The organism is Pseudoalteromonas sp. OANN1, from assembly GCF_024124685.1.
Lineage (GTDB): Bacteria > Pseudomonadota > Gammaproteobacteria > Enterobacterales > Alteromonadaceae > Pseudoalteromonas > Pseudoalteromonas piscicida.
This window is the reverse complement of the sequence record NZ_JAMXSE010000017.1, coordinates 1-57671: the sequence shown is the minus strand read 5'-3', so window position 1 is coordinate 57671 and position 57671 is coordinate 1. Positions and strand designations below refer to the sequence as shown.

The 57671-nt window shown below is 43.4% G+C and carries 51 protein-coding genes (1 of these 51 running past the window's edge); 30 read left to right on the top strand and 21 right to left on the bottom strand.

Annotation, left to right across the window (positions count from 1 at the left end; genetic code table 11):
• Positions 1–3313: the 3' portion of a hypothetical protein gene (locus NH462_RS14640; RefSeq protein ID WP_253106326.1), read on the top strand. The gene continues 275 nt to the left of window position 1, outside the view; 3313 of the gene's 3588 nt are visible here — the last part of the coding sequence; the start codon falls outside the window, past its left edge; it ends in the stop codon at positions 3311–3313.
• A 50-nt stretch (positions 3314–3363) separates the two neighbouring features.
• Here NH462_RS14640 and mnmE read toward each other — a convergent pair whose 3' ends face one another.
• Positions 3364–4728 (bottom strand): tRNA uridine-5-carboxymethylaminomethyl(34) synthesis GTPase MnmE, encoded by a 1365-nt coding sequence (gene mnmE / locus NH462_RS14635; protein WP_253106322.1) that lies wholly within the window; start codon positions 4726–4728, stop codon positions 3364–3366.
• Between the two features lie 211 nt (positions 4729–4939).
• Between mnmE and NH462_RS14630 the strand changes: the two genes are divergently transcribed.
• Complete coding sequence (locus NH462_RS14630; protein ID WP_253106319.1) at positions 4940–7120, top strand: winged helix-turn-helix domain-containing protein; 2181 nt, start codon at positions 4940–4942, stop codon at positions 7118–7120.
• Positions 7121–7123: 3 nt separating this feature from the next.
• Here the strand turns inward: NH462_RS14630 and NH462_RS14625 are convergent, their stop codons facing one another.
• From NH462_RS14625 to NH462_RS14615, 3 genes are read right to left on the bottom strand one after another with little or no spacing between them, the layout of a single operon-like run.
• Positions 7124–7861 (bottom strand): hypothetical protein, encoded by a 738-nt coding sequence (locus NH462_RS14625; protein ID WP_253106317.1) that lies wholly within the window; start codon positions 7859–7861, stop codon positions 7124–7126.
• Entirely contained in the window at positions 7861–8319 is a 459-nt protein-coding gene (locus NH462_RS14620; protein WP_010376857.1) for a TlpA disulfide reductase family protein, read from the bottom strand. Before NH462_RS14620 ends, NH462_RS14625 begins: the two co-directional genes overlap by 1 nt.
• A 17-nt stretch (positions 8320–8336) precedes the next feature.
• The gene (locus NH462_RS14615; RefSeq protein WP_253106314.1) at positions 8337–9008 is read right to left on the bottom strand and encodes a cytochrome c biogenesis protein CcdA; all 672 of its coding nucleotides are present in this window, start codon (positions 9006–9008) and stop codon (positions 8337–8339) included.
• Positions 9009–9226: 218 nt separating this feature from the next.
• Between NH462_RS14615 and NH462_RS14610 the strand changes: the two genes are divergently transcribed.
• Complete coding sequence (locus NH462_RS14610; RefSeq protein ID WP_010376854.1) at positions 9227–9442, top strand: DUF1496 domain-containing protein; 216 nt, start codon at positions 9227–9229, stop codon at positions 9440–9442.
• 75 nt (positions 9443–9517) lie between these two features.
• Here the strand turns inward: NH462_RS14610 and yidC are convergent, their stop codons facing one another.
• The 4 genes from yidC to rpmH all read right to left on the bottom strand — a co-directional run bounded on the left by yidC (position 9518) and on the right by rpmH (position 12212).
• On the bottom strand, positions 9518–11152 hold the full coding sequence (yidC, locus tag NH462_RS14605; protein ID WP_010376852.1) for a membrane protein insertase YidC: 1635 nt from the start codon (positions 11150–11152) through the stop codon (positions 9518–9520).
• Between the two features lie 8 nt (positions 11153–11160).
• Positions 11161–11463 carry a membrane protein insertion efficiency factor YidD gene (yidD, locus tag NH462_RS14600; RefSeq protein WP_253106311.1) on the bottom strand — a complete coding sequence of 101 codons (303 nt, stop codon included), beginning with the start codon at positions 11461–11463 and terminating at the stop codon, positions 11161–11163.
• Positions 11464–11636: 173 nt separating this feature from the next.
• The gene (gene rnpA, locus NH462_RS14595; protein WP_010376847.1) at positions 11637–12071 is read right to left on the bottom strand and encodes a ribonuclease P protein component; all 435 of its coding nucleotides are present in this window, start codon (positions 12069–12071) and stop codon (positions 11637–11639) included.
• A 6-nt stretch (positions 12072–12077) separates the two neighbouring features.
• A complete protein-coding gene (gene rpmH, locus NH462_RS14590) occupies positions 12078–12212 on the bottom strand; it encodes a 50S ribosomal protein L34 (protein ID WP_010376846.1) in 135 nt (44 codons plus the stop codon).
• Between the two features lie 607 nt (positions 12213–12819).
• Between rpmH and dnaA the strand changes: the two genes are divergently transcribed.
• The 10 genes from dnaA (at position 12820) to NH462_RS14540 (ending at position 25781) form a co-directional block, all read left to right on the top strand.
• Positions 12820–14220 (top strand): chromosomal replication initiator protein DnaA, encoded by a 1401-nt coding sequence (gene dnaA, locus NH462_RS14585; RefSeq protein ID WP_019647537.1) that lies wholly within the window; start codon positions 12820–12822, stop codon positions 14218–14220.
• Positions 14221–14230: 10 nt separating this feature from the next.
• Entirely contained in the window at positions 14231–15334 is a 1104-nt protein-coding gene (gene dnaN, locus NH462_RS14580; protein ID WP_253106372.1) for a DNA polymerase III subunit beta, read from the top strand.
• 4 nt (positions 15335–15338) lie between these two features.
• On the top strand, positions 15339–16427 hold the full coding sequence (gene recF, locus NH462_RS14575; RefSeq protein WP_253106307.1) for a DNA replication/repair protein RecF: 1089 nt from the start codon (positions 15339–15341) through the stop codon (positions 16425–16427).
• A gap of 12 nt (positions 16428–16439) precedes the next feature.
• On the top strand, positions 16440–18857 hold the full coding sequence (gyrB, locus tag NH462_RS14570) for a DNA topoisomerase (ATP-hydrolyzing) subunit B (RefSeq protein WP_253106305.1): 2418 nt from the start codon (positions 16440–16442) through the stop codon (positions 18855–18857).
• 463 nt (positions 18858–19320) lie between these two features.
• Positions 19321–20064 carry a hypothetical protein gene (locus NH462_RS14565; RefSeq protein WP_253106303.1) on the top strand — a complete coding sequence of 248 codons (744 nt, stop codon included), beginning with the start codon at positions 19321–19323 and terminating at the stop codon, positions 20062–20064.
• On the top strand, positions 20018–21940 hold the full coding sequence (locus tag NH462_RS14560) for a Mu transposase C-terminal domain-containing protein (protein WP_253106301.1): 1923 nt from the start codon (positions 20018–20020) through the stop codon (positions 21938–21940). The genes NH462_RS14565 and NH462_RS14560 overlap by 47 nt, the downstream gene beginning before the upstream one ends.
• Entirely contained in the window at positions 21933–22856 is a 924-nt protein-coding gene (locus NH462_RS14555) for a TniB family NTP-binding protein (protein WP_253106299.1), read from the top strand. The genes NH462_RS14560 and NH462_RS14555 overlap by 8 nt, the downstream gene beginning before the upstream one ends.
• 10 nt (positions 22857–22866) lie before the next feature.
• Positions 22867–24678: a TniQ family protein gene (locus tag NH462_RS14550; RefSeq protein ID WP_253106297.1), complete on the top strand. Its 1812-nt coding sequence runs from the start codon at positions 22867–22869 to the stop codon at positions 24676–24678.
• Between the two features lie 77 nt (positions 24679–24755).
• Complete coding sequence (locus NH462_RS14545) at positions 24756–25313, top strand: hypothetical protein (RefSeq protein ID WP_253106295.1); 558 nt, start codon at positions 24756–24758, stop codon at positions 25311–25313.
• Between the two features lie 63 nt (positions 25314–25376).
• The gene (locus NH462_RS14540) at positions 25377–25781 is read left to right on the top strand and encodes a hypothetical protein (protein WP_253106293.1); all 405 of its coding nucleotides are present in this window, start codon (positions 25377–25379) and stop codon (positions 25779–25781) included.
• Between the two features lie 66 nt (positions 25782–25847).
• Here the strand turns inward: NH462_RS14540 and NH462_RS14535 are convergent, their stop codons facing one another.
• From NH462_RS14535 to NH462_RS14525, 3 genes are all read right to left on the bottom strand, one after another.
• Entirely contained in the window at positions 25848–26786 is a 939-nt protein-coding gene (locus NH462_RS14535; protein WP_253106290.1) for a retron St85 family RNA-directed DNA polymerase, read from the bottom strand.
• The gene (locus NH462_RS14530) at positions 26786–27802 is read right to left on the bottom strand and encodes a retron St85 family effector protein (protein ID WP_253106287.1); all 1017 of its coding nucleotides are present in this window, start codon (positions 27800–27802) and stop codon (positions 26786–26788) included. The genes NH462_RS14535 and NH462_RS14530 overlap by 1 nt, the downstream gene beginning before the upstream one ends.
• A 578-nt stretch (positions 27803–28380) precedes the next feature.
• The gene (locus tag NH462_RS14525) at positions 28381–28947 is read right to left on the bottom strand and encodes a hypothetical protein (protein ID WP_253106285.1); all 567 of its coding nucleotides are present in this window, start codon (positions 28945–28947) and stop codon (positions 28381–28383) included.
• Between the two features lie 461 nt (positions 28948–29408).
• Here NH462_RS14525 and glyQ point away from each other — a divergent pair, with 461 nt between their 5' ends.
• From glyQ to NH462_RS14510, 3 genes are all read left to right on the top strand, one after another.
• On the top strand, positions 29409–30311 hold the full coding sequence (gene glyQ, locus NH462_RS14520) for a glycine--tRNA ligase subunit alpha (RefSeq protein ID WP_010376835.1): 903 nt from the start codon (positions 29409–29411) through the stop codon (positions 30309–30311).
• The gene (glyS, locus tag NH462_RS14515) at positions 30311–32380 is read left to right on the top strand and encodes a glycine--tRNA ligase subunit beta (RefSeq protein ID WP_253106283.1); all 2070 of its coding nucleotides are present in this window, start codon (positions 30311–30313) and stop codon (positions 32378–32380) included. Before glyQ ends, glyS begins: the two co-directional genes overlap by 1 nt.
• Before the next feature lie 71 nt (positions 32381–32451).
• Positions 32452–32898 (top strand): hypothetical protein, encoded by a 447-nt coding sequence (locus NH462_RS14510; protein ID WP_010376831.1) that lies wholly within the window; start codon positions 32452–32454, stop codon positions 32896–32898.
• Between the two features lie 68 nt (positions 32899–32966).
• Here NH462_RS14510 and tusA read toward each other — a convergent pair whose 3' ends face one another.
• The 3 genes from tusA to fadB all read right to left on the bottom strand — a co-directional run bounded on the left by tusA (position 32967) and on the right by fadB (position 36771).
• On the bottom strand, positions 32967–33206 hold the full coding sequence (gene tusA / locus NH462_RS14505; RefSeq protein WP_010376829.1) for a sulfurtransferase TusA: 240 nt from the start codon (positions 33204–33206) through the stop codon (positions 32967–32969).
• Between the two features lie 231 nt (positions 33207–33437).
• Complete coding sequence (fadA, locus tag NH462_RS14500; protein WP_010604167.1) at positions 33438–34607, bottom strand: acetyl-CoA C-acyltransferase FadA; 1170 nt, start codon at positions 34605–34607, stop codon at positions 33438–33440.
• Position 34608: 1 nt separating this feature from the next.
• Positions 34609–36771, bottom strand: coding sequence for a fatty acid oxidation complex subunit alpha FadB (gene fadB, locus NH462_RS14495; protein WP_253106279.1), 2163 nt, complete (start codon positions 36769–36771; stop codon positions 34609–34611).
• 281 nt (positions 36772–37052) lie between these two features.
• On the opposite strand from fadB, the gene NH462_RS14490 reads away from it, so the two are divergent.
• The 6 genes from NH462_RS14490 to NH462_RS14465 all read left to right on the top strand — a co-directional run bounded on the left by NH462_RS14490 (position 37053) and on the right by NH462_RS14465 (position 44063).
• Positions 37053–38942: a transglycosylase SLT domain-containing protein gene (locus NH462_RS14490; protein ID WP_253106276.1), complete on the top strand. Its 1890-nt coding sequence runs from the start codon at positions 37053–37055 to the stop codon at positions 38940–38942.
• Positions 38943–39036: 94 nt separating this feature from the next.
• Complete coding sequence (gene pepQ, locus NH462_RS14485) at positions 39037–40359, top strand: Xaa-Pro dipeptidase (protein WP_010376819.1); 1323 nt, start codon at positions 39037–39039, stop codon at positions 40357–40359.
• A gap of 67 nt (positions 40360–40426) precedes the next feature.
• Entirely contained in the window at positions 40427–41044 is a 618-nt protein-coding gene (locus NH462_RS14480; RefSeq protein ID WP_017218522.1) for a YigZ family protein, read from the top strand.
• A 63-nt stretch (positions 41045–41107) separates the two neighbouring features.
• Positions 41108–42559, top strand: a complete 1452-nt coding sequence (locus tag NH462_RS14475; protein ID WP_010376815.1) for a TrkH family potassium uptake protein — start codon at positions 41108–41110, stop codon at positions 42557–42559.
• Between the two features lie 158 nt (positions 42560–42717).
• Entirely contained in the window at positions 42718–43251 is a 534-nt protein-coding gene (locus NH462_RS14470; protein WP_238322942.1) for a hypothetical protein, read from the top strand.
• A gap of 128 nt (positions 43252–43379) precedes the next feature.
• A complete protein-coding gene (locus NH462_RS14465) occupies positions 43380–44063 on the top strand; it encodes a flagellar brake protein (RefSeq protein WP_253106273.1) in 684 nt (227 codons plus the stop codon).
• A 6-nt stretch (positions 44064–44069) separates the two neighbouring features.
• Here NH462_RS14465 and trkA read toward each other — a convergent pair whose 3' ends face one another.
• Genes trkA through def form a run of 4 tightly spaced genes read right to left on the bottom strand, consistent with a single transcriptional unit; the run spans position 44070 to position 48241 of the window.
• Positions 44070–45461 carry a Trk system potassium transporter TrkA gene (trkA, locus tag NH462_RS14460; protein ID WP_366033893.1) on the bottom strand — a complete coding sequence of 464 codons (1392 nt, stop codon included), beginning with the start codon at positions 45459–45461 and terminating at the stop codon, positions 44070–44072.
• A 6-nt stretch (positions 45462–45467) separates the two neighbouring features.
• Positions 45468–46751, bottom strand: coding sequence for a 16S rRNA (cytosine(967)-C(5))-methyltransferase RsmB (gene rsmB / locus NH462_RS14455; protein WP_253106271.1), 1284 nt, complete (start codon positions 46749–46751; stop codon positions 45468–45470).
• Positions 46748–47695: a methionyl-tRNA formyltransferase gene (gene fmt / locus NH462_RS14450; protein WP_253106268.1), complete on the bottom strand. Its 948-nt coding sequence runs from the start codon at positions 47693–47695 to the stop codon at positions 46748–46750. Before fmt ends, rsmB begins: the two co-directional genes overlap by 4 nt.
• A 33-nt stretch (positions 47696–47728) precedes the next feature.
• Positions 47729–48241, bottom strand: a complete 513-nt coding sequence (def, locus tag NH462_RS14445) for a peptide deformylase (protein WP_253106264.1) — start codon at positions 48239–48241, stop codon at positions 47729–47731.
• 127 nt (positions 48242–48368) lie between these two features.
• Here def and NH462_RS14440 point away from each other — a divergent pair, with 127 nt between their 5' ends.
• From NH462_RS14440 to hemF, 6 genes are all read left to right on the top strand, one after another.
• A complete protein-coding gene (locus NH462_RS14440) occupies positions 48369–49508 on the top strand; it encodes a LysM domain-containing protein (protein ID WP_253106261.1) in 1140 nt (379 codons plus the stop codon).
• A gap of 48 nt (positions 49509–49556) precedes the next feature.
• On the top strand, positions 49557–50639 hold the full coding sequence (gene dprA, locus NH462_RS14435; protein WP_010376799.1) for a DNA-processing protein DprA: 1083 nt from the start codon (positions 49557–49559) through the stop codon (positions 50637–50639).
• A 4-nt stretch (positions 50640–50643) separates the two neighbouring features.
• Positions 50644–51117 (top strand): DUF494 family protein, encoded by a 474-nt coding sequence (locus NH462_RS14430; protein ID WP_010376797.1) that lies wholly within the window; start codon positions 50644–50646, stop codon positions 51115–51117.
• 197 nt (positions 51118–51314) lie between these two features.
• On the top strand, positions 51315–51881 hold the full coding sequence (locus tag NH462_RS14425) for a type I DNA topoisomerase (RefSeq protein ID WP_010376795.1): 567 nt from the start codon (positions 51315–51317) through the stop codon (positions 51879–51881).
• Positions 51878–52456, top strand: a complete 579-nt coding sequence (locus NH462_RS14420) for an L-threonylcarbamoyladenylate synthase (protein WP_253106370.1) — start codon at positions 51878–51880, stop codon at positions 52454–52456. Before NH462_RS14425 ends, NH462_RS14420 begins: the two co-directional genes overlap by 4 nt.
• Positions 52457–52464: 8 nt before the next feature.
• A complete protein-coding gene (hemF, locus tag NH462_RS14415; RefSeq protein ID WP_045965323.1) occupies positions 52465–53376 on the top strand; it encodes an oxygen-dependent coproporphyrinogen oxidase in 912 nt (303 codons plus the stop codon).
• Between the two features lie 46 nt (positions 53377–53422).
• On the opposite strand, the gene NH462_RS14410 is transcribed toward hemF, so the two are convergent.
• Both NH462_RS14410 and NH462_RS14405 read right to left on the bottom strand, forming a co-directional pair.
• Positions 53423–55030 (bottom strand): methyl-accepting chemotaxis protein, encoded by a 1608-nt coding sequence (locus NH462_RS14410; protein WP_045965325.1) that lies wholly within the window; start codon positions 55028–55030, stop codon positions 53423–53425.
• A gap of 105 nt (positions 55031–55135) precedes the next feature.
• Positions 55136–55585, bottom strand: coding sequence for a group II truncated hemoglobin (locus tag NH462_RS14405; RefSeq protein ID WP_253106258.1), 450 nt, complete (start codon positions 55583–55585; stop codon positions 55136–55138).
• Positions 55586–55614: 29 nt separating this feature from the next.
• Between NH462_RS14405 and aroE the strand changes: the two genes are divergently transcribed.
• Together aroE and NH462_RS14395 are read left to right on the top strand one after the other, a co-directional pair.
• A complete protein-coding gene (gene aroE / locus NH462_RS14400) occupies positions 55615–56427 on the top strand; it encodes a shikimate dehydrogenase (protein ID WP_253106256.1) in 813 nt (270 codons plus the stop codon).
• Positions 56428–56429: 2 nt separating this feature from the next.
• The gene (locus NH462_RS14395) at positions 56430–56663 is read left to right on the top strand and encodes a DUF1488 family protein (protein ID WP_253106254.1); all 234 of its coding nucleotides are present in this window, start codon (positions 56430–56432) and stop codon (positions 56661–56663) included.
• Here the strand turns inward: NH462_RS14395 and NH462_RS14390 are convergent.
• A complete protein-coding gene (locus NH462_RS14390; RefSeq protein ID WP_253106252.1) occupies positions 56649–57194 on the bottom strand; it encodes a gamma carbonic anhydrase family protein in 546 nt (181 codons plus the stop codon). The two genes, NH462_RS14395 and NH462_RS14390, sit on opposite strands and share 15 nt — an antisense overlap.
• Between the last annotated feature and the right edge of the window lie 477 nt (positions 57195–57671).

The following is a 57671-nucleotide window of genomic DNA, read 5'->3' as shown; positions in this document are numbered from 1 at the left end:
CGAAAGCTATATTTCTGAGGTCATTTTATTTGCAGCAGCGCTGCAATACCCTGAGATCAAACAAGCCGTTGTAGAAACAGCCAAGGCAATAGTGGCCTATAGTCGACGCCAAAATGACACCGATGAAATGTGGCTTGATGATATACGGGTATTTGGCGTTGAAGCTTTGTATATGCTTGCAAAGACGGATATACAGTGCGCCTATTTGCTAGCACAATACTTTGTGCCTTATTGGGATGATGAACATGCCTGCGGCTATGAAAGCTATTTAAGTTCGTTGCTACACGAGCATGGTTGGCATCGTGAAATGATCAAAGCGTTTATCTGGTGTGACAACGATAACTTTAGATCTGGCATGTTCAAAAATGATCAATACAGTGAAGAATGTGACTACCAGCCGCTTGGGGAATATTTACGCGAAAATCCTGAGAGTTATGAGCAGTTTAAAGCATTAGTCATTGCACGTTTTCAAGCTGAACCGGTATTACTTGCCCATGTCGATACCATGTGTGATGAGGATGAAGAAGAAGACCTTAGTGGTCATCAGCCTGTGATCTCTTTGTATCAATCGCTATTCCCCCATAGCTGTTTTTATGACGATGAAGAGGCCAAAGACAGCTTTATGGCAATGTCATTTTTTGGCAGTACTCTCGAAAATGAAGCATATGATTTACAGCAAAAAGTCCAATCAGAGGTTGCAGGCCCATTAGTTAAAATTGCACAGAGTGCCATTGCTGCTCGTGCAAGCTATCGCGCTTATCTTGCTAGAGATGAGCGTAAATATGAGCTTAACTATGGTACTAATTTGTTGAAACCTTTAGTGCTGGCTATGCCCCAGGGCCAATTATTATGGCGCTATATTGAAACTGGGGAACCACAAACCGTATTAGAAACAGTCTGTGAAGTAGATGTGCTTGAATTAGCGAAACTGCATGCCAGTGACATGGCTGAGCACCTTATTGATCAATTGAATAGTTTTGAGCGTAATAATCAAGGCATATCTGGGGAGCTGGAGTCGGTGCTCAGCCTTGTGCGAGGCGACCTACTTACTGATCATTTCAGTGAAGAAGCTGAATATACACAACCCAATGGCATGATGTTGACGCTTGCGGTACGCAAAGATGCAGAAAACAACTTACTACAAGCTCGTGCTGAGCAGTACCTTCGCGTGATTGATGTATTTTACCATGCCCTAGGCAAGCGTGAGTTTAGCAAATATATGATGGCATCACTTACCGAAGGGGATGAAGCACTACTCTCCAGAGAAGCCTACTATCAGCGCTACACTCAACTCTCCGTGTCTGATATCAAGAGCGCGGCTGAAAGTGCCAACGCCAAAAATATCCAGTCGATATTTCGTCACTTTACTAACCCAGATGAATTACTTTGTCGCAAGCATCTTAAGTTGGTAGATGAGCACTTTCGCTCATCGCGTGCGCTATGCCACCCAGAGCAATGGCCGCAATTGGATATGGGATTAATTACACTGGCCAGCTATCACCTGCACAGTGATTATAATCAGCATATTGGCGACGATATTACTGAGGCACTAGCAAATTATCTTAACGACAATCATATTTGGCAACTCGCTGCCCAACACATAATTCAGAAATGTCATAAAAAGTCCGACCATTATAACCCTGATAATTTAGGATTGTCCGAGGCACAAATAACTCGGATCTGTGATTACTTTACTGCAGACACGCCGCAAGAAGATTTAAGCAGTTTATTGGCATTAGTGCAGCCGCAGTTATATCGAGATGAATGTTGTCGCGGCGATCTTTACCTAAACAAGTTTAGTGAAAAGCAACCGAGCTATCAGCTTTTTAAAGATCATGATGATGATTTCCAACGCTTTACCCTAACGGCATTTTGGTTGCGACAGCTACCTTTCCCCCAGCAAAATAAAGCAGATCGTTTGTGGCAATTTATTATTGCACTTGCGCCAGTTAGGGCTGCACGCAACGTGCTTCGTGCTCATTCGGATGATCATTGGAGCATAGAATTTGACACTATACTCGATGAAATTGAGGTCTACGAACAGTTAAGTAAAGCTGGAATAGATGGCGGTGTACTAAATGCCTATGAAATGAGCAACCAACGTTATAACTCCGAACGCTACTTGAATTGGATAGAGATTTACAGCGAAATAGCTAGTGATGATAACAGCATGTTTGGCAGCATGGGACGTAACAAAGCCAAAGCTATGGAGCAGGGACTCGCGTATATCAATGAGCGCACGAAAGTTGAGTTTTTACATCATGTATCGCTTAAACACCCGGAAGTTGAGCTTGATTTCAGCCATGATTTGCAGCGCGCGATTGATATTTTTGTGCAATTAAACCTGCACTCTTGGGAGCATGCGTTAGCACAGGAATTAGGTAGGGATTGTCTATATTTCGGTGAAGGTGAAAAGTTACCAAAGAAGCTGCATAAAGCCATTGTAGCGGATAGCCTCTCAATACACGATAAGCCTTGCCATGTTGATGGTCGAAGTTGGGAAGCGTGCACTGTATTACAACAGCAAGGAGACAATTACGTTATTGTGATGGCCGATCATGAGGTGTCGTTTGCTTGGTATGAAGAAAGGCTGCCATCGGGGCCATTACTGATATTTTCAGAACAGCTTGAGCGTGCGGCTATTATAAAACGCGTGGCTGAACTGCAAGTGCAATCCAATCGCATTAAAGCGATTGTTGAGCAAACGATGGCTTATCTACATAACGAAGTCGAGTTTGATGTCATGGCTGCGCTGTTTAAAGGGCAAATCTCCACCGAGTTTATGCGTATCGATACCGATGAATATCAAATGTATAGTCTCCGTCAGTTTGTGTGGATGTTAGATGCTAAGCGTCGCAACAAATTGGTACGTCTGCTTCTTAATCATGACTATCGGGGCTTTAAATTAATTGAAGCGCAAATGGAACAACCTTGGCTGTTACATCAACTGGCACACAATGAGATAGATTTTGAAACTTACCTATCAAAAAGTGGGGAATATGAAGGCGAAGCGTCCGAAACCGGGATGGCATTTTTGCTCACCTGGTTATTTGATATCGGCGTTAAACCCGAACATTTGGTGCTGTTTTGTATTAAGCGCAGTCACTTTGACGTATGTCGTGAATTTATCGTGGCACATGCCCGTGGCCAATATGGCTGTTTTAAACAGAGTTTGAGCTATTTATATGCTGATCGCCGCGCTGAACTTCCCGAAATATTCAGCCAAGCAGCAGACGCTGAAGCATTGCTAGCCCCATTAAGAAAAGACAAATCTCGCAAGGTAAAAGAAGCGGTAAACCAATACGCTGGTTAGTGTGTAGTCATACGCCCAAAAAAGGGCGTATGACTACTCAGATATTTGGGTTATTTACCGATACAAAATGAGCTAAAGATTTTGCCAAGCAAGTCGTCGGAGGTGAATTCACCGGTGATCTCATTGAGGTATTGCTGGGTAAGGCGTAGCTCTTCTGCCAAAATTTCACCGGCAATATGCATTTCTAGCTGAGTTTGACCTATTTCTAGGTGCTCAGCAGCGTGCTCTAGGGCGTCTAAGTGACGACGGCGAGCCATAAAGCCACCTTCAGTTGCACCAGTAAATCCAATACAGGCTTTTAGGTGTTCCCTCAATAAATCAATGCCTTGAATGTCTTTAGCACTTAGACGGATAAGGGTATGGCCATCACTCGTTGTTGCGCCAACGGCTTCACCGCTTAAATCGACTTTATTGCGGATCACGGTAATTTCCATGCCTTGTGGCAATTGCTCGATAAAATCAGGCCAGATCTTCGCAGGATCGGTTTCGTTGGTTTCGGTGCCATCCACCATAAATAGTACGTGATCGGCGCCACGGATCTCTTCCCAAGCACGCTCAATACCTATTTGTTCTACTTTGTCTGGACTATCACGAAGTCCTGCCGTGTCGATAATATGAAGCGGCATGCCATCAATATGAATATGCTCACGTAGTACGTCTCGTGTCGTACCTGCGATGTCTGTAACAATCGCGGCTTCACGGCCTGCTAAGGCGTTAAGTAGCGACGATTTACCTGCGTTAGGGCGGCCAGCAATCACCACGCGCATGCCTTCACGCATGATGCTGCCTTGTTTGGCTTGTTTACGCACTTCTGCGAGTTGCTGAATAATGGCTTCTAGGTCACCCGAGACTTTACCATCGGAAAGAAAGTCGATTTCTTCATCGGGGAAATCTATTGCGGCTTCTACGTACATGCGCAGATGAATTACTTTCTCAACCAAAGTATTGATATGTTTAGAAAAGTCACCTTGTAGTGAATGTAGCGCACTTTTTGCAGCTTGCTCGCTGGTGGCGTTGATCAAGTCTGCGATAGCTTCTGCTTGCGTTAAGTCTAGCTTGTCGTTCATAAAAGCACGTTCTGAGAACTCCCCAGGCTTTGCCAAGCGCACTTGTTCAATTTGGCTGATTTCCTTTAACAGCATATCAAGTACCACGGGGCCACCGTGGCCTTGTAACTCAAGGACATCTTCACCAGTGAATGAGTTTGGCCCTTGGAAGAACAATGCGATACCTTGATCTAGCTGTTCACCTGCTAGGGTATTAAATGGCAGGTATTCGGCATAGCGAGTTTTTGGGCATTTACCTAAGATTAGCTCTGCGACCTCTCGGGCTTTACTGCCTGAAACTCGAATGATACCAACGCCACCGCGACCCGGTGCGGTAGCCTGTGCTGCTATGGTGTCTTGTGCGATCATGATGACTCTTTAGACTGTCTGGTTAATAGCCATAATTGTACAGCAATTGATATATCTCAGGTATAGCTGGTGGGTAATATCTAAGTCTGCTCATTGCGTTTTGGGTGGTTGATGACCTTAATGATACGGTTATGCGCTTTTGTCAGGTATAATTATGGTCACAGTTTTTACTGTTCTTACTAGCAAAGGTTGTATAAGGGAAACTAACGCTGTGCTGCACTTTCTTCAATACCGCTTCGATCCAAATGTCTCGTGTTTATATCGTGATGCTGAGCAAGTGCCACTTAGGCCGAGAGTCGCGCAGCTGTTGGCTTATTTTTTAGCCCATCCAAATCAAATTGTTACACGTGAAACATTGCTCAGCACATTGTGGCAACACGGTGAGTTTAGAGAAGCTGCACTAACACAAAGTATCACTGAGCTAAGACAAGCCCTCAAAGATAACGCCCAGCAACCCACATTTATTAAAACCATACCGCAGCAAGGTTATCAGTGGATTTGTCCTGTTGAGAGCCGCACATTTAGCACATTCAAACTCACTACAACAATGAAAGCGATGTTTGTCGTTGGCGCTGTCGCGTTAAGTGGAGTAGCCGCGAGTGTTTACCTCGTTTCTAGCTCAGCACCCGTTGTCACTCGTGTTAAAGCTGAACAAGACTCGTTAATCATTGTGCCTATGGTGAATGAGACGGGTGTGCAAGCCAATGCGTGGTGGGGTTATGCGCTTGAAGCGGCATTGAGACAACATTTACAGTCTCATTATCAATTAGTACCGCGAAGCCAATATCCTGAGCTTGCAGAGAATAGTGCGATTAAACAGCTCACGCTTTCACTAAAGCCGATACAACAGCGTTTTTTACTCAGTGTTACTTATGGAGATACGCAAAGCGAGATAATTGTTGAACAGTTAGATGAGAGCTTTGAAGCGATTGCAACAGAGGTTATTGCGCAGTTAGCGCTAGGTGTTGACACTAAAACCGCCAAAAAATCATCCTTAAATCTAGCAATGAATGACTATTACCGCGGTGTACAAGCATTAAATGAACAGGGACCTCAACTGGCAAAGGCATATTTTGAGGCGGCTGTGGCACAAATGCCAGAACATCTAGAAAGTCAGTTGGAGCTTGCGCAAATTTGTTGGCAGCTCGGTGATATTGATTCTGCCACACGTCGATTCGAACAGATTTCACTAAGTTCAGCTTCAACCGCAACTCGTGCTCGCTACCACCTCTATTACGGAGAGTTTTTCAAGGCACGAGGCTTACATCAGCAAGCGTTGCAGCAAGCTCAGCTTGCCCTCGATGCTGCTGAGCAAAGCCAGCAAGTTGAATTGATTGCGATGGCATATCAACTCAAAGCGGATGCTTTTTGGGTGTTACAACGTTGGGATGAATACCAGCAAGCGATGAGCTCAGCGCATGTTTTGATAGGCAGTCGCTCGTTTGCCTATAGCGAAGCACAGCGGAGTTTCTATCTTGCCAATCCACCAGCTGCTGGTCCCGCTGAGAAAACGTTACTAAACTTAGAGAAGAGTAAACCTGTGCTCGCGCAAGCCATTGCCTATTATGAGCAAACAGAGCAGACCATGAATCTAATAAAAGCTTTGTTTGCTTATGGTCAAAATTACTTAGTGCCAGTGGTTGAAAGTGAGCCTAGTTTATTAAAAGCCCTCGCTTTAGCTCAGAAAAATGGTTATCACTATTTAGAAAAGCAAATACTCACTTACCTAGGATTCTACTATATTCAGCTACATCAGGGAGAAAAGGCGCTACGGTATTTAAATGAGATTAACGGCGAGCCGCGTTTTATTCCAAGTTATGAGCAACAGCAATTACTGATTGGCATGGCGCATATGGATATCGCATTGCAAACGGGTGATGCGGATGCAATGCAAAGTGCAATTACGCAATATCGAATGCTGTTAGAAAGCGATTATATTTCTTCGGTGACGCGTGCCAACGTTAAATTGTTACTGGGTTGGACCTGGATCAAAGCGGGCAAGCTCGAATTTGCAGAGCAGTTGACGATTGATGCAATGCACGATTATCAAATGTTACAGCTACAAGAAGTTGAGACCTATGCGCTCTATACGCAAATGTATATCCACCTTTTGAGAAACGAGCCTCAACAAGCGCTTGAGATCATTACAGCACATCAACATACCAATTCACATCTTTTATTGCTTTACGGTGTTGTTGCGGCTGATATGTTAAATGAAGAAGCGCTGCAAAAGCGCTTTTCAGATAAATTAGCTGGACTCGAAAACAGCCAATTACTACAGCAACAGTTGCTGCAAATACGCCAGCAAAGCAGCATCGATAAGCATTTTATTGCTGAGCTTATCGATGCCCCTTACAGCGTCTATTGTCAGAGTAAATGGACGATAAATTAGGCCCTAGTCTAAGTTGGGTGGCTGATTACCGCGATAAACGATTTCACCGTGTTTATCTTGTACCACCCAGTAAGGTAGCTCTCTAATCTCAAACTGGCTAAATACTTCGTTGTGGTGATCGAACACAATATCGTGTTTGATCTCAAAACGTTGTTGGTAGTCTCGAGCACTTTGTTCTTCCACATAAAAGGGCTTAATCACAGTAACGACCGGATACGCACTCGAGGCAGCGAGTTGATTGTTTTGCTTTATTCTCATTTCACAGGCAGGAATATGTTGAAATGGACACAAGCTATCGCTGAAAAATAACACTCTGTATTGACTGTTTATAGTCGCTATCGAAAATGGCGTACCTGTGAGTGTTTGCAATGGGATCCGTGTTTCTTTCTCTGTGCTTGGTGCATTGTTAGTCGTCAACAACTCTTGTTTGATAACTTTGTCGTCTTTAACGATAACACGAACAGGCGTTTGCCTTATTGCAAAGCGTTGCAGCAACTGGTTTTGCTTATCAATGGCTAACTCAGCATAGCTTGGATAGGCCTTTTTAAATTGCGCTAAGCTTGCCTCATCAATATTAATATCGGGCTGTAGCAATTTCCTTGGTGCTAGTGGCGTTGGTAGAGTCGTGGGCTGTACATACTCATCCCAAATATTAATAAACACATACTCTTGCGTGTTGGCGTGCGCAAACAAGCTGAGACACACAGCGGCGAACATAAGTAGGGCTTTAATTGATGACATTAGTTTGCTCCTTGGAGTGTGCTCAGATGTTGTTGCAGCTCATCTGTAAACAATGCGCTGCGATAGATTTCTTTGCCGTTTTCATCAATGAGGATATGTTGTGGCGTGCCTAACACTTGAAACTGCTGAGTTATCTTGCCATTACCATCAAATACCGTTGGAAACTGGTAATTATGTTTATCAAGGTAAGCTTGCACGCCTTTTTTCGACTGATTGAAGCCAATATTGATGGCGATAACCTGATAGTGGTTATTGGCTTGCTGAAAGCTTTGCTCAAGCAGTGGCATTTCTTCCACACAGTAGGTGCACCACGTTGCCCAAAACTTCAAGTAAGTGACTTTGCCTTGACTGGTTACGGTATTGTTTGCAAGCGTATTGGCGGTAAGTACGGGATAGTCCTTTGCTGCAGACATTGTGCTGAGTAACATAAAGAGTGAATAAAAAATGATTTTTTTCATGGTGGTTCCTTTGCCTTTTATAGCCAACTTTTGCCAGCTTGAATAAGAAAATATTGCGCCATCGCGACTAAGATAAGTGCGGTTGCTGTAGTGATGTGATTTAACCAAGCTCCAGATCTTGGTAATGTATGCAAAAAGCGTGTGCTTAGCCCTGCTAGCAGTAATAAGGTGCTCATACCGAGCGCAAAACTAAACAGCAACGCGCCTCCTAAAAGAGGTTGCTGGGCATTAGCAACGAAGAGCAATAAGCCACCTAGTATTGGAGATGTACAAGGAGCCGCAACAAGAGCGCTGGCCATGCCCATTAGAAGAGGTGCTGGTGAGCTTGTTGAAATAGCATTTGGCAAGCGTGGCAGAGAGATTAAGCCTTTTGATACCGCAGCAAAGTAGAGTAATAGATTGGCAAAAATAAGCAGCACCCAAGGGTTTGTTGCTACCTGGCCAAAGAAGCTACCGGTTAATGCTGCAATAAATCCAAGTGCGGCGTACACCGCTGCAAAGCCTAGTGCATACCAGATTGGAGCAAGGCGAATATGGCGTTGTTGGCTAAGGGTTGCAACTGTTATGGGAAGTATGGGATATACGCAGGGCGTAAAGCTGGTGAGTACACCTACTAAGAGTGCAATAGGCACTAACCACCAATCAGTTTCGGCACTGGAGAGTGCCTGTAGTAATGTAGATTCAAGCATCGTCTTCTCTTTGCATTTTTTAACTGCAAAAGAGCATGACGGGTAGCACAAGTTTGACCTATCAAATCGTTATAAAATCGCTATCAAATTTTATCAAGTATTTGATTTTATATTTTAATTGTTATGAGTTTAAAAGAAAAAGTGCTTTTGCTTGATGTGTTCATAAGATAAGGTAAGTTACCTAGTTTAGGTAAATTTATACGTTAAAGGGAGATATTATGAATAGACTAACACTAGCGGTTGTATCTGCAGCATTTGCGGTATCTGGTTCTGCACTAAGCGGTGAGAATGTAAAACCAGACTACGACCCTACAAAGTATTGTTATTATGCTGATCAGGCATATTCTAAGGGAGCGGTAGAAAAGCAAAATAACAAATGGAAAGTCTGTGTTGACGGCGGTCCAAATGGTGAGCTCCAGTGGATTGATCAGTAACGACAACTTTATATGATACGCAAATAAAAAACGCCAGCTGTGAAGCTGGCGTTTTTTATTCAAGGTGTACGAGCGTTAACCGCGTACTTTCATGCCTTTTTTCTCCATGCCACGGTAGATGATAAGCATCTGAGCGATAGAGATAAGGTTTGAAACCAACCAGTAAAGTACCAGACCTGATGGGAACCAAATAAAGAAGATTGAGAACACGACTGGCATGTAAGTCATCATCTTTTGTTGCATTGGGTCTGTAACTGTCATTGGCTGTAGTTTTTGGGTTAGGAACATACTTGCGCCAAATAGCACTGGTAGTACGTAGTACGGGTCCATTGATGATAGATCCGTTAGCCACAACATAAACTCAGCATGACGTAGTTCCGTTGATTCAAGGAATACGTAGAACAAGGCTAGGAAGATTGGCATTTGTAGTAGTAGTGGGAAACAGCCACCCATTGGGTTCACTTTTTCCTTACGGTACATTTCCATCATCGCTTGGCCGAACTTCTGGCGGTCATCACCATAACGCTCTTTTAGTGCCTGCATCTTAGGCTGTAGCATGCGCATTTTAGCCATTGAGGTGTATTGCGCTTTAGTAAGTGGGTATAGCGCCGTTTTCACAATCAAAGTGATAGCAATAATCGCCAGACCCCAGTTACCTAAAATACCGTAAAGGAACTTAAGCAGAGTCAGTAACGGTTGTGAAATAAACCATAACCAGCCGTAGTCTACAGTGAGATCTAGGTCTTCTTGAATTGCTTCAAGCGCTTCTGTGTCTTTTGGACCCATGTAGTACACCGCATGGATGGTTGCCGTGCTGTTTGCTTGAACATTAGTTGGCTCGCTCTTCATACCAACAATACCATTACCATTTCTAAGCGCGGTATAAATCGTATTATTGGTTTGCTGATCTGGCACCCATGCACTGACGAAGTAGTGCTGTAGGAAAGCAACATAGCCGCCTTGGGTATTTTTATTCAGGTTCGCATCCGCCATATCAGAGAAGCTGTATTTCTCATAAGGTTCTTCAGCGGTACCATAGGCTGCACCTAAGTAGGTCTGATCAACCATGCTGCCTTTATCTTGGCGTGTACGTTTGATTTGTGTGTACAGTTGTACTTGAACAGGTGATGAGGTGGTGTTGTTAACTTGGTATTCTAAGTCAACGTCATATTTACCTGCTTTAAATACGTAAGTTTTTGTGTACTGTACGCCTTTCTCATCAGTAAAAGTCAGTGGTACACGTAATGTATCGCCATTAAGCTCATATTGCTGTTGTGCAGACTCATAGACTGGGCGACCAGCCTTGTTCGCGTCAGGGCCGTTTAAACCAATTAAACCACTCTGTGAAACATACTGTTTGCCTTCAAATTCACCAAGTAACATGAAAGGCGTGTCGCTGCCATGGGTTTCTGCGTGTTGTAGTAAATTAGCTTCAATGATGTCACCGCCTTTAGTATCAATTTTTACCGAAAGTACATCGGTAGTGATACTAATGACAGAACGCGTTGCCTGAGTTGCTACAACTGGGACATCGGATTGGCTTGATGCTGGTACATCAGCTTGCTCTTCTGTTGGGGTTGAGTTCGCCACTTGTTGTGTGACGGCACTGGTATCAGCTTGCGGTTGGTTTTGTTCTTGTGTCCACTCTTGGAACAGTAGGAACGAAACCAGCAACAAACCGATAAATAAAAACGTGCGTTGCGATTCCATAACAGCTCTTATTTCTCGTGTTGTTTAACTTTAGTCGACTTCACAGGTACAGGATCATCTCCACCTGCGCTCAAAGGGTGACATTTTAATATGCGTTTAACCGCTAACCAACTCCCTTTTGCAATTCCATGTAAATTAATTGCTTGAATTGCATAACTAGAACAGGTCGGGTTAAAGCGACAATGAGGCCCGAGTAGGGGGCTAATCCATTGTTGATAACCGCGGATCAGCAATATAAGCAGGCGCTTGGGAAGCGAACAAACTGCTTTGAACTGATCTCTGATCTTGCTACGCCCTGAAGTTGAATTCATGGCTTTGTAGATACCAATTTCCTCAATTTACTGCTTAAACCCAAGTAGGCAAAAACAGACTATTTTTCCATTGATATAGCTGATTAAAAGGTGAGCTAACCTTACCTTAATTGGCGTAAAATTACTATGCTAGCAAGGGTAAATGCGCCGTAAAAAGGAAAGGCTAAAGCAGATTATTGCTTTTTCGCGTTAGCTTGAGGATTTTTTGAACGCTTGTGTTGAGGCTTTGGCTTAAAAGGTGGTTTAGGTGCACCAGGCTTACAACGTTCATTTATTTTGCGCCACATCTTAGTGAGCTGTTTAGTTAGCTCTTCATTAGATTGCTCGTCAACACCGGTTTTGACCATCAACACAATATCGATGTTATCAAGTTTATGACGATTTAATCGAAAGCTTTCTCTGGCAAGTCGTTTGATACGGTTTCGTTGACATGCTTTTTTGCAGCGTTTTTTTGCTACAGTTAAACCGAGTCTTGGATGACCAACATCATTTGGTTTTGCAAGTAGAGTAAAATAAGGCGTAGCAGCGCGAGCTGGCTCTTGAAATATGCGGGAGTAATGCGAGGGAGTTAACAGACGTAACTCCCTGCTAAAGCTAAAGTCTTCCACTAAATATTAAGCAGAAAGTACTTTACGGCCTTTAGCACGACGACGTGCTAATACTTTACGACCGTTCTTAGTCGCCATGCGAGCACGGAAACCGTGAGTGCGCTTGCGCTTAAGTACGCTAGGTTGAAAAGTTCTTTTCATAACAATTCCATCCGATCGGTTAAAAGTTAAAACATCCTATGCAGGTCGCGATCCTGGCACAGGTGCCATTGCGAGCGCGAGATATTAAAGCTGAGCGCGTCTAAAGTCAATCAAAATCTGTTCTCTGTGGCTAAATAATCCACAGTAGAATTTCTTTATCCTTATATATAGACAAAACTTGGCAAAGCTATCGAGCAAACATAGACGATCTACATAAAGTAGGATCAATACGAAATCGATCTGCATAGATCTGATCCGATGGGCGGCATTATAGCATTTAGTAAGAATAGGAAAAGCTCTGGAAAACTAAATTTGATCTTAATTTTGGGGTGAGATCGGGAGAGTTTTTTGCTATGATCTTACTTGTGGGTAAAAAATAAAAACCTTTAAATTTCATGTGTTTATTTTTTTGCTAGGGTGAGATCTTGCTTTTTCTAAATGTCAATATTGAACTTGTGGATAAGATCACTTCATAATACCCCGCTTCCACCAGTGATTTTGTAATAAAAACTAAGTATTTCCGGCGATCCTTTCATTTAGATCTGACTATTTAGATCTGAATGCTCTATTTTTTATTCCCGGGAATCAAAACCTATTGGAGTTCAGAGTGTATCTGTCGGTTTGGCAAAGTTGTTTATATGTTTTGCAAGATGAATTGCCATCTCAGCAATTTAGCATGTGGGTAAGACCACTACAGGCAGAAAGTACTGATGATACGCTAACTATCTATGCGCCGAATCGTTTTGTATTGGATTGGGTACGAGAAAAGTATCTCCACCGCATCAATGAACTACTGATTGAGATCTGTGGTGATGAAGCACCAGAGTTGCACTTTGATGTAGGCAGCAAACCTGTGTTAGCTGCACAACCAAGTGTATCTAACGAAAAAGCCACAAGTGTAGGTCATGCGACCGATAACACGTCGATGTTGCAGGGCACTCAGCCAAAGATGGTAGAAAAAGTTGAGCCCGCTCCTAAATCTTCGCACAAGGCTAATATTAAAGAGAATTACACCTTTGATAACTTTGTAGAAGGTAAATCTAACCAGCTGGCAAAAGCCGCTGCAACGCAAGTTGCAGATAATCCAGGTTCTGCATTCAATCCCGTATTTATCTATGGTGGAACTGGTTTAGGTAAGACACACTTATTACATGCCGTGGGCAATGGTATTCTTGAACAAAAACCGGATGCAAAAATTGTTTATATGCATTCAGAGCGTTTTGTTCAGGACATGGTTAAAGCACTACAAAATAATGCCATTGAAGAATTCAAGCGTTACTACCGTAGCGTTGATGCATTGATGATTGATGATATCCAATTCTTTGCAAACAAAGAGCGTTCGCAAGAAGAGTTCTTCCATACTTTTAATGCGCTGCTTGAAGGCAACCAACAAATTATTCTAACTTCTGACCGTTACCCTAAAGAAATAGAAGGGGTTGAGGACCGACTGAAGTCGCGTTTTGGTTGGGGGTTAACTATTGCTATTGAGCCACCAGAATTAGAGACTCGCGTTGCTATCTTAATGAAGAAAGCGCAGCAAAGTAATATTAACTTGCCACACGAAGTTGCCTTTTTTATTGCGAAGAAATTACGCTCTAATGTGCGAGAGTTAGAAGGTGCGTTAAACCGCGTGATAGCTAATGCCAACTTCACTGGTCGTCCAATTTCTATCGATTTTGTTAAAGAAGCGCTACGCGATTTATTAGCGCTACAAGACAAACTCGTTACCATCGATAATATCCAGCGCACCGTGGCGGAATATTATCGAATTCGTGTTTCTGACTTATTGTCAAAACGTCGTAGCCGTTCAGTTGCAAGACCAAGACAAGTTGCCATGGCATTGTCTAAAGAACTGACAAACCACAGCTTACCAGAAATAGGTGATGCATTTGGTGGCCGCGACCATACCACCGTGTTACATGCGTGTAGAAAAGTAAAAGCACTTCGTGATGAAAGTCATGAGGTAAAAGAAGATTATCAAAACTTAATTAGAACGCTGTCTTCTTAAGGGTTAAATGATGCAAATAACGATTCCAAGAGAACTATTTTTAAAGCCACTGGTACAGGTGTCGGGTGCCATTGAGCGCAAACATACACTGCCTATTTTGTCTAATGTATTGCTAGAAGTGAAAAATGGCGCGTTACATATGACAGGTACAGATTTAGAGATAGAGCTTGTTGCATCTGTTGCCCTTGAAACCAATGTGCCAGACGCCAAGATCACTTTACCGGCAAAAAAGCTCCTAGATATTTGTAAGAGCTTGCCTGATAACTCGGATTTAGTGCTGAGTAGCCAAGAGCATCAATTGCTACTGACTAGCGGTCAAAGTCGCTTTTCTTTGACAACCTTAGCCGCTGAAGACTTCCCTAATCTTGAAGAGTGGGACGGTGAGGTTGAGTTTGCCATAACGCGTTTAGAGCTGAGAAAATTGCTAGAAGCAACGCATTTCTCTATGGCTAACCAAGACGTACGTTACTATTTAAATGGTATGTCTTTCGAAGTAGATAATAATGAAATTAAAACGGTAGCCACTGACGGTCACCGTTTGGCAATTGCGCAGCAAAAATTACCTGAGTCATTGCAAACACAACGTCAATTGATCATTCCTCGTAAGGGCGTGCAAGAGATCATGCGCTTACTGCCTGCGGATGATGAAACTATCACCATTCAATTTGGCGCTAATCATGTGCGCATCATCGACAGCGAATTTACTTTCACGAGTAAGCTGGTGGATGGGCGATTCCCTGATTATCGTCGCGTATTACCTCGTGGCGGGGACAAGTTGGTTACCGCAAATCGCGAATGGCTACGTAGTGCATTTCAGCGTGTGTCTATTCTTTCTAACGAGAAGTTTCGTGGCGTGCGATTGAATCTCAGTAATGGACAATTAAAAATTAGTGCCAATAACCCAGAGCAGGAGCAAGCTGAAGAAATTGTTGAGGTGGGTTACAAAGGAGATGATCTTGAAGTTGGTTTTAACGTTTCTTACTTATTAGACGTGTTAAATACAATAAAGTCTGAAGATGTACAATTTACGCTTTCTGATGCGAACAGCAGTGCGCTTATTGAAGCCGCTGGTGACGAACATGCAATGTATGTAGTTATGCCGATGCGTTTATAGAGTTATGAGTTTAACTCACCTTAGCCTCAATGCATTTCGAAACATTGAGGCGATGGCGCTTTCACCTAGCAATGGCGTTAATGTCATTCTCGGTGAAAATGGTAGCGGTAAAACCAGTCTGCTCGAAGCCATTTACTTTCTCTCCAGTGGTAAATCTTTCCGTACCAATCTGCAAAAATTAATGATCAAGCATGAGGCTTCTCATTGCGTTGTTCATGCTAAAAAACAACTACATAACTTGTCTATACCGCTTGGCATTAGTAAATATACCAGTGGTGAAACTAAGCTTCGAATTCAGGGGCAGGCAAGCCGGAAAGTGGCAGAATTAGCGCAGGTTTTACCTGTTCAAGTTATTACGCCTGAAAGCTATGAGCTGTTTTTTGGTGGTCCAAAAGAGCGTCGTAAGTTTCTTGATTTAGGTGTGTTCCACGTGGAACATCAGTTTTATTCCACATGGAAAATGTTCAATCAGGTGCTCAAGCAACGTAACGCTTTATTGAAATCTAAACCGAGAGATCTCCAATCCCAGCTAAGTTATTGGGATAAGGAGTTTGTACGCCTTGCTGAGCAAATAAATATGTTTAGAGAGGCTTATATAGGTAGGTTTCAGACGCATTTTTTTGATAAGATAGGGGATATAAGCCCTATTTTTAAAGGCCTTGAAATTCGCTTTCAAGCGGGCTGGAAGGGGGAACTAGCTGAGGTATTAACAAATCAGTTTGAGCGAGATGTAAAACTTGGCTATACAAGTAAAGGGCCGCATAAGGCTGACTTTAACTTTTATACTCAAGGAAACAGCGTAGAACATATTTTTTCTCGTGGTCAACTCAAGCTATTACTGTATGCACTTAAAGTAATGCAAAACAGTTTGATTGACCAAGAGAGTAATAAGCAGTCAATTCTGCTTATTGATGATTTACCTTCGGAGCTTAGTGAAGATACTAAGGTGGCGGTATCGCGTCTGTTGGCGCAATGTCAGTCACAGCTGTTTATCACTGCTATTACTCCAGAAAGTATTGCCGCCGTTATTGAACCAATGGAACGTGAAATTAAAATGTTCCACGTGGAACATGGCAGCTTAATAACAAAATAATTGGAAGAAACCATGTCGGAAAATTACGATTCGTCGAGTATTAAAGTACTTAAAGGATTGGATGCTGTAAGAAAGCGTCCGGGAATGTATATCGGTGACACAGACGATGGTACTGGTTTACATCACATGGTGTTTGAGGTCGTTGATAACTCAATCGACGAAGCACTAGCAGGATATTGTGACGATATTTTCGTAACAATTCATACCGATGGCTCTGTATCTGTTCGAGATAATGGTCGTGGTATCCCAACTTCAATTCACGAAGAAGAAGGGGTTTCTGCGGCAGAAGTTATCATGACTGTACTACATGCCGGTGGTAAATTTGATGATAACTCATATAAAGTATCTGGCGGTTTGCACGGTGTAGGTGTTTCTGTTGTAAATGCACTTTCTGAAAAACTACAATTAACAATCCGCCGTGATGGCAAAGTGCATCAGCAAAAATACACTATGGGTGTTCCAGATGCGCCGTTAGGTGTTATCGGTGAAGCGGAATCTACTGGTACAGAATTGAGATTCTGGCCAAGTGCTGAAACGTTCTCAGATACAAATTTCCATTACGATATTCTAGCTAAGCGCCTACGTGAATTATCTTTCCTTAACTCTGGTGTAAGCATCATTTTGAATGATGAGCGCGAAGAGAATAAACAAGATCACTTCAAGTACGAAGGCGGTATTCAAGCATTCGTTGCGTATCTAAATCGTAAGAAGACACCAGTTCATCAAAGTGTTTTCCACTTTTCGACTGAGCGTGATGATGGCATTAGCGTAGAAGTTTCTATGCAATGGAATGATGGTTTCCAAGAAAACATCTACTGTTTTACAAATAACATTCCTCAACGCGATGGTGGTACTCACTTAGCGGGTTTCCGTGCAGCACTTACGCGTACGCTTAACACCTACATGGAAAAAGAAGGCTTTAATAAAAAGTATAAAACCAGTGCTACGGGTGACGATGCCCGTGAAGGTTTGACTGCTGTTGTTAGTGTTAAAGTTCCTGATCCTAAGTTCTCTTCACAGACAAAAGATAAGCTCGTTTCTAGTGAAGTGAAAGGGGCTGTTGAGCAAATGATGGCTGAAAAGCTAACTGAATTCTTGCTAGAAAACCCAGGCGATGCAAAAACCGTTGTAAACAAAATCGTTGATGCTGCGCGAGCACGTGAAGCTGCACGTAAGGCCCGTGAAATGACTCGTCGTAAGGGCGTTATGGATTTAGCTGGTCTACCGGGTAAACTCGCTGACTGCCAAGAACGAGATCCTGCACTTTCTGAACTATATATAGTGGAGGGTGACTCGGCGGGTGGTTCTGCTAAGCAAGGTCGTAACCGTAAGAACCAAGCAATTCTGCCGCTCAAAGGTAAAATCTTGAACGTAGAAAAAGCACGCTTTGATAAGATGCTTTCTTCTCAGGAAGTGGCAACACTAATTACTGCATTAGGCTGTGGTATTGGCCGTGATGAATATAACCCTGAAAAGCTAAGATATCACCGCATCATCATCATGACCGATGCGGACGTGGATGGTTCACACATCCGTACGCTGCTACTGACTTTCTTCTATCGTCAAATGCCAGAGATCATCGAGCGCGGTTATGTCTATATTGCTCAGCCACCACTATATAAAGTAAAGAAAGGTAAGCAAGAGCGCTATATTAAAGATGATAATGCACTAACTTCATACCTAACGACATTAGCACTTAACGATGCTGCATTATACCCAGCAGAAGGTGCTGAGCCAATTTCTGGTAACAAGTTAGAAAACTTAGTGCATGATTATCAAAATACGATTGATATCATTGAGCGTTTAAAGCGTAAGTATCCGTCTTCAATCATGAACCGTCTGCTTTATCACCCAGAGCTAACCGAGTCAGACTTATCTGATGAAGCAAAAGTAACGGCGTGGACTGAAAACTTGGTTGCTGATCTTGTGAAGAAAGACGAAGACGCCACTATCTTCAACGCAGAAGTTGCATTTGATGAAGAGCGCCACATGTATTATCCGGTGATCAATATTCGTCAGCACGGTGTTGATAAAGCACATACCTTGAACTTCGACTTTATTACATCTAAAGATTATGTCCGCATTGCGAACACGGGTCGTCAGATTGGTAGTTTGATCAGCGAAGGCGGTTATGTACAGCGTGGTGAGAAGACTCAAGCAATCGAATATTTTGAGGCTGGTCTTGAATGGCTTATCTCAGAGTCTAAGCGTGGCTTGTATACACAACGCTATAAAGGATTGGGTGAGATGAACCCTGACCAACTTTGGGAAACAACGATGGATCCAGGTGCTCGCCGTATGCTACGTGTGACCATTGAAGATGCCATTGCTGCAGACCAATTGTTTGCAACCTTGATGGGTGACCAAGTTGAACCTCGTCGAGAGTTTATCGAAACAAATGCACTGAGAGTTGTTAACTTAGACGTGTAAACTCAAACATTGTGGGATCTCATAATTCATAGCAGTGTGTCTCATAGCCGTGAAATAAAATCTCACAATTCGTGAAAGTTACTAAGAAGCCATCCTAATTAGGATGGCTTTTTTATGCCTGAAATTTAGTGAAGTAATAACACATAGCAAAGTAGCGTAAATGTATGAATTCATACATTTTAAGCTTTTGATATGTATGAACTTTTTATAGAGATTAATTCAAAAACTGGGTATTTATTGGTAATATAGACAGATGGACAAACTAAAAAGTAAGGCGAATATGAAAATATTGAAGAGGATTTAACAGGGCAAACCAAAAGGGTTTGGAAAGCCCCGTCAAAAAGAAATAGTCAAACTATCTCCATAGCAAGAATAGTATGACATCTCTAATTTGACCGCGCAACTGAACCCTTACATGAAAAATCAATGATTTAAGTCATTACCATTTTGGTAAGGGGTTACTATGTCTGTAAAAACAGTAGATTACGCTGAAGTGCGTGATCCAAAAACTAATGGAAAAAATTTTTCATTAGTCGCTTCGAGTGGACGAGTCAGAGAGCCTGTTACTCGTTCAAAAGGGCGAGTGGTCGGTCGCTTTCCCTCTGCAAAAAACCAAGCATCCATTTCTTGGGAGTCACAACTTGAGCTTAAAGCCATTAGGTTACTCGAGTACTGCGATAGTGTTGTGTCGTATCGAGAGCAGCCTAGACTCTTCAGCTTTTTAATTGATGGCGTGCAAAAGCGTTACTATCCTGACTTTGAAGTTATTTTAAGTTGTGGCCAGCGCATCTATGTTGAAGTGAAACCAAAGAGGAGGCTGTTAAGTCAGCCTATAAAAGCAAAGTACTTAGCCATAGCTGATGCACTTGAGGAGCTAGGTGAAATACTTTGTTTTATCACCGACTCACACGTTGCAAATGATGCCTTACAGCAAAACATCACGCTTATCCATCCGTACAACCAAGTTGATATTAAACAAGAGGATATTGAGCTACTGAGGGTTACTTTCAAAGAAAGTGAGACAAGCTTTGGCGCACTTATCTCATCGGGTGTTGCTTTGAAAACGCTCTATTCAGCAATCGCAAAAGGCCTGATAACAATAGACTTATTAAGCCTGATCTCATTAGAAAGTAATTGTATATACAATGAGGAGGGGCACCATGAGAACCGTATCTTTACATGCTGGTTTGCATCTGACCTTAGATAAAGCGGATTATCTTATAGATAGAATCGTTGATGACAAATGCTACTTGGTTGCCCTTAAAGATGGCTCACTACTTATCGAATCTAAATATGCGCTGCGAGATATGCATAGTAATGGACGTGTCATTCTGCATGGAACGCTGCGTAAACAAACCACTAAAAAATCCGCAGATCTATCAACGTTGAGTGATGAACAAAAAGCGCAACTTGAGATCAGGCTTGTGTATTTACAAAGTGTGGTTCGTTGGCTTGGTAGTAAGCCAACAACAAAAGGGATTGAAGATGTGGTCGACTGTATTCACTCTGAGCTGAAAGGGGCGAAACCCTCGGCGAGCACGGTGTACAGATGGTGGCGTAAATGGGAAAGCTCAAGCCATGATCCAATGAGTTTAGTTAATAAGAAGTCTGGCTCTTCAACGTCTCGAAAGTTCAGTCGGCATGTAATACAAGCATTTAATGAGGTGGTTGAAGAGATATATTTAAACCGTCAGTGCAGACCAAAATCAGAGGTATACGATGCCTTCCTCATTCGGCTTAACAAGATGAAAATGACTGGACTTTACGAAGTTGAGATATGCACACCAAGCCGAGCTCAGTTTTATCGCATGTTTAATTCATTAGATAAGTTTGATGAGATGGCTGCCCGAAAGGGTAAATACGCAGCAGAGAAACATTTTCGGATTGCAGGGGCTGGGCCCGTTGTAACGCGAATCTTAGAGCGAGTTGAAGTTGATCACACACCACTTGATGTTTTTGCTGTTGATGGGCAAGCCAAAACAGTTGTTGGCCGGCCAACCTTTACGGTGTTGTTAGATTATTTCTCAAAGATGATCTTAGGGTTCTATGTAAGCTTAGAGCCTCCTTCAGAAATATCTGTGATGCATGCACTGAAAAATGCGGTGTTTACTAAAGATTACTGTAATGAGATGAGCAGAGTTAAAGAGCGCTGGGAGAGCTTCGGAGTGCCGCACACTTTGATATGTGATAACGGTCTTGAGTTTCATTCAGGTAACTTAAGGCGAGTATGCAAAGAGCTAATGATTAATTTGCAGTTTTGTCCGAAAAAGCAGCCACATTACAAGGGCGCTGTTGAGCGCTTTATAAAAACAATGAATCTATCTACGAGCCATAACTTTCCCGGTACAACGCGCTCGAATGCCAACGACAGAGGTGACTATCAATCGATGGAGGAAGCGATATTCACCCTGAATGACATTAATAACCGCATTCATGAATGGATCATCAATATTTACCAGAATCGAGTTCATAGAGCGACACACAGAACACCGGTAGGGCTTTGGCTAGAAGGGCTCGGTGTAGTTGAACCGCTATTGCCAGAAAGCAAAGAGCAGTTTGATATCGCACTATGTAAGGAGGCTACACGTACCCTCAGTCACAAAGGTGTTGAGATAAATAACCTGCTTTACAACAGTACCGAACTTGGATTACTTCGTCATAAAAATCGTGTTGAATCAGTCAGTGTTCGTTTTGATCCGATGAACATGGGGCATATATGGGTATTAAATGAAACCGAGAGTCCACCGTATTTTTTTAAAGTTAGTTGTACAAAATCAGATTATGCAGACGGACTAACAAAACGTACGCATAAGGCAATTATTGCCGAGCAAAAAACAAAGGGCATAAAAGATTTTAGCCAACAAAAGTTACTTGAATATAAACATGAGTTTATGGAGCAAGTGACTAAGGATGTGAAGGGTAAAAGTTACCGCAAGCGAGTCAAAGCGGCTCGTTATTCTATTTCTAAAGATAATAGCCAGTCAGAACCATTGAGCAAGCGCTTTAGTTCAGGAGAAAACAACTCTCTTACCAATGATGGTGCACTTTACCGGTTTAAGGTGGAAGGGGCTGACGATGAATAAGGCAGAATACATCGCCGTAGTTAAAAGGCTCAGAGGAATGGTGATCGTACACCCCAATTACGAGAAAGTAATGAAGGAGCTCACCAGCTCATTTGAATTGCATAGAGACACGGGAATTGCGCAAAACCTGTTGTGTACAGGGCCATCAGGCTCAGGAAAGACGACATTAATTCATCAGCTTAAAAAGAAGTATGGCAGTATTGAAGATGATGAATATCAAAGCCCGATCATCGTTGTTAATACACCACCGCAACCGAACATAAAGAACTTTGCCGAAGCATTTTTGGCCGCATTGGAGGACCCATTTACTAAATCAGGTAACACAATACAAAAGACTAACCGGATCACAGAAGTGATGAAAATGAAGCAAACACAAATGCTCATTGTTGATGAGCTACAACACTTCGTTGAGCACGGACGAGGTATCACACTCAGGGGCGTATCTGATTGGCTCAAAAGTGTTATTGATACAGCGCAGGTATCTACCGTACTAATGGGGCTTGATAAGGCCGAGGAAGTGTTGAAAGCGAATGAACAAATAAGAAGGCGCTTTAGCCAAACTTTGCGTCTCGAACCATTCACTATTGACAGTAAGGCTGAGGCTAAAAAGTTTGCATCGGTCATCCGAATACTTGATGAACAAATAGGGCTACCTGAAAAAATAAAATTGGGTGATGAAAGTATTGTTCGCTTTTATTACGCGACTAATGGCCTAATAGATTACCTTGTAAAGCTAATGGTTGGTGCGAGTGAGTTACTATATTCTCAGAACAGAGAAAGGATTGATAACAATGTACTCGCTGGTGCTTTTCAAAAGTATATTTGGCGCGATTGTAAAGATAGCCAAAACCCTTTTCACAAAGGTTTTATCGAGCAGCGCTTAGATAAGCAAAACATGCCGTTTTTTGTTGGGTAATGGGACGAGCATGGATAACAAAATAAGCAGGCCCGCGATTTGTATTCCCCTGGCAGATGATGAATCTGCCATAGGTTACTTTAAGCGCCTGGCCGACATCAACGTAGTCGACCCTAACGATTTAGTGCTCCCAATCAGGTGCAACTCATTATTTGCCAAAAATTTGCAGCCCGTACTCGAAGAAAACAAGTGGATTGAGTTTAGTGCAGCGCGCCACAACATGCTTGTTGAAATGTCAAAGCTGAACTTTAAGCACTTAAGCAAGCAATTGAAGTATTGCCCATTATGCTTGCGAGAGGGTGAGGCGTGGCAAAATGGCTGGCACTTTCTATGTTCCGCAGCATGTATCAAGCATGCCGTCTGGTTGCTTGATACTTGCCGATATTGTGGCAAAACATTAAGTCTTGCGCGTACGTCCTTTCACCATTGCCGTAGCTGTGGCTTTGACATGCGACGTGCCACATCACAAACTCAGAAGTGTCCTGAAGAGGTTATTGCGCTGCAGTGCTTTTTGGAGGGTAAGCCTCTACCTAGTACATCAATGCCTTTGCTATGGACGGACTTTAGTGAGCTTACTCTTGAGGAGCGTTCAGAGCTTTTGCAGTTATTCGTCCGGTTTCAGCCTCAACCTGACGGTAGTATGAGGCAGGTGTACAAATATCTAAGTAACAAAGACTCGGCCAAAGTATGCCTACATGAGGTAGCTCATTCACTATTTGGTGGCTATGTGGGGTTATGGAACTATCTATGTGCCTTAAAGATATTTGATGAAGGTGCAGTAAGTTCAAGGTTTACGAAGTTCTACAGAACTTTTTATAACTTGTGTACTCATGCGTGCTTTGAGCCATACAAAGAAGTTATTGAGCAGTTCATCAACAATCACTGGCATAAAGCCCTGTCAAAACGAAACAACTTATTTGCTAGCAAAACGATTCAAACTCATCCTTGGGTACCGCTACAACAAGCTTGTCGAATGTATGGTCTTTCCAAGCGAACTTTGCGTCGCGCCGTTGCTGACGGAATGCTTACCGGCAAAGTAGAGAAAAAGGCATGTAACACCTCCATTTTGATTTATAAGCCGGATATAGAGAGAAAGGTTATTCGTTTAAAAGATGTGTTGAATGCTGCTGAGGCTGCCACCTTACTTGGTGTGACTAAAGCACAATTTAAACAGTTAAGGGATGCGGGTACATTCAAGCAGTTCTCGTCTCCTGAAGCGGATTATTGCAGCACATGGCAATTCTCGAAAATGGAAATTGAGTCGTACATGGAAATGGTGTTGAGGCACACAGCTGTCGTTCAGTCAGATTACCTGTGTATACCTGACATCATGCGAGCGTATGGTCACAAGTGCGAAAACTTGCTATCTAAGTTGCTTGAGGCGGTTGAAGCCAATGAACTTATTGCAAAACAGTTCAGTGCCAAACCCAGTGTTAGGTCATTAGCGATTAAAAAGAGTGACTTGCTTCATTGGCTCGATACCACCTTGCCAACGAACCACCATTACTCGGTTCCTCGCGTAGCCAAGCTACTCGGGGTCAATCAGCAGTTTACCTATGAATTAGTGCATTATGGCTTGTTGCATAGCGATGAAACTGGCCATGGTTACGACATAACAGATGAACACCTCATGGCTTTTCATATCGAGTATGTGTTGTTGTCAAAGCTGTCTAAATCGACCGGCGTCAATTCACGTAACCTCATAAAGCACCTTATGAATTATGAGATCTACAGTGTAGACAAAGACTGGCCAGTTAAGCTTAGGCAAAAGGTATATCGGAGGGAGGACGTGGAAGCATTGGAGTGGTTGGCTGGACTTTGACAAATACATTCATTTGCGCCTTAAATGGAGGGTGACGAATAACGAATGATAAGAATCAACGTAAAGGAATTAAATGTATGATCTCAAGTTATCGTGACCCATACGGGAATATCAACGCTCTGTTCAAAGTGCCAACGGCAAGGGCTGGGGATGTCTACATGACGCTTCGCGATTGCTCAGGGGATGGTGAGGAACATTCCATCGTTTTCATCGACTCTGATAAATTCATTGAGCTATGGAGAAACGAACCATATAGCTTAGAGCGTGCGCTATCACACGGTAATGAAACAACTTGGCGTAATGACTATAAATTTAATCGAGCGCAACAGGGGTTTAGCGTTGGAAGTAAGAACCCTGTACCAGTAGCCAATGTCGTTTGCTATCAAACCAAAAGTCATCATATTACTTATGAGCGTAAGATGCTTATATTTAAGAGAATCAAAGAAGTGAAAGAAATAACATTTCCTTATATGGCTATCGATGACGGTGTGACGAGAACGATTTGGCTACTTGCAAACGGTGCGAGCAGAATTCCAATTCAGGTTCCTACCTCTTGTATTCAATGGTTAAGTCAATATGAAAAGGATGGTGCTTTGAGCCATATGAAATTGTCGGAGATCTATGAGTCGATATAGGGTGGATCCAGTTCCAAGAGTTTAGCTATTTGTATAAATCTAAGTTGAGGAGGAGTTTTTACATTGGAAGTATTTAAGAGCATATCAAAAACATATAACAAAATTTGCTACAACAATTGTTGGCGACTTATTAGAGCATATATCTATTTTTTATTATCTATACTTACAGCCTTTAGCGCATATAGTGGTTGGTGTTACTACGGTGATGATCCCGCAGCTTGGTTCGGGCGAAGCGGTGCAATAGTTACTTTATGGGCCGCGATGGGGGAGTCACTACTTGCTGCATTTGGAATCGGTTCAATTATTCAAGGGATAAGTGAAAGAAATACAGCCGCGTTTAGAAGAAGAAATGATGCTCTAATTAGGTTAGGCCAACTCTTTGGTGGTATTTTGATAGTGTTGGGTACCTTAATCTGGGCTTATGGAGACTTGTTACATAAGAACTTTTCTAGTTATGGTTCACAGTAATAGGAACCAAAGAACATTCGCATATTTAGTCTAAAAGTAATATCAAAGCCGTTTAAACTTAACTGATTAATCATCCAAAGAAAAATTTTGAATTTGTCTAATGTGTTCATCGCCGTATTTCTTCTTCAATTTTATTATAAAATCAGGTTCAATGTGCTTTGCAAAACCCAAATAACCTTTTAGCTTTAACGTTTCATCAGGAGGTAGCTGATTATTGCAGTATTGGAAAACAGCGGCGCGGATTCGACGTTTTCTATCTCTACCAATAGAAAGCTTATTTTCACTGCTCAGAGTAACTCCAGTGACATGTCTGTTATGCGCTTTTGATGTATGTACGGTCTTGTCTCTATTTACCTTTATATCTTTACCAAAATGAGTTCTTAGGGTAGAACGCACGAGCTTTTCAATATCCTTTAATACATTTTCCTTGTTTGTGCTAAAGGTTAAATCATCCGCATATCTCGTATACTTAATCATATTTCTTTTGCAATAATCAGCTACTTCGTGGTCAAAAAAATACATAATTGCATTTGAAATGAATGGGGAACTCGGAGCTCCTACGCTCAACCTAAGAGGGCTATTACGCTGTAACTTCCAAAAAAATAACTGTGAAATCAAGAATTTATCTTTGGTGCCATATTCAAAATTATGTTTGTCCAGTATTTCAAAAAGGATGCAAGGGCTGATCGAATCAAAAAAACTCTTTAAATCCATTTTTAGCATATATCTTGAGTTTAAATGAACCATTGCATTCTGTTTTATACCTCTCCCTTCACAATAGGCCATTGCAGCTGAGTGAATGGGAATTTTTTTCTTTAGTTCATTGACTGCAAATGTTTGCAGTTTTTTTACCGCTCTAGCTGGTTGAGCAATCTGCCGATAGTCATTGCTATTCCGTTTCTTTATATGAAACCTTTTGTATCGAAATGGAACGGTTTGAAGATATGAAGTAAACTCTGTGTCACTCAAAAGCAGCAAGTCATTAATTAACTTAAATAAACTCATTATTTCTTGCTCCTGAAACTTGAAATTTTCTTGAATGCATTTAATCTTTTCTTCGCGACTTCACTTGAATCTTTGCTCAGCTCAGGAATGATAGATGTCCTGACTTGCATTTGTAAATCAGCGTGACTAACAGTCTTACTTTTTATGGTCTTACCAAACCTAATTTTTGTGAGGTTTGTATCAAGAACATAATAATATTTCGTTCCGCTATACTCATAAAAGGAAGCTAGTTTAAACTTCTCCAACAGATACAGTGATCTCTCTATATCTTTGGAAGAGACATCTATGTCCAAACAAATGAAACACATTTCAATCTCATGAAACTTAGGGACTTCACATAGCTTTATAATGTCATGAGTTAGAAGGGCGATGTGTCCAGAGTTCATTCCGTCAAACTTTTCTTGATTTTTTAGAGAACAAAGCTTTTTTTGAATATCCGAAGCAATGAACTCTAATTCGTCATACTGCAAAACGTTTGGATCTGCCCAAGGGTATGCTTGGACTGAGCTTTTATTTCTGTTCTTCAAACTTTGCATCGCTCCTAGATAGATAAACGATGAATATGCAGGAGTGTTATTTTTGGCTTCTAGTTCTTCTGATGGAACGAAAACTAAAATTCTGTCCTTTAGTTCTTTACGATTACAAAAAAGGCCCAGTTCGACTAGCGAGCCTGCACTTTCTAGGAAAATAACTACTAAAGAGGCGATACTGGCAATATCGTCTTCAAATTTCATTAAATCATCGTAAATACTATTTTTAAAATAGTCTTTGAAGTCTTCGGCTGCTATCAGGTGGTCGATAATTTGTGGAGGATCATCTTTATCATTTTTCGTATTTGCTACTTTTGCAAAATGGTCAAATACTCTTTGTCTTACACTTTCTGCGATTCCTAAACCATTTATAGGTCCGCCGCATACAAAAATAATAGGTGGTTTAGAAAAGTTTACTACAAAGTTGTTATGGTTAAGCTCACTGAATATAGCTTCAACTGTTTCATTGTAATTTTTTGTGCTCATCAGTCTAATAAAACCGCTTATAGTAAATGAACAAGGCAACCTTTTAGGCTGCCTTGTTTACTAAACCTTTACCTATAGGATGCGCTGAAGACTTTTCGTGCGCTCCTGAGGAACGAAGGATCGTGCGGAAAGTGCTGAAGCGCAACCCTAAATATCCTCAATAAAATTCTGTCTGGCGATACGCCCGACAAGTTTTGATTAAACAAAACCAACGCGTAAAGGATATAAAAAGACTATCGTTAAAGGTTTCATAAAGCAATGTTTATTGCTTAATTTTTATATAAAGAGGTGCTTCTGCTTCCAGTGCTGCGAGCTTATGTTTCATGTATCTAAAGCAGAGCAAATATGTGCTAAACTTTCTATTTGCGTTGGAGTGAACTAAAAGTCGGCTTATCCCTTTGTCGTCATATTCCGGAAGTGAATATTTCATTGACTACATTGCCAAAACATACTCAGAAGCAAATATTTAGGTTTTGCACTAAGTTCTGTATCTGTAAGAAGGGCGTTTGAAAAGTTAGTTTGATTATTCCGAAACTAACTTTAGCGAATATATGTCTATGCTTGAGGTTGGTAGTCTTTTATAAGTGATTATATTTACTTGTGATTATCAGTTCTTTACCGCACTTGTTAATATCTACAGACTTCCAGCTCTTTTGTGCTGCTAGTATATCCCAGCCTAAAATGGCATGGCCTATTCGCCCTAGGTCTCTTGGGTAGCTATTTTGTTGGAGCAATTGTTCTAGCAAATCACTTGATACAGAGACATCAACGATGTTTAACAGTAACTCAGTATACCGCTCAATTGTCATAGGCTGACTAGCAACTTGACTAAAAACATAGCGTATCATTGCAGACTGCCACAGTTCATGCTCGAACAAAGAGAATAAAAGCTCTTTGGGATTTATCTCAACAAACATTTTGCCATCATAGGCATCCGTAATAATTGCTTGTGGCCCGCCAACGAATACTCGTCTTTTATTTATAATATTCTTACCAATATTGCCTTTAAGCTGGCAGCGCAATTTTGCGTTTGGTCCATCGAGTGCTATCTCGATTTCTAAACGCTCATACAAAGTTTCTAGGTCGTAGGTTGAGCCATTATAATCCGACAGTTTAGAAATTAGAGATTGCTTTATTTCATTCATTCCGATTTCCCTATGGTTGTTCATAAACAATCACTACCCAAAAACATGCAGTGCGAATACATAGGATACTAGCATGTTGAATCGGTAATTTTAGCCCGAGCAGTGCTTTTCAAGTATGTGTAACTGGTTAGGCTTAGACTGCACTGTGTTAAGACGCTATCGCGAACGATGAGAATAAGCCTAGATTATTTCAAAGATCATGAGAAAACGTTCACCCAATATTTTCTCACAATCCTTGCCAATGCTTTAATCTACATGGATGTTATTGTCACTAATTGTGAGATCTCACAAACATCTAGTAAAAAGGAGGGATTTTCCCTCCTTTTTTTATGCTTTAAAGCTTAAAACCCTTCTGCGCTCGCGGTATACTGAGCATAATTTTCAATCATTGAATCTAGCGTGAGCGCCAAATTACTGAAGGCGTTTACATACGATAAGTACCAGATAAAAATAAGCCAACTATGCAAAAATACGATATCAAAACCTTCCAAGGTTTGATCCTGGCTTTACAGGATTACTGGGCGCAGCAAGGCTGTGTTGTAGCTCAACCTTTAGATATGGAAGTTGGTGCGGGTACATTCCACCCGATGACCTTCCTTAAGTCCATTGGTCCTGAGCCAATGTCGAGCGCATACGTACAACCTTGTCGCCGCCCGACGGATGGTCGTTATGGTGAAAACCCTAACCGTCTTCAGCATTACTACCAATTCCAAGTTGTATTGAAGCCATCGCCTGAGAATATTCAGGAGCTCTACCTAGGCTCTCTAGAAGCGTTGGGCATTGATACATTAACGCACGAAGTGCGCTTTGTTGAAGATAACTGGGAGTCACCAACGCTAGGTGCTTGGGGATTAGGTTGGGAAGTATGGTTGAATGGCATGGAAGTGACTCAGTTTACTTACTTCCAGCAAGTTGGCGGTATTGAATGCTCACCGGTAACGGGTGAAATTACGTATGGTTTAGAGCGCCTTGCGATGTATATACAAGGTGTAGATAGCATTTATGATCTCGTTTGGACTGATGGTCCAATGGGGCGCGTAACTTACGGTGACGTGTTCATGCAAAACGAGATCGAACAGTCGACATATAACTTTGAATATGCGGATGTAGAGGCATTATTTAAGCAGTTTGACCAGTGTGAAAAAGAAAGCGAAAAGCTAATCGAAGCAGGGCTTCCTTTACCAGCTTATGAGCAGGTAATGAAGGCATCTCATGCATTTAACCTGTTAGACGCACGTCATGCTATCTCAGTAACTGAGCGTCAGCGCTATATATTAAGAGTTCGTGCTTTATCAAAAGCCTGTGCACAGGCTTACTATGACGCACGTGAAGCACTTGGCTTCCCGCTTTGTAAGGATAAATAATGTCGACTGAAAACTTACTCGTAGAAATTGGTACTGAAGAGCTACCACCAAAGGCGTTACGCAACCTTGCTGAGTCATTCGCAGAAAATACTAGGCAAGAGCTTGAAGCATTAGAGCTTAGCCATGAAGGCGTGAGCTGGTATGCATCACCTCGTCGCTTAGGCATTCAAGTTAAAGCATTACAAACGCAACAAGCCGATAAAGTGGTTGAAAAGCGTGGTCCAGCTATTCAGGCGGCATTTGACGCCGATGGTAACGCGACTAAAGCGGCGCTAGGTTGGGCTCGTGGTTGTGGTATTGATATTAATGATGCTGAGCGTTTAGAAACTGACAAGGGTACTTGGCTGCTACACAAAGCGAAAGTAGAGGGGCAACAGACCTTAGCGTTACTAAGCGATGTGATCAACAAAGCACTGGCTAAGTTACCTATTCCAAAGCCGATGCGCTGGGGTGCGAACAAGACGCAATTTATCCGTCCTGTGCATACCGTAGCTGCACTACTTGGTAGTCAACAAGTTGAAGGTGAAGTGCTAGGTAAAGCTATCAGCAATGAGCTGCAAGGACATCGTTTCCATCACCCAGAGCGTGTTCGTGTTGAACATGCTGATGATAGTCATGCAGTGCTAAAAGGTGCATACGTTATTGCGGATTACGAAGCACGTAAAGCGTTAATTCGTAGTCAGATTGAAGCTGAAGCTGAAAAGCTCGGCGCGCAAGTAGCGATGGATGAAGATCTTCTTGAAGAGGTTACATCACTAGTCGAGTGGCCAGTAACTTTAGTTGCTTCGTTTGAAGAAGCTTTCTTGCAAGTGCCTGATGAAGCACTTATCTACACCATGAAAGACGACCAAAAGTACTTTCCACTGTTAGATAAGCAAGGCAACTTGATCAACAAGTTCCTGTTTGTTTCTAACATTGAAAGTAAAGATCCAAGGGTGGTGATCTCGGGTAACGAGAAAGTGGTTCGCCCGCGTCTGGCAGATGCTCAGTTCTTCTTTGAAACGGATAAGAAGAAAACGCTCGAAAGCCGTCTTGAGTCACTTGATTCAGTGTTATTTCAGAAGCAGCTTGGCACACTAAAAGACAAGTCAGAGCGTATCTCGGCACTCGCTGGTTTTATTGCGGAGCAGCTTGGTGCTGATAAGGCACTAGCAGAGCGTGCGGGTTTACTAAGTAAAACCGATTTAATGACTGAAATGGTCATGGAATTTACTGACGTTCAGGGCGTGATGGGTATGCATTACGCGCGCATTGATGGCGAAGCGGAAGAAGTCGCGCTAGCACAAAATGAGCAATATATGCCGCGTTTTGCTGGTGATAATCTACCGTCTAACCCAATCAGTTTTGCTGTGGCGCTTGCGGATAAGTTTGATACTTTGGTTGGCATTTTTGGTATCGGCCAAACACCAAAAGGCGATAAAGACCCGTTTGCACTGCGTCGTGCTGCCATTGGCGCATTGCGTATTATGGTAGAAAAAGAACTACCATTAGACATTCAGGATATCGTTGCCAAAGCAATGACGTTATTCGGTGATAAGCTAAGCAATGCAAATGTTGCCGATGAAGTGGTTGAGTTTATGTTAGGTCGTTTCCGTGCCTGGTACCAAGATGAAGGTATCAGCGTGGATGTGATCCAAGCAGTACTTGCAAGACGTCCAACGAGCCCAGTTGATTTTGATCGCCGAGTAAAAGCGGTTAGTCACTTTAGAACGTTGGCGGAAGCTGAAGCGTTAGCTGCTGCCAATAAGCGTGTAAACAACATTTTAGCGAAGAATAACGTCGCGTCAGAAGCTGCGGTGGAGAGTTCACTCCTGCAAGAAGAAGCTGAGCAAACATTGGCTGCACAAGTTGCTGCGTTAACTGCTGAGCTTGCACCTGTTTACGCTGAAGGTGATTATCAAACTGCACTGACGCGTTTAGCAAGTTTACGTGAAGCAGTAGATAACTTCTTTGATAATGTTATGGTAATGGCGGACGATGAAGCGGTTAAAGCCAATCGTTTAGCACTACTTGGTCAGTTAAGTAAGTTATTCCTTAATACTGCAGATATTTCAGTGTTACAAAATTAATTGCTGATACAAAAGCCAGCAATTGCTGGCTTTTTGCTGATTGGTAAAAGCAAGTAAAAGGCTGTCTAGCTATGATTAAAAAACAAGGGGCAATGGCGATTGCGCTATTAGCACTTACCGCTTGTAGTAGTAACTTTCAATTGCCAACAACGTCAACTTCACCGGTTGTTGCTGGTGAGTTGGATAAGACAATGTATTTACGCGGTGACTTCACTCTGTGGGATGCCGAACCTCAGTATCGCCTTGAAGAAACACAACCGGGGATCTACGCAACAAAAGCAAGATTCATGAGCCCAGGTAAAGTGTATGAATTTAAAATTGCTGATGAGCAGTGGAGTGAAGGCTACAACTGTGGCTATAAGAGTGAAGGGCAGTTAACGCTAGGGCAACCGCTGGTCGCGGATTGTAACACGGTGTATAACTACTTTAGTTTCAAGCCAAGTAAAAAAGGTTGGTACGAGATCCGCTTAGATTATCGTAATCCTCGCTCACCAAAGGTGGTGATTGTAAAATCTTAAAAAAGCGGCATCCGCCGCTTTTTTATTGTCTATGACTCATGAGTTCAAACAGTGTGTGAAAGAGGAGATCACTGACCTTTCTTAATCACATATTTGTAAGGAGATTCAGCCACTGCTTTGGCAACCAAAGTGTGATCCATAAATTCACAGAAGCTCGGAATGTCTCTTGTCGTTGATGGATCATCTGCGATAACTAACAACGTCTCACCTAAGTTCATCCGTCTCACCATGCCTCTAATCATCATTACCGGCTCCGGACAACGTAAGCCTACTGCATCTAAGGTATGGTCGGTATTATCAAAACTCATAGTGGGTGGCCTTGTTAGTTATTGTTAGTTACGTTGCTAATTACGGAAATTGCTATTTTAACCGCATGTTGTAAGTAAGCTCAAGTTTGGATAATCATGCCTTAGCCAACCGAGGTGAGGTAAATGCAGGTAATAAAAAAGGCAAAACAGCTGTGCCGTTTTGCCTTGGTCACCAAGTTGAAGTTGTGTGCTGGTATTGTCTTATAAAAGCCCAGTACCAGCTGGTTGGAATTAGTTATCTACGCGCTCGAATACGGTAGCGATACCTTGGCCTAAACCAATACACATAGTTGCAAGACCATACTTCGCGTCTTTCTCTTCCATTAGATTGATAAGCGTTGTGCTAATACGTGAGCCTGAGCAACCAAGTGGGTGACCGAGTGCAATTGCACCACCGTTGAGATTCACTTTCTCATCTACCTTGTCTAGTAGACCTAGGTCTTTTAGCACTGGTAGTGATTGTGCTGCAAAGGCTTCGTTTAGTTCTGCAACATCAATATCATCGATAGTAATGCCCGCTTGCTTCAAGGCTTTTTGTGATGCCGGAACTGGACCGTAACCCATGATGGAAGGATCGCAACCTGCGACTGCCATTGACTTAACACGAGCACGAATTGGAAGACCGAGTTCTCTTGCTTTAGACTCGCTCATGACCAACATAGCTGAAGCACCGTCAGAAAGCGCTGAAGAGGTACCTGCAGTTACCGTCCCCGATGCTGGGTTAAATACAGGACGTAGCTGTCCTAGACCTTCTAAGCTTGTCTCTGGACGGATAACTTCGTCATGCTCGACAAGTACAGGTGTACCATCGGCATCATGGCCTTCCATTGGTAGGATTTCTTTTGCAAAACGCCCTTCAAGGGTTGCTGCATGTGCACGTTGGTGTGAACGTACGGCAAATTCATCTTGCTGCTCACGACTGATACCGTGCATTAGCGCTAAGTACTCAGCCGTTAAACCCATCACGCCAGCAGCTTGCGCAACTGATGTCGCAAGGCCTGGGTGAAAGTCATTACCATGTGTCATTGGTACGTGACCCATGTGCTCAACACCACCGATAAGGTAAGTGTCACCAGCACCAGTCATGATGGCGCGAGCTGCGTCATGCAATGCTTGCATTGACGAACCACATAGGCGGTTTACGGTTACCGCCGGTACGGTGTGAGGAATGCCTGCTAAGAGTGCAGCGTTACGACCAACGTTAAAGCCTTGCTCTAAAGTTTGCTGTACACAGCCCCAGTAAATGTCATCAATTGAGTCTGGTGCTACTTGAGGGTTACGCTCAAGTAGGCCTTTCATCAAGTGCGCGCTGAGGTCTTCGGCACGTTTATGCTTAAATACACCGCCTTTTGAACGGCCCATTGGGGTACGAATACAATCTACGATTACCGCGTTTTCCATGTTACTGGCCCTCCACTTGATAGAACACTTTACCTTCATCTGCCCACTGTCTAGTTTGCTCAGAAACCTGATAAATTTCACCAAGATGAGCGTACTTGTCAGCCATTGCTACAAAGTTTGCGAGGCCGATTTGGTCTAGATAGCGGAATGCACCACCTCTGAATGGAGGGAAGCCGATACCATAGATCAGTGCCATGTCTGCTTCTTGCGGTGAAGCAACAATGTTTTCTTGCAGACACAGTAACACTTCATTGATCATTGGCACCATACAACGCTCAATAATCGTTTGTTTATCAAATTCAGTTGGTGCGTCACAAATACCGCTCAGCAACTCAAGCGCGCTGTCGTCTTTACTCTTCTTCAGACGACCTTTGCGATCTGGAGCGTATTGATAGAAGCCTTTTTGGTTTTTCTGACCAAAGCGCTCGGCACCCGCAAGTACTGCGACAGGATCTTTGTCTTTACGTGCCATGCGAGTAGGGAAGCCATCAGCCATTACGCCAGTACAGTGGTTTGCTGTATCGATACCCACTACGTCTAGTAGGTACGCAGGGCCCATTGGCCAGCCGAAGACATTTTCCATAACCTTATCTACTTTTGCGAAGTCAGCACCTTCTACAACAAGTTGGCTGAAGCCTGCAAAGTAAGGGAATAGAACACGGTTGACGAAGAAACCTGGGCAATCGTTAACAACGATAGGAGACTTGCCAAGCTTTAAGGCATAATCTACCACTGCGGCAACGGTTTCATCCGATGTTTGTTCACCACGAATGATTTCTACCAATGGCATTTTTGGCACTGGGTTAAAGAAGTGCATACCACAGAAGTTTTCTGGCTTCTCAAGTGCGGTGGCTAACTCATCAATGCGAATAGTCGACGTGTTTGAAGTTAGGATGGTACCTTCTGGCAGTTGCGACTCTAAACTCGCTAATACCGTTTTTTTGATTTTAGGGTTTTCAACAACGGCTTCTACGATGATGTCTGAACCTTGTAGGTCGTTATCGTTGAGCGTTGCTTTGATTTTACCCAAAGTGGCAATCATCTTGTCCATCGACATGTGGCCGCGCTGTACTTTTTTGCCAAGTAGCTTTGCAGCCTCACCCATACCAAGGTCTAGGGCACTTTGCTGGATGTCTTTCATGACAATTGGCGTACCTTTGTAGGCTGATTGGTAAGCGATACCGCCACCCATAATACCAGCACCAAGTACCGCTGCTTGTTTGATCTCTGTTTTGCTTTGTTTCGCTTGTTTCTTGGCAACCGTTTTGATGTATTGATCCGCTAAGAAAATACCGGTTTGCGCTGCGGCTTCTGCCGTTTTGGCAAGCTTAGCAAAGTTTTGGTTTTCGAGTGCCATCGCTTCGCTGCGGCTAAGGTTAGCTGCTGCTTTAAGCGTTTGTACTGCCATCATTGGTGCAGGGTAATGACCTTTGGTTTTTGCCATGACTAAGCCTTCAGCCATACCAAAGCTCATGCCTTGTTCAACACGATTCATCTTCAATGGGTCAAGCTTGATTTGGCGTTTCGCGCGCCAATCCAATTTACCTGCTATAGCTTGCTCCAAGGTACGAATAGCGGCCGCCATAAGTTTGTCAGCAGGTACTACACCGTCAACCGCACCCACTTTTAGTGCGTCATTCGCTCGGTTTTCTTGGCCTGTGGTGATCCACGTCATTGCGTTGTCAGCGCCGATTAAGCGAGGAAGTCTTACGGTACCACCAAAGCCCGGCATAATGCCAAGCTTAACTTCTGGTAGGCCAATTTTTGCGTTGTCAGTTGCAATACGGTAATCCGTGGCGAGCAACCACTCGCAACCACCGCCAAGCGCAAGGCCATTTACTGCCGATAGTGTAGGGAAAGGTAAATCTTCTATTGCGTCGAAGACATCGGTTGCGGTTTTAATCCAACCAACAAGTTCTTCTTCTGGGCGTTGGAAAGTCGGAAGGAATTCAAAAATATCAGCGCCAACAATAAAGTGGTCTTTGTCGCTGGTAAAAATTAAGCCGTCGATGTCGTCGCGCTGGCTCAATTCGATAAGCGCTTCGTGGCTTTCCTTTAGTACTTGCTGAGATAGTTTGTTTACTGAGCCTGGTAGGCAAAACTTAAACTCAGCGATATTGCCTTTGCAAAAATCAACTACAAAGGACTCGCGTTTGATTAACATACATGTTCTCCCGTGCTTTACACTGGTACGATGAGTTGTAATTTCAATCAGTGTGGATCCTTTGGCGGCAAATTGCAATGAAAAATTTACCGCACATTTACTGAAATACCTGAGTCGGTTTGCTATGGTGGCTTAACGCACCTCGCATTTAGTGTCATTTATGAGCTCGCTCGCAGGTGACAAGCCGAACTTTTGGTCTTCAGCGCCATCTTTAGATAAGCATAATTTGGCTGTATTTCAATTTAGGTGTGTATTCTTTTGGCAGATAAAAAAGGGTTTGCATGACATATTGGTTACCCCGCTTGGCTGCAGGCAGCTTATGTATGGTGAGCTGGCTCTGTGCAGCCGATAGCACTCACGACGAATTTAAAGAGGCTGAGCGTGTCGCTTGGTCTGGTAATTATAGTAATTTTAAAGCTGCAACAGCGCAGCTCGATCACCCACTTAAGCCGTACGTTGAAAAGGCGTTTTATGAACGTCATCCTAAGCTCAAGTACCAGCAAGAAATTCAGCACTTTTTAACGGTATACGAACACACCCCATTAGAATGGCCAGTACGCTCTGCTTGGCTCGATTATTTAAAGCGTCATGAAAAGAAAGCACGATTCATCGAGTTTTATCGTGAGACCAGCGATATTGAACTCAAGTGTACGTATTTAGCGTATCAGTTGGATTTAGGCGCGCCAAAAAAAGCCATTCTTGATCAGGTAACCGATATTTGGACGGTGGGAAAGTCTCAGCCTAAAGCCTGTGATGGCCTTTTTAGCCAATGGCAAAAGGCGGGGTATAGAACGCCTGAACGTGTCTGGCAACGTATTTCCAGTGCCGCGCAATCAGGTCAAACGTCACTGCTAGATTATCTTGAGAAGCTGTTACCAAAAAATGAGGCGTATCTTGCCGAGCTTTATAAAAAGGTTCGCCAAGATCCGAGTTCCGCAGCGGGGCTTTATCGTTTTGGTAAACGTACTGAAAAAGAAGCCGAAATTGCGGTATATGGTGTAAGACGCCTAGTTTGGCGCGATCCTGATTTAGCGCTGCGTGCCTGGCAGAAGATGCAGGATATGTTTACCTTTACCCAGCAGCAAAAGGATAGCGTTGCTTATCGTTTTGCTCTGGCACTTGCGTCTAAAGGCCATGAAGACGCACGGTTTTGGCTAAATAAAGTGCCCAAATCGCTGCAGGACAAAAAGCTACTCCAGTGGCTGATGAGTAACATGCTGAAAGAGCAAGATTGGGAAGGGATCTCGGCCTTATTCGTGGGTCACGAGCAGCTTAGTAATGGTCAACAATACTGGCTTGCATATAGCCTCGCGAAGCGTAGCGAATTGGCGAAGGCTAATGAGATTTGGCAGCAATTAGCACAAGAGCGTGATTACTACGGCTTTTTGGCTGCTGCCCGGTTGGGATTACCTGTCTCACTAAATGAAGAGCCGTTAAATGTTGACCCCAGCATTGTAGAAAGGGTATCTCATGCGCCTGGTTTTAAGCGAGCAAAGGCTTTATACGAGCTGGAAAGGTATACTCAAGCACGCCGAGAGTGGAACTACCTTACTAATACTTCAAGCAAAGAGGAAAAGCTTGCAGCATCCATATTGGCTGCTGAGTTTGATTGGTACGACAGCACTATTTTTACTCTTGCTCAGATCAAAGCTTGGGATTACGTTGATTTGCGTTTCCCGATGGCGTTTAAAGATCTGTTTATTAAATATAGTGAACGTAATCGAGTCGATGTCGCATGGAGCATTGCGATTGCTCGTCGGGAAAGCTCTTTCGCTCCGGATGCGCGCTCGAGTGCGGATGCTCACGGTTTAATGCAGCTTCTGCCAAGCACCGCAAAATACGTTAATAACCGCAAGCGCGTGGCAAAAAATCGCCTCTATCATCCGGCCACAAACATTCGCTTGGGGACCAGTTATTTAGAGTATTTGAAGCGTAAAAATGCCGGAAATGAGATTTTGGCGACAGCATCGTACAACGCGGGTTATCATAGAATTAAGCGTTGGCTGCCGTCAGAGGCCATGCCTGCAGAGCTTTGGATTGAGCTGATCCCGTATCGAGAAACACGTGACTACGTGAAAAATGTGATGGCATATCGACAGGTTTACCATACCCGCCTTGGTCGTGATGGCAACATATTGGCAAGTATCTTGGATATGAAAATTGTGAAATAACCGCACATGGCTGGTGCTTAGACTCAGTTCGTCGTTTTTAGGTAGCAGCTATGATAGACTCGATAGTATGTGATTTTTTGAAAATGGGTACACCATGGATAAGTTAGCAAATTTATACGCAGAGCATATTGCCACGTTGCAACAGCGTACAAGAACGATAGTAGAACGAGAAGGACTGGATGGACTTGTGATCCATTCGGGGCAAGCAAAGCGTCAATTCCTTGATGATATGTACTATCCGTTTAAAGTTAACCCGCAATTTAAAGCTTGGTTGCCTGTTATCGATAATCCGCATTGCTGGATTGTGGTCAATGGCAGTGACAAGCCGAAACTCATTTTTTATCGTCCGGTTGATTTTTGGCATAAAGTGCCTGACGAGCCGAGAGATTTTTGGGCAGAGTATTTTGATATTCAACTGCTGGTTAAGCCAGATCAGGTTGAACAGCTACTGCCATACGACAAAGCAAACTATGCCTATATCGGTGAATATTTAGAGGTTGCACAAGCGCTTGGCTTTACTCAAGTGAATCCAGAGCCGGTGATGAACTTCTTGCATTATCATCGTGCATATAAAACTCAGTATGAAATGGCATGTTTACGTGAAGCGAGCCGTCTTGGTGTGCTTGGTCATATGGCGGCACGCGATGCCTTCTTTGCTGGTGGCTCCGAGTTTGAAATTCAACAAGCTTATCTTAATGCAACTCAGCATATGGAAAACGATACACCGTATGGCAATATTGTCGCCTTGAATGAAAATTGTGCGATTTTGCACTATACCCATTTTGAGCGTAAAGCGCCGAGTAAGCACTTGTCATTTTTGATTGATGCCGGTGCAAACTTTAACGGTTATGCGTCAGATATTACCCGTACTTATGATTTTGCTAAACAGGGTGAGTTTGCCGAGTTGGTGAAAGTCATGAACGATCACCAAATTGAGTTGGGTAAAGCATTGCAACCGGGCAAACTATACGGTGAGCTGCATATCGATTGTCATAATCGCGTGGCACAAGTGCTGAGTGACTTTGGTATTGTTAAACTCGATGCTCAGGCCATCGTCGAGAAGGGAATTTCTTCCACTTTCTTCCCTCATGGTCTCGGTCACCATATTGGTCTACAGGTACACGATATGGGCGGATTCATGGCTGATGAAGCCGGTACGCACCAAGCACCACCTGAAGGTCACCCGTTCTTGCGTTGTACTCGTAAGATAGAGGCTAATCAGGTGTTCACTATTGAGCCTGGGTTATACTTCATCGATTCATTGTTGGAAGACTTGGCGCAAACAGAAAACAAACAGTATATCAATTGGGATAAGGTTGATGCACTGAAGCCTTACGGTGGTATCCGTATTGAAGATAACATCATTGTGCATGAAGATAGACTAGAAAATATGACGCGAGATTTCGGCCTCGAGTAAGCTGACTTCTAGCGCTAAAAGTAAGTATATTTGGGGGCCGATTGGCTCCCTTTTAGTTTGGAACATTATGTCTGAATATTTCATTCCGAGTGGATCACTGAGTCATCATGAGGAAATTAAGAAAAGCACGTTTATCGTGCATTTGGCCCACACGCCAACCATCGAAGATGCTAAAGCGTTTATTAAACAGATTAATGACGCGTATCCCGATGCAAGACACAATTGTTGGGCACACATCGCTGGGCCCCCAGGTGGCAGCCATGTATTAGGGTTTTCTGATGATGGAGAGCCTAACGGGACGGCTGGTAAGCCAATGCTCAATGTGCTGATGGGATCAGGGATTGGTGAGATCACTGCGGTGACGACGCGTTATTTCGGTGGTATTAAGCTCGGCACTGGGGGATTGGTCAGAGCCTATGGTGGTACGCTTAATAACGCGCTAGCACAGCTAAGCACGACTAAAAAGGTACCGGCTTCTATTATTGTTGGCCACAGTGATTACCATCTTCAAGGTGTGATAGAGCAGCTATTACAAAGTCAGTTTACAGTGCTAAATTTAGATAAAGAATACGCTGCTAATATTACCTGGAAAATAGCAGTAGATAGTCGTGAAACACAACAAATCATTGATGCTATTTATGAATTAACCAATGGTGTTGTATTATTTAAGCAACTCAAGGAGTAGGCTCTACTTCTTTACATTCACTAATTAACCTCTGGTTAAATAACAAAAAGCGCAGCGTACAAAATGCAATTTCGTACCATAATAAAAATACTCGGGCAGTTAGTCGCTCTATTTAGTATCACTATGGTGCCACCAGCCATTGTATCTTTGATATACAAAGATGGTGGTGGTGTACCTTTTGTTTTAGCTTTCATTTTTAGTGTGCTAATGGGTCTGTTTGCGTACTACCCAAACCGCAAGGAAAACGGCGATCTTAAAGCCAGAGAAGGCTTCTTAATCGTTGTCTTATTCTGGTTGGTACTGGGGTCGTTTGCGTCATTGCCGCTTATTTTCTTAGATAAACCGAATCTATCTCTAGCAGATGCCGTGTTTGAAGCTTTTTCTGGGCTGACAACTACAGGGGCTACGGTCTTGACGGGCATAGAACATTTACCTAAAGCGGTATTATTCTATCGCCAGCAGTTGCAGTGGCTTGGTGGTATGGGGATCATTGTATTGGCCGTAGCCGTTCTTCCTATGCTTGGGGTTGGTGGCATGCAGTTATATCGTGCTGAAACACCCGGTCCAGTTAAAGACTCAAAAATGACACCGCGTATTGCCGATACCGCCAAGCACCTTTGGTATATCTATGTTTCTCTAACGGCGGCTTGTACGCTGGCTTATTGGATAGCAGGAATGAATTGGTTTGATGCTATCTGTCATGCGTTTGCCACGATAGCCATCGGCGGCTTCTCAACCTATGATGCTTCTATGGGTTACTTCGATAATCCATTTATTAATGTTATTTGCGTCGTTTTCTTGTTGATTGCTGCCATTAACTTCTCGCTACATTATGCTGCGGTATCGAGTCGTAATATTAAAGCCTATTTGCGAGATCCTGAGTTTAAAGTCTTTCTGTTTATCCAGTTAGCGTTGGTGGTGATTTGTTTTGCGGTATTGTCGTCAAACAATGTCTATGAAACGGGTGATGAGACCTTAGATCAAGCGATGTTTCAGGCTGTGTCAATTAGTACTACCGCAGGCTTTGCGACCGATAGCTTCTCAACTTGGCCGCTGTTTTTACCTATTCTCTTGATTTTCTCCAGCTTCATTGGTGGCTGTGCTGGCTCTACGGGTGGTGGTATGAAGGTTGTACGTGTCTTCTTGCTTTATTTACAGGGGATCCGTGAGCTTAATCGTTTAGTGCATCCGCGTGCTATATACTCGATAAAATTGGGTCGAAAGGCACTACCAGATAAAGTGGTCGAGGCTGTGTGGGGGTTTTTCTCGGCTTATGCACTGGTGTTTGTGATTATTATGATTGCATTGCTGGGGACGGGACTCGATAACATTACTGCATTTTCAGCAACTGCGGCTTGTCTAAACAATTTGGGACCGGGGTTGGGAGACGTTGCGGCGCATTATGGTGATATTAGTGATACCGCAAAGTGGATCCTTACGCTTGCAATGGTCTTTGGTCGCTTAGAGATCTTCACACTGTTAGTCTTATTTACTCCTACCTTCTGGCGTGGGTAACTGTGCTTAAGTAGTGGGCTCTTTTGCTGAGAGCCTACAACTGACAGTGTCATTACCTCGTTTCTGCCACTCTAGTGACAAGTTGTCATCTTATTTTTGAACTTCGCAAAGAAAAAGTTAATAAAAATTTCAAAAACTCGGATTTTCGGGGTTTTCAAGTGTCAGTATTTTTACAACGATTTAACTTGGAGGCGACGATATTGCTTGCCACACGCTTTTCAGATAAAGGATTTAAAGTGATAAAGGGATTTGCTGCTAGCCATGAGCAGGGTTTAGGTATGCAGCTTATAGAACGAAGCGTAATACAGTTGAATAGCTTAATCGATGAAGTCGGTTACTTGCAGCTTAATCAGCTTACATTAGGTCGTGCCCAGAGTTATGACTTATTTCATCAAGTTGGCTGTGAGAGCGGTGCGCGTTTCGTTGTTCAAGTGATCTCAGAAAATGAGCTCTGGCAAAAGCGCCAGATACCAGCAATTGTCGATGATTTTGAGACTGAGGGAGTGGGCTGTTTATTCAAGCGTGATGTCTCGGGTATATTATTTGTTGCTAAGCGCAATAGCGAACCTATGATGTTGTTTATTGAAGCTGAAGAGCTCGCATTGCCACAAAGTTCACTCGAAGTACAAAGCAGAATGATGACCCTAAGAGATGGCGCATTAATGCTAAAAAGCCACTTTTTAGTAAAGTAATTGACCCCTTTTTAGGTATTGTTGGTAGTCGAAGAGTTGTAATTAATCTGAATTCAGTTTTAAATAGCCTTCCGCTAAAACTGCTACAATAAAAAAGTAGTAGAGTGAACTCAGGAAGGGTTGGATCCATGTTAAAAACTCAGGAGGTTGGGCAGGATACTTTGCTCACCGCTATCAGCGCAGGAAGTATTGTTGACTTAGAAATTTGTTTACCGGCAAATAGCAAAAGAGTAAAAACAGAATACGTCGGTATGCTCCAAGGGGCGTTTTTAATTCTTAACCATCCCAACACTAAGCGATTAGGCGCGGCGCTGGACTTTGTGATGGAAGGGACTTCGGTTATCGTCCGAGCTTTGCTCGAGAATGGCGATGGGCAAGTCATTGCATTCAAATCGCAAATAAAAGCGGTCTCAGTCCATCCCGCGCGGCTTATTTTTCTTTATTTACCCGAAAAAGTACAAACCTACAAACTCCGCTCGCAAAACCGTGTGCCAACCTTAATCCCCGCAAAATTTCACTGCCATGGCAGTAGAGATGTTGGGGTAATAAAAGACATTTCACTTGCTGGTTTACAGCTAGACTTAACGTCGATTGATGCCGAGCATATGGAAGAGGGGCTGAAATGTGAGGTTTTCATTGAAGGAAAAGAAGGGAATCAGATCACGCTAGAGGGCGATATTCGGCGCATAAAGAGCCATGATCAAATCGTCTCTTTAGGTATTCACTTAACCTCAGCTCCGGACATAATCCGTAGTGTATTAAAAGATTACCTAATCGATTTGTCTATTTTTCAAGATCAACAAGATACCTAGGGCGCTTTAAACGAATAAAGCGCTTACTTGGAAGAGTTTTTCCACAACACCGATTTGTTTTTTGTCAATCAGGAACATGATCACATGGTCACCTGAGAGAATAATGGTATCGTCATGTGCGATCAGTACATCTTCATCACGGACAATTGCACCGATAGTCGCGCCCGGTGGTAATTTAATATCTCGAATTGCACGACCGACAACTTTAGAAGTGTTTTCATCACCATGTGCGACAGCTTCAATGGCCTCTGCTGCACCTTTACGCAATGAATAAACGTTAACGATATCACCACGGCGAACATGGGTGAGTAGTGCTGAGATAGTCGCTTGCTGTGGTGAGATAGCAATATCAATGTCGCCACCTTGCACGAGATCGACGTAGGCACCACGTTGAATAAGCGCCATAGTCTTTTGTACACCCATACGTTTTGCAAGCATCGCAGCCATAATGTTGGCTTCGTCGTCGTTCGTCACCGCGATGAACACGTCTACTTGTTCTATATGTTCTTCTGATAGCAGTTCTTGGTCTGAGGCATCGCCACAAAAAACCACCGTATTATCGAGCGTTTCAGACAATTGTGTGGCACGAGCTTGATTGCGTTCAATAAGTTTAACGCTATGGTTCTTGTCTAATGAGCTGGCCAGTCCCGCACCTATGTTACCGCCACCTGCAATCATAATTTTCTTGTAAGAGCGTTCGAGCTTTTGTAGCTCGTTCATGACCGCGCGAATATGCTTGGTTGCGGCGATAAAGAAGACTTCATCATCGGCTTCAATTATGGTGGTGCCGAGTGGTTTGATGGCTTTGCCTTGACGATAAATAGCGGCAACACGGGTATCGACGTTTGGAATATGCTCTTTTAATGCAGAAAGTGCATAGCCAACGAGTAAACCGCCGTAATAAGCCTTAACCGCCACGAGTGACAGCATACCCTCGGCAAATTGCAGCACCTGCAAAGCGCCTGGATAATCTATTAGCCTGCGGATATATTGCGTTACAAGCTGCTCCGGTGCGATGTAATGGTCGACCGGTAGGTCGTCATTATGAAACAGCTTCTCTTTGTACTTTAAGTACTGCTCAGAGCGGATCCGCGCAATTTTGGTCGGCGTATTGAAAATACTATAGGCAACCTGACACGCAATCATATTGACTTCATCTGAGCTGGTTACGGCGATTATCATGTCGGCGTCTTCAGCACCTGCTTGACGTAAGATCTCAGGGTGAGCACTGTGGCCAGTGACCCCCTGTAGATCGTATTTGTCTTGCAGCTCTCTTAAGCGCTCGCCATCGATGTCGACAACGGTAATTTCATTTTCTTCACCGACGAGGTTTTCTGCCAGTGTCCCGCCGACTTGGCCGGCGCCTAAGATGATGATTTTCATACTGGTTAGGTCGATTTTCTATTATTGTTTTGTCAACTTTGCGTAGTAAAACCCATCGCTCAATCCGGGTAATAGCTGCAAGCCTGGTTGTGTTTGTGTGTCTGCATCATGCAAAGGTATAAGCGTCGCATCAGGGGTCACAGAAAGAAAGCGTGCGATCTGTTGCTGGTTCTCTTGCGGCAGTACCGAGCAGGTAGCATAAACTAGTGTGCCACCGGGCTTAAGCAATGGCCAGATTTTATCAATAATTTGTGCCTGTAACGTCACCAAGTTATCAATATCAGAAGCGCGTCTTAGCCATTTGATGTCAGGGTGTCTTCTAATAACGCCAGTTGCAGAGCAAGGTACATCCAATAAGATGCGATCATATAGCTCGCCATCCCACCATGCTTCGGGGTCACTTGCATCGCCCTCAAGGCATTTGGCCGACAATCCGATACGCTCAAGGTTTTGCTCTACGCGTTGCAAGCGATCACCATCAGCGTCAATTGCAGTCACTTTGGCGTCTGCTAACTCCAAAATATGGCAAGTCTTACCGCCTGGGGCGGCACAAGCATCAAGGATATTTTCACCTGCTTGTGGTGCTAATAATCTCGCTGCTTTTTGGGCGGCTGCATCCTGCACTGAGCAAGCGCCAGCGGCAAATTGTGGTAGCGCATAAACGTCAATCGGGCTATCAAGCAAGATCCCGTCCGGGTATTCGCTATGAAGCTGATAGGCTACCCCTTCTTGGTCTAGCAGAGCTGCGTAATCGGCAGTAGAGAATTGCGATTGGTTTACGCGCAGCCACATTGGTGCTTGTTGTTGATTCGCTTCTAAAATAGCTTGCCATTGAGTTGGGTAAGCCGCTTTTAGTTGATTGATAAACCAGCCCGGGTGGTTGTATAAACAAGCTGGGATTTCGGCTGCACTGGTTTCTAGTTCGACCTGATGACGTTGGAAGCTGCGTAAAATTGCGTTAACTAAGCCTTTCATGCCAGGAGCTCTTAGTGGCGTGAGTGCGTTTACAGTTTCGGCTACTGCAGCATGAGCTGGTACGCGCATATGTTGTAGTTGGTAAATACCCACATACAGCAAAAACTGGAAAACACGGCGCTTACCTTTAAGCGGTTGCTCAAGTAACTGCTGGCAATAGTGTTCAAGTGAAGGCAAATATCTTAATACGCCGTAGCAAATTTGCTGTAGCAAGGCTTTGTCTTTACCGTCTAACTGGCTGGTGGCAAGTGGTAGTTGAGCACTTAACGACGCGCCTTTATCGACGACTTGAAATAGGGTTTGGGCAGCGAGTGCGCGTACATTACTCACGCGTCACCAACCTTAGCACCAATTGCTACCCAGTCGGCTCGACCATTCAAAAAGTCTTGTGCAGACATGGGCTTTTTACCTTGTGGTTGCAAGGTGTGAATTTCCAATGCCTGTGTGCCACAGGCAATTACGATACCGTGTTTGTCTGCACGTAGCACATGACCTGCATCACCTTGCTCATCTATTACCTTCGCTTGCCAAATCTTGACGCTGTTACCTGCCATATTGGTAAAGCAAACCGGCCATGGATTAAATGCGCGGACGTTACGTTCAATTTGCGCAGCTTCCATCTGCCAGTCAATGTCGGCTTCTTCTTTGCTTAGCTTCTTAGCATAATTCGCTAGTGTATCGTCTTGCTTTTCTGGCGTGATCTCGCCCGCAGATAAGCGTGCTAGTGTATCAATAAGCGCGTCAGGGCCAAGTTCAGCAAGCTTGTTGTAGAGATCTGCACTGGTATCAGTAGCTGTAATAGGGCAGCGAGCGATGTGTAACATATCACCGGTATCTAGGCCCTCGTCCATTTGCATGATGGTTACACCAGTTTCATTGTCGCCAGCCCAAATAGCACGTTGAATAGGCGCTGCGCCTCGCCATCGTGGTAAAATTGAGCCATGAACATTCAGGCAGCCAAGTCGAGGAGTATCTAAAATGGCTTTTGGTAATAATACTCCGTAGGCGACAACAATCATGACATCGGCATCAAGCGCAGCTAGTTCTGCCTGTGCTTCCGGTGTTTTTAATGATTGCGGTTGTAGCACTGGCAGGTTGTGTTCTTGTGCTAGCACTTTTACTTCACATGCTTTGAGCTTTTTCCCGCGTCCTGCTGGGCGGTCGGGTGGGCAGTACACTGCCACGACGTCATGTTGTGATTGAATAAGTGCGTCAAGGTGGCGCGCTGCAAAGTCAGGCGTGCCTGCGAAAACGATACGCAAAGGATTACTCACGAAATACCCTAAAGTCAGTTAGTTGGAGGTTGGTTAAGCTTGCTTCGCAGCGAGCTTAGCTTCTTTTTCGAGCTTCTTACGAATACGATCACGCTTTAGTGGTGATAGGTAATCGATAAATAGCTTACCAACTAAATGGTCTAATTCGTGTTGAATACAAACGGCAAGCAGACCATCTGCGTCTAATTCATACGTTTCACCATGTTCGTTTGTTGCCTCTACCGTGACGGTTTCAGCACGATCTACTTTTGCGTATGAATATGGCACTGACAAGCAGCCTTCTTCACTCACAGTAGAACCATCGCGTTTGGTTATTTCTGGGTTGATTAATACGCGCGGTTCGTCGCGCTCTTCAGAAACGTCAATAACGACGATTCGCTGATGAATATCCACTTGCGTAGCCGCAAGGCCGATACCATTTTCATCGTACATAGTTTCCAGCATGTCTTTAACTATTTGACGTACTTCGTCATTAACCTCTGCTACAGGCTGTGCGACAGTGCGTAAACGCTCATCTGGGAACTTTAAAACTTCTAATATGGCCATGATTACCCTAAATCAATTTATCGTGTAAGCTGTTGTAAGCTAGTGTATGGTCTTATTTTAGCCATTCAAGTTCCCCTTTAACAGGTTTTGGTGGATAATAACCAAAAATAACCACAAGGAAGCCATCATGAAATATCCGATTGCTGCATTAATACTCGCTGGCTGCTCAGTTTTCTCTGTGAAAGCGGACACTTTGTCTGTAAAAGCAGATGCGCCGCAGCGTTATGTGGTGAAAAAAGGCGATACCTTGTGGGATATTTCAAAAATGTACTTACGTTCTCCATGGAAGTGGAAGCAATTGTGGCAGTGGAACCCTAGTATTCAAAACCCAGATCTGATTTATCCAGGAGACAGTCTTAAACTACTCTACGATGAAAATGGTAATCCGATGCTGGTGTTAGACAAAGGTGTGAAGAAACTGTCGCCGCATACGCGTATTGTTAACCAAAAAGCGGCTGCCATTCCTACGTTACCACTCCCTATCATGGAACCTTTTTTGCGTTTTGAGCAAGCGCTTTCTGAGTCGGAATTTTCTGATAGTCCAATTGTACTGGGAGCCAATCGCAATATTAAAAATGCGACTCCGGGTCATCTCTTGTACGTTAAAGCTGATTTAGTCAAAGGCGGGCACTATGCCATCTATCGTCGTGGTGAAACCTACCGTACCTTAGACAACCAACAACTGCTTGGCTTGGAAGCCGTGTTAGTTGGTTCAGGCCATGTGGTTGAGCAGGGAGATATCGTGGCGGGGCGTCCAGCAAAGCTACAGTTAGAAGTTGCCAAACAAGAGGTTAGGGCCGGGGATATTGTGCTACCCATATCTACAGGACAAAGTTTTCCGGCACAGTTTTCTATGTCTCGCCCTGAGCAACAAACTTTGGGCCGTATTATTGCGAGCGATAATAAGCTCAGAGAGTTTAGCACCATGAGTGTAGTGGTGTTGGATGTGGGCAGTAAAGCGCAGCTAAAAGAGGGACATGTCCTTGATATCGTAAGGCAATCGCCTACAGTTATAGAAAGCCAACACGGTCCGCGCTATATTGAAGATGCATCAAGACTCGACAAACTGATCACCGAAATGGGATCTTGGTTTGGTGAGGAAAACGATGACGATAGCGTAGTATGGCATATGCCAAAGGAAAAAGTCGGTGAGCTGATGGTCTTTAAAGTGTACGAAGACTTAAGCTACGCTATGGTTGTTGAAACTTCGGAGCCGATCCGCGTTGGTGATCATGTACAAGCATTCAAGGAAACTGCCAGTAATTAAGTGGTAGAATTTCTCCTTGAGTGAAGTCAGTAAACTCAAGGAGAGAGTATGAAACAAGCTAAACTAGCTCAAGCTTTGGCATTAACCCTGTGCCAAGGGCTGGGTATCAAAACCATCACCGCATTACTTAATCAAGTCCCCCTTGCGCAATTATTCACATTAAACCAAGATGAGCTTTGTAAGCTTGGGCTGCAAGAAAATGTTGCTGCTAACTTAGCGTGCACAGATTGGTCTCGTATCGAGCACATACTGGCTTATTGTCAACGTCAGCAAATTCATGCTGTATCTTTGTTTTCTCCTGAATATCCCGAGCAACTAAAAGAGATCTGTAATCCTCCCTTAGTACTATTTTGCAGAGGGAATATTGCGTTATTAAAACAACCACAAATTGCGATTGTTGGTAGTCGCAGTTCAACGAGAACTGGGCTTGGGCTTGCACATGAATTTGCACAGGGCTTAAGTCGCTCAGGGTTGGTGGTGACGTCGGGTATGGCAAGAGGAATTGATGGCGCAGCGCACCAAGGTGCACTTGATGTTCAAGGAGAAACCATTGCCGTGCTAGGGACAGGTGTTGATGTTGTTTACCCCAAACGCCATCAACGGCTTTATGAAGATATCGTGCAGCATGGTTTGGTGGTGAGTGAATTCTTACCAAACACTCAAGCAAATAGTAATCATTTTCCGCGGCGCAATCGCATAATCTCGGGTTTATCTTTGGGTGTTTTGTTGGTTGAAGCCGAAGTAAAAAGTGGCTCGCTGATCACCGCACGCTATGCATTGGAGCAAAATAAAGAAGTGTTTGCGATCCCTGGCTCAATTAAAAATCGATTAAGTAGCGGTTGTCATTACCTGATCAAGCAAGGGGCAAAACTCACCGAAAATATTGAGGATATTTTGGAAGAAGTGAGCTTTTTTTGTGAAAACAGTCTATATAGTATAGAAATAGGGGAGCAAAAAGAGGAGCAATGTCCCGTATTAGAAAACCTTGGCTTTGAGGTGACGTCAGTTGACACTTTAACGCAAAGGACCCAGTGGCCAGTAGAGCAGGTGATTGCCAGACTATTGGACCTAGAACTCGAAGATAAAGTAGAGCGTGTACTCGACGGCTACATAAAACTCGCGAGGGGTTAAGAAGATGTTTGATATTTTAATGTATTTATTTGAGAACTATATTCACAGTGAGGCAGAAATCTTTGTCGAACAAAACGAACTCACCGATGAACTCCTTCGCGCCGGCTTTAATCAAGGCGAAATATACAAAGCGCTTGATTGGCTTGAGCAACTTGCAGATTTACAACACAGTGACGAAAACCCCTATTTAAATGCTAAACCGGACCATGCAACACGGATCTACACCGACAGCGAGTGCAATATGCTAGACGTTGAGAGCCGTGGTTTTTTAATGTTTGTGGAACAAGTCGGAGTGATTGACAGTACCACCAGAGAAATGGTGATGGATCGTTTATTCGCGTTGGATAAAACCTATATCAGCCTAGATGATTTAAAGTGGGTGATACTAATGGTGCTATTTAATGTGCCGGGTAAAGAACATGCTTATGCGCAGATGGAAGATCTGATTTTTACCGAGCCTGCATCTGTAGTTCATTAACTCTGTTCTAGCATGACAAGTTTCCTTCGGTAAGTTGAGGTTTTGACCTCAGCTTACCGCCTTTCAAATAATGTTCCTGCTTAGTTGAAAACACTGATATCAAATACTTGCAAGGAGGAATTTCATCATTTCCTTGACCCTAAAAACGAGGCTATTATATTAGGCGCATACTTGCATAAGGGGGCGGTGGTAAAGCGATGAGTAAAATAGACCATGCATTATTTAATGCAGACAAACATGCATTAGAAAAAGAGTATGAAGTATGCCCAGAATGTGGCTCTGAGCTGGTAATCAAAAACAGTAAAAATGGTCCATTTATTGGCTGCGCTAGCTACCCAACTTGTGATTATATTCGCCCACTCGCACACCATGATAGCCATGTAATTAAAGTACTAGAAGATGTGGCTTGTCCTGAATGCGGCAAAGATTTAGTGATAAAAAATGGCCGCTATGGCATGTTTATTGGCTGTACGGGGTATCCTGATTGCCACTATATTGGTCATGAAGATGCGCCACCCACAGCGGCGTTGCCAGCGTGTCCAAAATGCCAAAAAGGCAACCTAATTCAGCGTAAAAATAAGTTTGGTAAACACTTTTATAGTTGTGACACTTATCCAAGTTGTAAGTATACCTTGAACGCCAAGCCTGTAGAGCAGACCTGCCCTGAGTGTCATTGGCCCGTGCTGGTGGAGAAAACCCGAGCGGGTAAAGCTGTGCTACAATGCCCGCAGAAATCATGTCAAAAGATAGTGGAAATACCGTGAGTAATGACAATAAAGCGGATACTGCGACAATAACAACGCCTGAGTCAGCACTTCAAGCTGGCGAAGTGATCTGTTATCCAACGGAAGCCATTTATGGTTTAGGCTGTGATCCTGATAACCAAGATGCGGTCACTAAGTTACTAACAATCAAATCTCGACCCATAGAAAAAGGGTTAATCTTAATCGCCGACAATTATGGTCAATGTTTGCCCTACGTGGATGACAATAAAATCCCGATGGATAAGCGCGCTGATATTTTTTCGTCATGGCCTGGCGCCATTACTTGGTTATTGCCAGCGAAAGCCAGTACGCCGCATTGGTTAACAGGGGGACACGACACTATCGCTATTCGAGTTACTAGCCACCCCATTGTAAAGCAGTTATGTCAACGCTTTGGTAAGCCGATTGTATCTACCAGTGCCAATGTAACGGGTCAAACTCCAGTTGCTTCGTTGTCGGATGCTCGTAGCCAGTTTGGCTCACAAGTTGGCTATTATGTTGAAGGTGAGTTAGGCGGTAATACGACCCCAAGCGTCATTAAAAATGCAATGACTGGCCAAGTGATCCGAGGATAAAAAGTACCATGAGTAAAATAAACCTAGAGACCGTTAAAGCCTTTTTATTACAACTACAAGATAATATCTGCCAAGGCTTAGAGGCTGCCGATGGTAACGCTCAGTTTGTTGAAGATGCCTGGGAGCGTGCTGAAGGTGGTGGCGGTCGCACTCGCGTGATCCGTAATGGCGATGTTATTGAGCAAGGCGGGGTAAACTATTCACATGTTTTTGGCGCTTCTATGCCAGCCTCAGCGACGGCGCACCGTCCAGAGTTAGCAGGCAGAAGCTTCCATGCCTGTGGGGTATCTTTAGTGATCCATCCCAAGAATCCCAATATTCCAACTAGTCACGCCAATGTGCGTTTTTTCATTGCTGAGAAAGAAGGTGAAGAGCCGATTTGGTGGTTTGGTGGTGGTTTTGATTTAACGCCATTTTATCCAGTTCTTGAGGATGTGAAGCACTGGCACCAAGTTGCAAAGGATTTGTGCGCACCATTTGGTGACGCGGTATACGGTGACTACAAAAAGTGGTGTGATGAATATTTCTATTTAAAACATCGAGATGAGACTCGAGGTGTGGGTGGTTTATTCTTTGATGACTTAAACCAATGGGGCTTTGAAAAGAGCTTTGCATTTATGCAAGCTGTTGGTAACGGCTTCCTTGATGCTTATCTGCCTATTGTTGAAAAACGCAAAGATACACCGTATAGCGAACAAGAGCGTCAATTCCAGCTATATCGCCGAGGCCGTTACGTTGAATTTAATCTGGTATGGGATCGAGGCACATTGTTTGGTCTACAAACAGGTGGACGTACCGAGTCTATTTTAATGTCGATGCCACCATTGGCACGTTGGGAGTATGACTTCCAGCCAGATCCAGGATCGAAAGAAGCTGAGCTGTATAATTATCTTACGCCAAAGAATTGGTTGGCGATGTAATAGAGTAAAAAGGAGCCTCGGCTCCTTTTTACTTTTAGCGGTTCACTTAGTTTAATTTAAATCCGCGCACTTGCTCATCCAAATCGCGCGCAAGGGTGAGTAACTCCTCACTGATCTGTTTAGAGCCGTGGGCATCAACTAGTGAGCGTTCAGCATTATCGCTAATCGCGACTACGCTACGATTGATTTCTTCAGCGGCCAAGTTTTGCTGCTCAGTGGCATCGGCAATTTGCAGGTTTAAGGCATTAATTTCGTGCATCTGTGTCGAGATGTCTTTTAGCGCTTGTGCCACTTTCTTGACCTGATGTGCGCGGTCATCTGCTTCTTCGCAAGAAGCACTCATTGCTGCCACGGTTTGTTGTGCCTCGGACTGTAGCTTATCGATAGTGCGTTTGATTTCATCGGTTGAGTCATGTGTTCGTGTCGCAAGTGTTCTGACTTCGTCCGCAACAACCGCAAACCCTCTTCCTGCTTCCCCGGCGCGCGCGGCTTCTATTGCTGCATTGAGCGCTAAGAGATTGGTTTGCTCCGCGATACTACTGATCACTTCGAGTACTTTACCCACTTCAAGAGTTTGTGCTTGAAGCTGAGAAACTTGTTCTGCAGCTTGCCTTACATCTTGTGCTAATTGGTTGATACTTTGCTCAGTATGATTAGCAACAGCCATGCTTTCCTCTGCGAGGTGATTGCTGCTATCCGACTTTTCTGATGCAAAGTGGGTGGTATTTTTTACTTCACTTGAAGAGCTTTCAAGCTCATTAATCGCGGCTGCAACAGAGTCCGTCCCTTGTTTTTGCTCTTGAATGGCAAGCTCAGTGGTTTCCGCTGAAGCATATATAGATTCTGCTGAGTGAATAAGTATTTTCGAAGAGTTGGATAACTGCGCAATATTGTCTTTAAAGCTATCCATCATTTTATTGAAGTTAATCGCCAAGCGTCCAAGCTCGTCATCGACTTGGTCGTCTATTCGTAATGATAGGTCTTTATTCGTCGTTGCGAGGCGCATGGTTCGGCCTAGCGTTTTTAGTCGTACTATAAAGAGCTTCCTAAAAAGTACGCCTAAAATCACAAAGGTGGTAATAAAGATAGCAGAGAGAAGCGCAGTGCTAAACCAGGTATTAGTCTGTACCGTATTATCAATATCATCCAAAGAGTAGCTGATCCGCACAACACCGAGCACATCGCCTTCCTTTGCCTGATGACAACCCAAGCAATTTGTTCCTTTATAGCTTTCTTTGGCCACCATCGGCTTTAAATAAGTCATGATGCGACTACCGTCGCGCTGTTCAATAACTAAGGTTTCTTTCCCGTTCAATGCATCAAACTCAGCCTCAGAGTTAGGTGCTTGATTTGCATTACCTGGACCGTAAAGCTTATTAACTTGCTCGGAGCGGATAATATGCGCATCTTCGATATTTGGATGATTGCGAATTTTATCACTCAGAATTTCACGGTTTGCCATGGTGCCGGTCAGCATCATAGTATTGATAGAGTCAAAGTAATTATCTGCCAGTAGCTTAATATTACTTTCGACGGTTTCTTCAGCGAGCGTCTTTTGTTGACTGCTGCTACTAAGGATACTGGCAATCAAGACGAGCACGCCCGTCACTGCCAGTAACGCATAAATTTTATGTTGAATAGATTTCACACGCATCGCACCTGTACACAATTAGAACAGTGATTATGCATCTCTACTCAAGAACGGGACTTGACCTAGCGCAAAATAGTCGTGTAATTTTAATTAACTAATACTTTAGTTTTATTGCTGATTAATCATATGTGTCGCAAGCTGAGCGAGGGACTGCCTTAATCCTTCTCTTAATAATGGATTTCCTACCTCTAAGTCCAATGCTTTATTCATGCAGTGCATCCATTGATCCCGCAAATCTTGGTCGATAGGAAAGGGCATATGGCGCATTCTTAAACGTGGGTGGCCGTATTTTTCTGCAAAAAGATCTGGCCCGCCTAACCAACCAGAAAGAAATTCAAAAAATACCTGTCTGATCCTATCTAATGGTTGTGGATGCATATCGTAAAGCGGCTTTGCATAGGGGTCTGTTGCCATAATATCGTAAAAGCGGTTAGCAAGATCGCGCGCGCCTTGTTCTCCACCAATGATTTCATAAGGTGTTTTTTCTGGAGTGGGGGCACTATTTGTTTGTTCTACGGTTGCATCTTTATTAAAGATACGTTTAATTAACTGCTTCATAATGACTCTTTCAAGGCGCTCTTATAACGATGGACAAATACGCGGTATTCGGTAATCCGATAAAACATTCTAAATCGCCAGCAATCCATGCGCAATTCGCACAGCAATGCCAGCAGCAATTAGAATACGAGGCTATTTTGGCACCAGAAGATGCCTTTATTCAAACTGCATCGACATTTTTTGCCCAAGGTGGCTGTGGTGCGAATGTGACTTTACCTTTTAAAGAGCAGGCATTTGCCTTTGCAGATACCCTCACCGAACGAGCTAAGCTCGCTGGTGCCGTCAATACCCTAATCAAACAGCAAGATGGCAGTATTACAGGCGATAATACAGATGGTGCAGGTCTGGTGCGAGATCTCATGAAACACCAAACTAAACTTGAGGGAGCTAACGTACTATTGATTGGTGCAGGTGGCGCCGCCAAAGGCTGTATCTATCCGCTCCTCCAGGCCGGAGCAAAACGGATCGTCGTGACCAACCGTACTGAGTCAAAGGCATTGCAACTAGCAGAGCAATTTGCCTCGTATGGAGAGGTTACAGGGTGTGGCTTAAACAATACCCCCGACATTGGTTTCGATATTGTGATTAACTCCACCTCATCGAGCATCACAGGGCAAGTGCCAGACGTTAGTCCTACTGTTATTACATCCTGCTTAGTTGCCTACGATATGTTCTACAGCGACCAGCAAACAAGTTTCTTAGGCTGGGTGGCGCAACACAATCAACAAACGCAATTGATAGATGGCATAGGTATGTTAGTTGAGCAGGCCGCAGAAGCGTTTTACCAGTGGCGAGGGGTGAGACCTGATACGTCCGAAACATTTAGGCTTATTAGAGGGTAAATATGAATCAAGCAATACTGTTTAATGATGACATCAGTTATAAACAGGGAGAATTAACGTTTACGGCGATGGCTAGTGGTCAGCTGATCCGCTGTAAAATTGCAACCAAGCTTGAGCAGGACGCGGCAATAGCACACTTTGCTCAGCACCAATTCGATTATGAAATGCAGGCTGAGCAATTAATAGAGGATGAAGCGTTTAATGAGGCGGGAGAGATAAGCTTAGCTTTCCTCTAAATATTCATCTTTCAGTTCCACGTAATTTTGGGCGGACACTTTTAAAAACTGTAGCTCTTGTTCGGTGAGGGGTCTGGCTTGTTTTACTGGACTACCGACATATAAAAAACCGGACTCAAGATTTTTATTAGGCGGGACAAGTGCACCACCACCAATAATAACGTCATCTCCTACGGTGACGTTGTCCATAATAATTGCACCCATACCTACGAGAATACGATTACCAAGTTTGCAACCATGCAACATGACTTTATGACCAACAGTCACATCATCACCAATAATAAGCGGGTAACCGTCAGGTACTGAAGCGCTCTTTCTTGTTAAATGCAGTACGCTGCCGTCTTGAACATTGGTTCGTTTCCCTATCTTGATGTAGTTCACATCGCCTCTGGCTGCAACCAATGGCCAAACGCTGCTATCTTCGCCAACTTCAATATCACCGACCAAAACGGATGATTCATCAATATAAACGCCTTGTGCCAAGCGCGGGGATTTACCTTTATAACTTCTAAGCATGTCTAGATTACTCATCTCTCGTGTCTTGTGTCACTAGTGTAGAGTGTTGAATTGTAAAACTCTAGTACGAAAAAACTGCAAAAAGATAAGCAAAAGTGTCAAAAATAAGCGTTTCGCTTCATTTTTGCTCGAACAAACGTTTTTTCGCAATTTTCTTAAAAAAAGGGTTGCACTAAAATCGGATCGCCCTATAATGCGACCCCACTGACACGGGGCGCCACGCTGAAAAGCAAAGCAGCAACGAGTTAGCGTCAAGTAAAACTTAAGTTCGAAACTTCTGCTAAAGAAATTCAAAATTAAGTGTTGACAAAAAATCGGGAATGCTTAGAATGCACATCCCTCGAAGCAACGAAATGTTTCGAAACGTTCTTTAAAAATATGAAGCAATCATCTGTGTGGGCACTCGTACAGATTGAGTTCTAACAGCAGATTCTAGTTCGCTAGATGACGCAAACAAATTTAGAGTCTCAATTTCTTATGAGTGACTATATA

Excerpts from the sequence above, each read along its gene's own strand:
- yidD (WP_253106311.1), bottom strand. The coding sequence starts at position 11,463 with ATGAATTCAACTTCAGGGCGTAGCAAGATCAGAGATCAGTTCAAAGCA.
- NH462_RS14545 (WP_253106295.1), top strand. The coding sequence starts at position 24,756 with ATGATCTCAAGTTATCGTGACCCATACGGGAATATCAACGCTCTGTTC.
- aroE (WP_253106256.1), top strand. The coding sequence starts at position 55,615 with ATGGACAAATACGCGGTATTCGGTAATCCGATAAAACATTCTAAATCG.
- fadA (WP_010604167.1), bottom strand. The coding sequence starts at position 34,607 with ATGGAAAACGCGGTAATCGTAGATTGTATTCGTACCCCAATGGGCCGT.
- NH462_RS14620 (WP_010376857.1), bottom strand. The coding sequence starts at position 8,319 with ATGAAAAAAATCATTTTTTATTCACTCTTTATGTTACTCAGCACAATG.
- dnaN (WP_253106372.1), top strand. The coding sequence starts at position 14,231 with ATGCAAATAACGATTCCAAGAGAACTATTTTTAAAGCCACTGGTACAG.
- NH462_RS14430 (WP_010376797.1), top strand. The coding sequence starts at position 50,644 with ATGTTTGATATTTTAATGTATTTATTTGAGAACTATATTCACAGTGAG.
- NH462_RS14390 (WP_253106252.1), bottom strand. The coding sequence starts at position 57,194 with ATGAGTAATCTAGACATGCTTAGAAGTTATAAAGGTAAATCCCCGCGC.
- NH462_RS14560 (WP_253106301.1), top strand. The coding sequence starts at position 20,018 with ATGAGAACCGTATCTTTACATGCTGGTTTGCATCTGACCTTAGATAAA.
- hemF (WP_045965323.1), top strand. The coding sequence starts at position 52,465 with ATGAGTAAAATAAACCTAGAGACCGTTAAAGCCTTTTTATTACAACTA.
- NH462_RS14440 (WP_253106261.1), top strand. The coding sequence starts at position 48,369 with ATGAAATATCCGATTGCTGCATTAATACTCGCTGGCTGCTCAGTTTTC.
- NH462_RS14565 (WP_253106303.1), top strand. The coding sequence starts at position 19,321 with ATGTCTGTAAAAACAGTAGATTACGCTGAAGTGCGTGATCCAAAAACT.
- NH462_RS14490 (WP_253106276.1), top strand. The coding sequence starts at position 37,053 with ATGACATATTGGTTACCCCGCTTGGCTGCAGGCAGCTTATGTATGGTG.
- recF (WP_253106307.1), top strand. The coding sequence starts at position 15,339 with ATGAGTTTAACTCACCTTAGCCTCAATGCATTTCGAAACATTGAGGCG.
- NH462_RS14610 (WP_010376854.1), top strand. The coding sequence starts at position 9,227 with ATGAATAGACTAACACTAGCGGTTGTATCTGCAGCATTTGCGGTATCT.
- tusA (WP_010376829.1), bottom strand. The coding sequence starts at position 33,206 with ATGAGTTTTGATAATACCGACCATACCTTAGATGCAGTAGGCTTACGT.
- NH462_RS14535 (WP_253106290.1), bottom strand. The coding sequence starts at position 26,786 with ATGAGTTTATTTAAGTTAATTAATGACTTGCTGCTTTTGAGTGACACA.
- NH462_RS14480 (WP_017218522.1), top strand. The coding sequence starts at position 40,427 with ATGTCTGAATATTTCATTCCGAGTGGATCACTGAGTCATCATGAGGAA.
- pepQ (WP_010376819.1), top strand. The coding sequence starts at position 39,037 with ATGGATAAGTTAGCAAATTTATACGCAGAGCATATTGCCACGTTGCAA.
- NH462_RS14425 (WP_010376795.1), top strand. The coding sequence starts at position 51,315 with ATGAGTAAAATAGACCATGCATTATTTAATGCAGACAAACATGCATTA.
- dprA (WP_010376799.1), top strand. The coding sequence starts at position 49,557 with ATGAAACAAGCTAAACTAGCTCAAGCTTTGGCATTAACCCTGTGCCAA.
- gyrB (WP_253106305.1), top strand. The coding sequence starts at position 16,440 with ATGTCGGAAAATTACGATTCGTCGAGTATTAAAGTACTTAAAGGATTG.
- glyS (WP_253106283.1), top strand. The coding sequence starts at position 30,311 with ATGTCGACTGAAAACTTACTCGTAGAAATTGGTACTGAAGAGCTACCA.
- NH462_RS14395 (WP_253106254.1), top strand. The coding sequence starts at position 56,430 with ATGAATCAAGCAATACTGTTTAATGATGACATCAGTTATAAACAGGGA.
- NH462_RS14465 (WP_253106273.1), top strand. The coding sequence starts at position 43,380 with ATGTTAAAAACTCAGGAGGTTGGGCAGGATACTTTGCTCACCGCTATC.
- glyQ (WP_010376835.1), top strand. The coding sequence starts at position 29,409 with ATGCAAAAATACGATATCAAAACCTTCCAAGGTTTGATCCTGGCTTTA.
- NH462_RS14510 (WP_010376831.1), top strand. The coding sequence starts at position 32,452 with ATGATTAAAAAACAAGGGGCAATGGCGATTGCGCTATTAGCACTTACC.
- NH462_RS14410 (WP_045965325.1), bottom strand. The coding sequence starts at position 55,030 with ATGCGTGTGAAATCTATTCAACATAAAATTTATGCGTTACTGGCAGTG.
- def (WP_253106264.1), bottom strand. The coding sequence starts at position 48,241 with ATGGCCATATTAGAAGTTTTAAAGTTCCCAGATGAGCGTTTACGCACT.
- NH462_RS14475 (WP_010376815.1), top strand. The coding sequence starts at position 41,108 with ATGCAATTTCGTACCATAATAAAAATACTCGGGCAGTTAGTCGCTCTA.
- rpmH (WP_010376846.1), bottom strand. The coding sequence starts at position 12,212 with ATGAAAAGAACTTTTCAACCTAGCGTACTTAAGCGCAAGCGCACTCAC.
- NH462_RS14625 (WP_253106317.1), bottom strand. The coding sequence starts at position 7,861 with ATGTCATCAATTAAAGCCCTACTTATGTTCGCCGCTGTGTGTCTCAGC.
- NH462_RS14615 (WP_253106314.1), bottom strand. The coding sequence starts at position 9,008 with ATGCTTGAATCTACATTACTACAGGCACTCTCCAGTGCCGAAACTGAT.
- NH462_RS14555 (WP_253106299.1), top strand. The coding sequence starts at position 21,933 with ATGAATAAGGCAGAATACATCGCCGTAGTTAAAAGGCTCAGAGGAATG.
- yidC (WP_010376852.1), bottom strand. The coding sequence starts at position 11,152 with ATGGAATCGCAACGCACGTTTTTATTTATCGGTTTGTTGCTGGTTTCG.
- mnmE (WP_253106322.1), bottom strand. The coding sequence starts at position 4,728 with ATGATCGCACAAGACACCATAGCAGCACAGGCTACCGCACCGGGTCGC.
- NH462_RS14525 (WP_253106285.1), bottom strand. The coding sequence starts at position 28,947 with ATGAATGAAATAAAGCAATCTCTAATTTCTAAACTGTCGGATTATAAT.
- fadB (WP_253106279.1), bottom strand. The coding sequence starts at position 36,771 with ATGTTAATCAAACGCGAGTCCTTTGTAGTTGATTTTTGCAAAGGCAAT.
- NH462_RS14550 (WP_253106297.1), top strand. The coding sequence starts at position 22,867 with ATGGATAACAAAATAAGCAGGCCCGCGATTTGTATTCCCCTGGCAGAT.
- NH462_RS14405 (WP_253106258.1), bottom strand. The coding sequence starts at position 55,585 with ATGAAGCAGTTAATTAAACGTATCTTTAATAAAGATGCAACCGTAGAA.
- NH462_RS14530 (WP_253106287.1), bottom strand. The coding sequence starts at position 27,802 with ATGAGCACAAAAAATTACAATGAAACAGTTGAAGCTATATTCAGTGAG.